This is a genomic window from Variovorax glucosi, from assembly GCF_051216695.1.
Taxonomy (GTDB): domain Bacteria; phylum Pseudomonadota; class Gammaproteobacteria; order Burkholderiales; family Burkholderiaceae_C; genus Variovorax.
In genome coordinates this window covers 57,672-113,764 of the sequence record NZ_JBPJZE010000002.1, presented here as the reverse complement: position 1 = coordinate 113,764, position 56,093 = coordinate 57,672, and the positions used below count along the sequence as shown (strand labels likewise).

Here is a 56,093-nt window from a genome sequence, read left to right as displayed (position 1 = left end):
TCGCCGCGCTACGAAGGACGCGTGCCGGCGCACATGAAGGATCGGCCGGGCGCGCTCTACAACCAGTCGCCCGGCAGTCCCACCGGACGCGATCTCGTGCGGCCCGAATCGGTCAGCAACGACCGCCCCTGGACGCGCGCCGCGTCGTTCCATGTCAACGGCCTGGACATCGTCCCGATGAGCCCCGCCGAATGCCCGGCCTCCACCGCGCGGCGCAGCTGGCTGTGCGGCACCGACGGCACCGCCGCCGGGCTGAACAAGCCGGTGATCCATTCCGGAACGCCCTCCGAACTGCGCGAAAAACTCGAACGCCAGGGCGGGCTCGTCATGCCGGGACAAAGCGCGATCTACCGTCTGCATGCGGTCCGCGAAGGCACCTATTTCGCCTATTCCACCGCCGCGATGGTGGGCGGCGAAGGCGACGGCGGACAGATCGGCGCGGGCCTCTTCGGCGCGGTCAACGTGCAGCCGCGCCATTCGACCTGGTACCGCTCGCAGGTCGCCCGGCCCGACCTGCTCGCCGCCGCGCGCCAGCCGCCGGGCGCCGGCCACCCGTACAGCCGCCTCGACTACGACAACGCACGCGACGCCGCCGGCCTGCCCATCCTGGCGATGCTCGACCGGCGCGGCCCGAAAACATTCGAGTTGGTCCACACCGATCTCAATGCCATCGTCGCGCTGCGCGATCCGAACGGAACCGACCCCGACAACCGCCACGACACAACCAGCCCCGGCAGGCCCTGCACCGGCTACGCCTGGGGCTCGGCCTGCGGCGAGTCCTACCGCGAATTCACCGTGGTCATGCACGACGAAGTGAAAGCCGTGCAGGCCTTCGCCGAGCTGGAAGACGAGACCGATCCGCTGCATGCCATCAAGGACGGCATGGGCATCAACTACGGCGTCGCCGGCATGGGCGCGATGGTGGTGGCACGCCAACGCAACACCGGCCCGGCGAAGGACTGCCTCGAATGCCGCGCCGAAGAGTTCTTCCTCAGCTCCTGGGCAGGCGGCGATCCGGCGCTGGTGCTCAAGTGGGACGCGCAAGGCAGGCGGCCGATCGGTGCGCTGTATCCGGACGACCCGTCCAACGTGCATCACTCCTACCTCGGCGACCCGGTGCGATTCCGCAACCTGCATGCCGGCCCGAAGGAAACGCACGTGTTTCACCTGCACGCGCACCAATGGGTCCAGGACGCCAGCGATGGCGGCTCCAGCTATCTCGATTCGCAGACCATCTCGCCCGGCGCCACCTTCAGCTACGAAGTCGAATTCGGCGGATCGGGCAACCTCAATCTCTCGCCCGGCGACTCGATCTTCCATTGCCATCTCTACCCGCATTTCGCGCAGGGCATGTGGGAACTCTGGCGCGTGCACGACGTGTTCGAGGACGGCTCGGTCCAGCGCCGGCTGCCGGACGCCGAAGTCGGCGAAGGCATCGACATGCCGGCCATCGTGCCGCTGCCCGGCAGCGTGCTCGCGCTGATGCCGACCGATGCGTTCAAGGGCTATCCGTTCTACATCGCCGGCGAGCCGGGCCATCGCCCGCCGCAGCCGCCGCTGGACATGGACGTGGACACGCGCGCAGGCGTCGACGCCGAAGGCAAGCCGAAGCACATCGACGGCGGCCTGCAGCGGCATGTGCTGACCAGCGAGCGCATCAAACCCGGCGGCCCGCTGCTCAATCGCACAGAGCGCGCGCTGACCAATCAGGCGGTGCTCGAAGCGGCGCTGGCCAAGGGCGGCGAGATCGCGCAGATTAACGCGCGGCGCGTGCACGCGCGCAACAAGCATCCGTCGAACCTGTCGATGGCCGAGGAGTGGGAAAAGATCGGCGGCATCCGCTTGCTGAAACCGGAAGGCGAAGTGAAGGAAGCCACGGCGATGAAGTTTCACGAGGGTGCATTGACCGATCCCGGCTTCATACCCGCCACGGTTCCGGACGCACAGGAAACGCATCCTTTCTGGGCTCGCGACCGAAAGGGCTACGCCTCCGAACGCGCCACCGGCGTGATCGGACAGAACGCACCGGCAGCCGGTACGCCTGCAGTGTTCCGCGTCAACGGCAGAGCGCCCAAACCAGGCGCTCCTTTCGCCGATCCGTGCCCCGCCGGTGCGCCGCCGCGCGAGTACCGCGCCGGCGTCATCCAGACCGAGCTCACGGTCAACCGCCACGGCTGGTTCGATCCGCAGGCGCGCATCCTGACGCTGGAGCAGGACGTGGCCGACCTCATCGACCCGGCCACCCGCACACGCCTGCCCGAGCCGCTGTTCTTCCGCGCCAATTCCGGCGACTGCATCGACTTCAAGCACAGCAACTTCGTGCCGAACGCGCTGGCGCTGGACGACTTCCAGATCTTCACGCCGACCGACACCATCGGCCAGCACATCCACCTGGTGAAGTTCGACGTCACCTCGTCGGACGGCTCCGGCAACGGCTGGAACTACGAGGACGGCACCTTCTCGCCAGAGGAAGTACGCGAACGCGTGCGTGCGTACAACCACTATCTGGACGCGTTGCCGTCGTCCTCTCCCCTTTCATCCAAGCCCCGGCTGTCGCTGCGCACGCACCCGCTGTTCGATCGCGATTGCGCGGGCGATGCCAACTGCCTGGCCCTGCAGACCAGGGGCCGGTGCCCGGCGAATGCGGATTCGCTCTCGCTGCGGGAACTGTCGGAAAAGTATCCGTTCTGCGGCGCACAGCGCACGGTGCAGCGCTGGTATGCGGATCCGATATTCGACCGGCGCACCGGCAAGGACAAGACGCTTCGCACCGTGTTCACGCACGACCATTTCGGGCCGAGTTCGCATCAGCAGCACGGGTTGTATGCGGCGCTGGTGGTGGAGCCGAGCAATTCGGTGTGGCTGGACATCGGCGAGCGCCACGTGGACATGAACAATCTGTGCAGCAAGGATCCCGCCGTTCGCGCGGCAGAACGCCGAAAGGTAATCGGCGGCGCCAGCCTGAGCGACAAGTTCGATGCCAGCTGTGGGGACCGCTCCGGTGCAGTAGCGGAAAACGAACTGCGGCCGCCGCTGAAGCTCCGCGAAGACGGCGGACCCACCGCGGCGCGCGCCAACATCGTCTCGCCGAAGTGTCTTTTCCAGACGCCCGCTTCGCCAAAAGACACTCCGCGCGGCGCGAAGAAAAACAGCAATCCGCTGGACCCGCAGAACGATCCCACCGTCAATCCGGCGACGGCCTCGGGCATCGACTGCGGCAGCCCCGACGGCACTCTAGAAACCAACGACACACGGCGCGAATACGGACTGGCCATCGCCGATTTCGCGCTGCTCTACAACACGGCGCTGGAACCCATCAACCCGGAAAAGCCAGACCGGTCACAACTGCGGCTGGGACACCGGCAGGTGCCCGTCAACGTCCCGAAGCCGCTGGCCATCTCGTCCGAAGACCCCGGCTCGCAACTCATCAACTACCGCCACGAACCCGTTCCGCTGCGCATCACCGACCGGAACGCCGACAGCCGCACCGAGTCCGAGCGCGAAGAGGATTCGCGGCTCGGCGGGTTCCGCTACACGCAGACGCCGTGCCGCATCGACAACGCAGCGCCGTGTACCGGCGACATGTCCAACGTGTTCAGTTCGGTCGCGCATGCGGACCGCGACCAGCGCATCGCCAACAGCGACTACGGCGCCGTCGTCTCGCCGCTGTTGTCGGGCTGGATCGCCGGCACCTACACGCCGCAACAAACCGCCGAGAAGGCGAAGGTTCCCGGCCGGATCGCAGCGGCCCTGAAAGACGTTGAACACTGGCGCAAGCGCTTCCACTGCGGGCTCTACAGCGGAATCGAACTGAATGCCGCCGGCTTCGACCCGACGACCTGCGGCAAGCCCATCGCCAACGCGGAGCCTTGGCGCGAGATGGGCGACCCCGCCACGCCGATCATCGCGGGCTACGAAGGCGATCGTATGCAACTGCGCCTCGTGCAGGGTGCGCAGGAGGCGCAGCACGTGTTCGCGATGACGCGGCAGATGTGGCCGCGCGAGCCGGGCAATCCGCGCTCGGGCTTCACCAGCGCGCAGTCGCTGGGGATCTCGGAGCATTTCGAGTTCGACGTCAGACTGTCGCCGCTGGCCACGGCGCGGGCGGACAGCCTCTACATGAGTTCGTCGATCGACAAGCTCTGGGACGGTACCTGGGGGTTGCTGCGGAGCTACGGGCGGATGCAAATAACACAGGGACTCAAGAATCAACCGGGTTTGCCGCGTCTGGATGCATTGGGTCATGACTTCGCCCCTTTGACACAAGAAAAAGAACGACCGACTTTGAACCACGATGTGATTGCTTTGCCTCCCAAGCCCAGCGCGCCTCCTGTCGATCGGCTCGTCTGCGACAACGGCACCAAGAACGAACGTTTCGACATCAGCGTAGTGAAGGCCTGCCAACTCATCGGCTCCTGCGGCAGTGCGCTCTTGAAAGGAATTCCGTACAACGAGCGAATCGGCATGGACGACCCGGAAGGCATCGTCTTCGTGCGCAACTTCGATGTCCTTGCAAGCAAGCCGGCTGCCGACGTTCTTGCAAAGCTGCGACAAGAGTTCGTCACTCGGCAGCGCACCATCGAGCCGCTCGTGCTGCGGGCCGCAGCGGGTCAGTGCATCAACGTTCGGCTACGCAACCTTCTACCGGCGCAGTCGGAGGAAGAGCGCAGTGGCGCACTGCCGAAAGACCGCAGCAGGCTCAGCGACAACTTCATGGCGATGACCACGGACGGCTTCAACTACAACCAGTTCCGCAGTACCACCTACGTCGGTCTGTCGGTTCCCAAACTGGCGATGCATGCGTCTTCCGATGGCGCGAACGTCGGGCACAACGCCAATTACATCTACGGCCTTGGTCCAACTCCGGCACCGCCTGAAACCGGGGGGGCTACACCCGCCACACCTGTTGGACCGGTTGCATCGCCGCCGCCCGCAGCAGATGCGTTCAAGGGAGGGCTGATCGGTCCGGGAGAACAGCGCGAGATGCTCTGGTACGCCGGAGAGTTCGATCTCGATGCCCGCGGCAACCGAAGGTCTCGTCCCGTGGAGTTCGGCGTGCTGCCACTGATGAGCTGGGGCGACCCGATCAAGCACACGGCGCACGGCGCGGTGGGCGCACTCGTCATCGGTCCGGAGAACAGTGCGGTCTGCCCCTCTCTAAACAAGCAGGAGCGAGAGTCCGACAGCAGGACGAACACCAGCGCCACCGTCTGCGACAAGACCACCGGAAAAGTGCTCTACCGCGACTTCGTGCTGGTGATGCAGGACGCGGTCGACGCCAAGATCTCCGGCGATGCCGTCGCCAATCTCAGCGGCAGCGAAGAGCCCGACGACTACGGCGTCAAGGCCGTCAACTACCGCACCGAGCCCTTGTGGGCGCGCAGCGCTGGCGATCCTTCCGTTTCGTTCCCGGAGCGCAACGAGTTCGACTATTCGAAGATTCTGAGTTCACTCAAAGATACGCGCAAAGGCATGGAGGACCGATGCCTCTCCGGCATCGCGCCGCGACCGATGCCGTTCGGCAGGAAAGGCGAAACGACCTGCGAGCCGCTGACGCCGCTGTTCATTGCCGAGGCCGGCGCCGAGATTCGCCTGCGGCTGGTGCATCCAGGCGGCCGAACACGCCAGCAGGCGGTTTCCCTTTCGGGACACGACTGGACTTCGCATCCGGCCTACCTACCGGCGCCGAGGGACGGCACGACGAACGACCGCTGCCATTCCACGTCGCCGAAGTTGCCCGGCAGCCACAAGGATGCGACGACCAACGCCTGGACTTTGCAAGGCGCGTTCAACGGACTCGGCCCGTTGATGAGCGCGGATCTGATCTCCAAAGCCGGCGGCCGCTGGTCTCGGGAGGGCGACTACCTATGGCGTAGCGAAGCCTCGTTTCTGATGGATGGCGGCATCTGGGGGCTCCTGCGAGTTCTACCCAATCCTCAGAAGACGACGCAGACACAGACGCCGAAAACACTTGCTCCATGCAGCGGCTGATTCGCTTCATCAACGGCACACAGAAGGGAATTCCATGGCTCACCGGATCATCACCGACCACCGCGACCCCGAATTGCATCGCTGGTTCGACTGGCATCACGCCTGGAAAGACCCTGTGACCATTCCGCAGACCGTGGACCTTGGTACCTCGCACATCACCTTCAAGGAGGTATCGATCGTCATCGATATCCAGGGACCGTTGAGTCAGGCACGCACAACAGTTTCCCAGGCTGGCAATCACGACATGGAGTTTCCCTGCAACATGCCCGCCGGTATCGGCCTGATCCTGGCGGACAACATCTCCGGCATCATGCCGATACACCTGTTCTTCACACCGCCGCTGCGCGCTTTTGGAACCTACATCAGTGGCGATGCACCGATGGGGACGGCCTACAACGGATGCTGCCGATGCGTGCTGGCGGCGCCGGGGAAGCGGCAGTGGATCGAGAGCACCACTTCAAGCACCAATATGGAACAGGCCCAGGGGCCGGGTGCAGACGCGCCCTTCTTCGGTTTGATCGCAGACTCGCAAGGTCCTGGAATCCAAGAACTCTGGTTCGACGTCAATGCGGGCCGGAGCAACAGCAGCGATGCGGCGAACCTCCAGGCCGACCCTTTCGGCCGCGTTGCCATCGGGCGGTTCTACTTCCAAGTCTGAGGTCCGCACGTGACTGTCCGCTATGCGCCGTTGCTGTTCCTTTCCGCCGCGGCACTCGGAGGCTTTCCTGTGCACGCCCAGACACAACCCACCCAGAACCGCATCGAACAAGGCGGCATCGCCCTCACCTTCACCCACGAGCCCGGCCCCGAGAACACCGGCACCGGCCTCGCCCGCCTGACCATCGCCGACGCGCGCACCGGCCGCCCCATCGAAGGCGCCCGCCCCGCTGCCTGGATGCTCGCACGCCGCTCAGAGCTCGTCGCCGAGGAAAGCAGCTGCGAGGACAAGGCGGCGCGCCTGACCGGCGGCTCCATCGAGCAGCGCAGCGACGTCGACCTGAACGGCTATCGCCTGGTCACGCTCAACCACGACCGCACCATCGCCTTCATCAACCCGCACCTGAGCCTGCGCAACACGCAGCTCGAAGCCATCGTGCAGTTGCCCGCCGCCGGACACGACTGGTTGCTCGCGCCGCAGCCACAGCGCCTCGCCGTGAGCCTGCGCGATGCTGGCGCGGTGGCGCTGATCGACACGCTCTCGCGCAAGCTGGCGGGCACGGTGTCGACCGGCGACGGCAGCCTGCCGACACGGCTGGCGCTCGACCCGGACGGGCGCCGGCTGTGGGTCGGGCTGGACGGCGGCGACGAGGTCGCGGCCATCGACCTTGCCGCCGCGAAGGTGCTGGGTCGCGCGAAGGTCGGTCGCGGCCTGCACACGCTGACAATTCCACCGACCGGCCCCTGGCTCTACGTCACCAACTCGGCCAGCGACAGCGTCTCGCTGATAGACCGCGCGACGCTCCGCAGGGCGGCCGACGTGCCGGTTGCCGCCACGCCGGTCGCGGCGGCGTGGAGCGAGGCAGCGCAGCGGCTGGCGGTGCTGTCGGCCAACGGCGGAACGCTCACCCTGATCGACGTTGACACGCGCCGCGCGAGCGCCGTCGTACCGCTAGCGCGCGGCGTGCTGTCGCTCGGCCTGTTCGACGGCGGACGGCATGCGCTGGTGCTCAACGGCCGAACCGCCGCGCTCACGCTGGTCGATCTGGCCTCCGCCCGCATGGTCGCCGAACGCACACTGCCCGAGCGGCCCGACCAGCTCGCGTTCACGCGCGAGTTCGCCTATGTGCGCTCGCAAAGCACGCCGGTCGTGCAGGTGATCGCGCTCGCAGCCGCGCGCGAAGGCCGTCTGGACGGCACCGCCGTGCCGATGGGCCGGCAGGCGCCGGACGAAGCACCCGACGCCTTCAACGTCGCGGGCGTGATGGCGGCGGCGCCGGAGGGCAACGGGCTGCTGGTGGCCAATCCCGGCGACGGCAGCATCTACCGCTATGCGCAGGGGCTGATGGTGCCGGTCAACAGCCACAGCAATTACAGGCGGCAGGCGCGCGGCATGCTGGTGCTCGATGCCAGCCTGGTCGAACAATCGCCGGGGCACTTCGAGGCCGCGATGCGCGCGCCCCGCAGCGGTCGTTACGACGTGGTGGTGCGCAACCTGCGCCCCGCCCTCACCGCCTGCTTCGCCGTGACGCTCGAAGGCGCACCGCCGACATCGGCGCAGCAGGCCGAGGCGGCGCGGCCGCGGCCCCGGCTGCTGCAGACGCAACGGGCCGGTGAAGACGGCCTGCGTCTGGAGTTCGCGCTGGGGAACGATGCGAACCGCTCGACCGCCGACGCCGGCCCGGTGACCTTGCTGCTGGTCCAGCGGCGCGGCACCTGGCAGACCCGCGCCACGGCCGAACCGCTGGGCGACGGTCGCTACGGCGTGCGCCTGAGCGGCCTGCGCGATCTGCCGCCGGGCGATCTCGAAGCGATGGTCGAAGCTCCAGCGCGCGACCTCGGCTATGCACAAGGCAGGCTCGGCGCGATCGCATGGCCGGTCGCGGAGGTGCGCCGATGACTGCCGCCCCAGATCTGACGCGCCGGAGCGCCTGCGCCGCCGGGTTGGGTACGCTGGCCTGCGGCATCGCTTCGGCCTGGCCCCGCCGCGCCACTGCTGCTGCTACCGACTGGCTGCCGGCACCACCGCTGCCCCGCACGCCGATGCTGGACCACCACGGCCGCGCAGTGCTGCTGCAGGACGCCATCGTCGGCATCGTGATCGTCAGCTTCTTCTTCAACGGCTGCCAGACCGTCTGTCCGCCGCAGACGGCGCTGCTGCGCGATGCGCAACGCCGGCTTCGCACACGCGGCCGGGCCGGCGACCTGCGCATGGTGGCGATCACCGTCGATCCGCTGGGCGACGGGCCGGCGCAGCTTCGCGACTACGCGCGGCGTTTCGATCTGCCGCTTGCGGCGCGCGGCGTCGACGATGGCTGGCTGCTGTTGACCGGCGAGCGTGCCGATGTCGGACGGGTGCTCGCCGCCTTCGGCGTGCCGGCCGGTCTGCCGGGCGACCATCCCAGCCTGCTGTGGCTCGGTGACACCGCACGCGGACGCTGGACGCGGACCTCGTCCCTCAATCCGCCGGAAGCGCTGGTCGCGCTGGTGGAAGCGGTGCGGGCATGACGGCCGCGAACACGACGGCCGGATGGGTGACGATCGCCGTCATGGCCGGCCTGCTCGCGGTCGTGAATCCGCTGCCGGCCCGGGCGCAACCGATGAACGATTCGAATGACGCGCTCGTGCGCGAAGGCCGCGCCTTGTACCGCGGCGAGCGGCCCTGGCGTCTGCCGCCGCAGCTGTACGGCGTCGCGCTGGCCGCAGGAGCGACGGCGTGCGTGCAGTGCCACGGCGCGCGCGGCGAGGCGCGTACGGAGGGCGGCGTTCCGGTTCCGGCGATCCAGTGGCAGCGCCTCTCGCAGCCCACGGTTTCGCGGGCGGCCTACGCAAGCGATGCGGCGCTGCTGCAGGCGCTGCGCGAGAGCCGCGACGCCGACGGACGTGCTCTGGCCGCACCGATGCCGCGCTACGCGCTCGACCCGCAGGAAGAGCGCGCGCTGCTCGCCTGGCTGCGGGTCATGGGCACCGAGGCCGCACCGGTGCCGGGTGTGTGGCCCGACCGGGTGGTGCTGGGCAGCGTGCTGCCGCTGACCGGGCCGCAAGCGGAGGCCGGCGCCGCCGTGAAGGAAGCACTCGCGCGCGGCATCGAACGCATCAACGTCGCCGGCGGGCTGTTCGGCCGGTGGATCGATCTCGAAGTCGCCGATGCAGGCTCCGACGCGGCCGGCGCGTCGGCGGCAGCCGCACGACTGGTCGAAAGCGGTCGCGTCTTCGCCTTGGTCGCGAGCCTCCTCCCCGAGCCGGATGCCGCGCTGCGCCGGGCGCTGGTCGTGCACGACGCGACGATGGTCGCCACGCTGGGCCAGTCCGTCGCACCGGCGAACGATCCGCGCATCACCTGGCTGCTGCCCAGCCTGTCGCAGCAGATGAACGCGCTGGTCGCCGCGCTGCCGCGCCATTGCCTGGCAGCGAACCGGGGCCTGCGCGTGCTGCGCTGGCGCCAGGGCGCGCTGGCATCGCTGCCGGTGCCGCCCGCCACGACGTCGCTTCGCTGGATCGACGTCGACGATGCCGTCGCACTGCGCCGCGCGCTTCGCGAGGAGCCCGGCAGCGCCACCATCGCGCTGATGCCGGCGCAGATGGTGGAGCTGGCGCGCGATGTCTTCGCCGGGCCCGGCATCTGCCTCGGCACGCTGGCCGTGCTGTCCGGCGGCGCCGCTGCGGACGCGGGCCCGCCCGAACTGCTCGGCCTGCCGATGCCAGCCATGACGATGGAAACCTCGACCGGGGCAGCCCGCGGCGGCGCGCTCTGGCAGCTGCTCGCCGACAGCGCACTCTTCGCCGCCGTCGAAGCCATGTCGCGCACCGGCCGCTCGCTCGACACCACCCGCTTCATCGCCGCGCTCGACACTCTTCAGCGCCTGCAGCCGGCGCCGGGCCTGTCGCTGAGCTTCGGCCCGCAGCGTCGCCACGGCTTCGAGCCCACCTGGATCTGGAAGGACGGAACACGCCATGACACACCGCACACCCATGCATCGCAGCCCTGAAGCGCCGGTATTCGCCCTGGCAATGGTTCTCGCGCTTGCATCAGCGCCCTTTGCAGCGAGCGCCCAGCCGAATCCCGGCTTCGCCATGCTCGGCCACCTGCAGACGCTCACGGTCGACGACGCAGCCGATCCGCTTTCGGCCGGTCGCCTGACGGTCAACGGCGTGCCGGTGCGACTGCCGCGCAACCTCTTCGTCACGATGCCGGGTCAGTACCTCACGGTGTCCGACCTGTTCCGCGGCAAGCGTCCGGGATCTGACGTGGTGCCGGGACCGGGGCTGACGCCGCCGCAAACATCGAGCAATCTCGCGCTGGCGGACGCCCAGCGCGAGCCCGTTGCGATCGAGGTCGAAGTGATGGGTAACATCGTCGGCGGCGAGTACCGCGCAGGCGTGATGCGGCTGTCGCAGCAGGGTCTGAACGTCGGCCAGGGCTTCATCCGCGACATCAACCATGAGCGCGGCGAACTGCTGGTCGGCCCCGATGCGGGCGGTCCGCCGGTAGCGCGCGTGCGCATCAACGACGTGACCGGCGCCTACGGAAAGCGCAACGCGGACAAGACCGACAAAGATGCATTCGACGAGCGCTTCGCCGCCGATCCGGGCAATGCGGCCATCGTCGCCAGCACCGGTTTTCCAATGTGCATCCCCGAGAAGTCGGTCGGCGACTCCTTCTGCCCGGCCAGGAATCGCGCGCCCGCGACGGGCGCGTTTGCAGCCAGCCAGGGACGGCGCTTCACCTGCGACGGCACGGCGGCCGAACCGACCGCGCCGGCACTCGCGGGCTGCCTGCCCGGACTTCCCGCGCCGCTCCAGGTCGGCGACTTCATCAGCTACAGCGGCATGCTCACCGAGGACAGTCGAGGCAGCGGCACGTTCTTCCTTGCTGCGCATGCCATTCAGGCACTGCTCGGCATCTACACCTCGCCCGGCGCGAATCCGGCGTATGTATTCACCGAGGTGACCATCGTCGGCACGCTCGGCGACCCGTGGCCCGGCATCGACCAGGAGGAAACCTCGCGCTTCCGCATCGTCGGCTTCACCACCGATCCTTCGCGCCGGGTCAAGGTGTATGCGGTGGACAGTCCCGGCACGCCGTCGCAGCCTTCGATCCTTCCAGCCGATCCCGATGCCGGCCCCGGCGAGCGTCTGCTCACCGTGCTGCAGCCGAGTCCGACAGCGCAGATCGGGCGCGTGCGCACCACGCTCGATGCCAAGTCGAACTTCCTGCCGATCACGCGCGACATCCTCGCCCGCATCGAAGGCCATCCGCACGACCTGACGACATCGCGCGGCCTGGCGCAGGGCCGCTACACCTCGCCGGTCAGCGAATACATCGCGCCGGAGAACACGCGCTTCGGCCGGCCGCGTTCGCCGGTCGCGGCACCATTCGAGAACTTCTGCTTCCTGTCGCGCGGCGGCGAAGCGCTGAGCACGCTCGGCCGCACCGGCCCGGCCATCGGGCCACTGCAGCCTTTCCCGGATTCGGGACGCGGGCTGGTGTCGCAGACGCGAGCGGACGGCTTGCTGTCGTGTCCGTGACGGACTTGTTCACGCTTGTTCAGCGCCCGCCCGCGAACATCGTCAGCATCCGGTCGATCAGCTGCAGCAGCGGCTGCTCCATCATCGGCAGCACCAATGCAATGCCGGCCAGCCCGGCAGTGAGCGTGACCGGGAAGCCGATGGCGTAGATGTTCATCTGCGGCGCGACCCGCGAGATCACGCCGAGCGTCAGGTTGACGAACAGCAGCAGCCCGATCATCGGCAACGCGATCCAGAGCCCGCTGGCGAACAGGTCGGCGCCGAGTTCGTAGACGCGCACCCGCGCAAACGCCTGCAGCACGCTGCCGCCGACGGGAAAGGTGTCGAAGCTCTTGATGATCGCCATCAGCACCGTGAGGTGGCCGTTGATGGCGATGAACAGCAGCACCGCGATGTTGCCAAAGAAGCGCGACACGGCACTCACCTGCGCGTTGGCCATCGGGTCGAAGAACGACGCGAAGTTCAGTCCCATCTGCAGGCCGACCATTTCGCCGGCCAGCTCGACGGCCGTGAACACCAGCCGCACCGTGAACCCTATCGCCATGCCGATGCCGACCTGCTGCACCAGCGTGCCGAGCGCGGCGGCATCGTTCAGGCCGATGGTCGGCTGATCGGTCAGTGTGGCCTGAGCGCACAGCGAGATGAGGAAGGCCAGCCCGATGCGCGCCCGGATCGGGAACGCGCGCGCCGAGAAGATCGGCGCCGTCGTGAAGACGCCCAGCACGCGCAGGAAAGGCCACAGCACCGGCGTGAGCCAGGCCATGAGCTGCGCTTCGGAGAACGTGAGCAAGCTACAGCACCATCTGCGGAATCGACTCGATGGTGCGGCGGATGTAGTCGACCAGCGTGCCAAGCATCCACGGCCCGGCGATGGCGAATACCGCGACCGCAGCGACCAGCTTCGGCACGAAGGCGAGCGTCTGTTCGTTGATCTGCGTGACCGCCTGGAAGATGCTGACCACCAGCCCGACCGCCAGCACCACGAGCAGCACCGGCATCGACACCATCAGCAGCATGACGAGCGCATCGCGCCCCATCGTCAGCACCATTTCTGCGTTCATTGCGTGTTCGTCCTCAGGTTGCGAAGCTGGCTGCGAGCGAGCCGATCAGCAGGTTCCATCCATCGGCCAGCACGAACAGCATGAGCTTGAACGGCAGTGCCACCAGCACCGGCGACAGCATCATCATGCCGAGCGACATCAGCACGCTCGAGACCACGATGTCGATGATCAGGAACGGTATGAAGATCATGAAGCCGATCTGGAATGCCGACTTGAGTTCGCTGGTCGCGAAGGCCGGAATCAGCACCCGCATCGGCGCCGTTTCCGCGGTGACGCCGGCCGGCAGCTTGGCCAGCCTTGCGAACAGTGCGAAGTCGGCCTGGCGCGTCTGCTTGAGCATGAAGCCGCGCATCGGCGCCTCGGCCTTGGCAACGGCCTGCTCGAAAGTGATGGTGTTCTTCGTGTACGGCAGATAGGCCTCGTCGTAGACGCGATCGAAGGTCGGCCCCATGACGAAGAAGGTGAGGAACAGCGAGAGCCCGACGATGACCTGGTTGGGCGGCGCCGACTGCGTGCCGAGCGCCTGGCGCAGCATCGACAGCACGATCACGATGCGGGTGAAGCCCGTCATCATCAGCAGGATCGCCGGCAGGAAGGACAGCGCGGTGAAGAACAGCAGCGTCTGCAGCGGCACCGAGAAGTTGGTGCCGCCCGCGCCGTTAGCGCCAGTGCCGGAGCCGATCAGCAGCGGCAGCTGGCCGTTGGCGATCTCCTGCGCCTGCACGGGCCAAGCCGCAACGGTCGCCACCGATGCGGCAGCGAGCGCCACCTGGAAAGATCTACGCATGCCTGTCGTCGCCCTTCGCCAGCATCGCCGAGAGCGTCGGCAACGCCGGCAGCGTATGCAGGCAGGTGATGGTCTGGCCGGTCACACCCAGCACCAGCCAGGTCCGTGCGTGTTCCGGGCCGACTTCGACCGTGAGCACCCGCTGTTGCGGGCCGACGGCCATCGCGGAGATGACCTTCGACATCGGGCCAAGCGATGAACCCTTGAGCACGCCGCTACGCAGCTGGAACCGCTTGGCCAGGATCGGCAGCGTGAGGATCAGTGCCACGAAGACAACGATCGTGATGAGGCTCTGCGTCATGTTCATTTCAACCCCGGTCAGCTTCGGTTGATGCGGCGCAGGCGTTCCGACGGCGTCACCACGTCGGTCAGGCGGATGCCGAACTTGTTGTTAACGACCACCACCTCGCCCTGGGCCACGAGATAGCCGTTGACCAGCACATCCATCGGCTCGCCGGCGAGCGTGTCGAGCTCGACGATCGAGCCCTGGCCGAGCTGCAGTACATGCTTGATCGGCACTTTCTTGCGACCGAGCTCCACCGTGAGCTGCACCGGTATGTCGAGCACGCGGTTGATGTCCTGCAGCGGCGCCTGCGCGTTGGCGGCAGTCGCGGCGCCGGCGGCGGCAGGGACCGCGCCCTCCTCCAGTGCTTCGGCCCAGCCGGCACCGTCGGAGGAAGAAATGCTTTGTTCAATGGACATGGGAGCCTCCGAGCCAATGGGGATCGTCCCCGCGCAGGCTCTCGTCGATGCGCAGCGCATAGCGCGCGTTGTGGGTGCCGTAATGGCAGGTGAAAACCGGTGTGCCGTCGACCGATGCGACGATCTGAGGGCTGCGGTCGAACTGGATGAAATCGCCGGGCTTCATCGCCAGCAATTGGCCGACGGTGACTTCGGGCTGCGCGAGTTCGGCCACCAGCGTGACTTCGGCGGCCTGGATCTCCCGCGTCAGCAGAGTGACCCAGCGGCGGTCTTCGGCGATCGCCTGCGCCTGCTGCGCGCCGTAGAGTACGTCGCGGATCGGGTCCAGCGCGCCGTAGGGAAGGCAGATGCGAACGGAGCCCTCGAAGTCGCCGATGGCGATCCTCAGGGTCGTCACGACGACCTTCTCCAGCGGCGTCGCGACGTTGACGAACTGCACGTGCGTCTCGGTGCGCTGATGCGCCATCTCGATCGGGTAGATGTCTTTCCAGGCCTTGTTGTAGTCGGTGGCGACGATGCCCACCAGGCGCTGGATCACGCGCTGCTCGGTCGGCGAGAAATCGCGGCCTTCCATCGGCGCCTGGACCTTGCATGCGCCGCCATAGAGCGCGTCGACCAGCGTCGACACCAGCCCGGCCTCGCACACCACCAGCCCGCTGCCGCGCAGCGGCTGCAGGGACATGATGTTGTAGCTGGTCGGCGCGGCCAGCGTGCCGAGGAAGTCGGCATAGCTCTGGACTTCGACTGGTGCGATCGAGATGTCGGCGCTGCGGTGGATGAACTTGAACAGGCCGACGCGCAGGTGGCGCAGGAAGCGTTCGTTGACGATGTCGAGCGTCGGCATCGGGCGCCGCACCAGCCGGTCGGCCACCGACAGGTCGTAATCGCGCGTCGCGGCCGCGGCCATGCGCTCGACCGGATCGGGCGTCTCGGAGGAAATGGTTTCATCCATGACTGCGCTGCCGGTCGGTCACTGGATGATGAAAGCGGAGAACAGCACGCCCAGAACCGGGCTCTGCGGAACGTTGCGGCGGCTCTTCTTGCGAACCGGTGCCTCTTCCTCGTCGTCGCCGGCCTTGGCGACCTTCGCCTTGCGCGGTTTCGGCTCGTCGATCTCGTAGCCGAGCGTGCGCGAAACTTCGTTCATCACGTCGGTCGCGAGCTTTTCCTTGCCATCGCGGCCGAGCATTTCTTCGGACGTGCGCTGCGACACCAGCATCAGAAGGCCGCTGCGGATCTTCGGCGCCAGCTGCTTGATGCGCTCCACCGACTTGTCGCTTTCCAGCTCCAGCGTGATGCCGACCTGCGCGACGCGTTCGCCGCCCGGATCGGCCAGATTCACGACCATGTTCTCCAGCGCGAGAAAGCTTGGCTTGGCGTCCTTGGCCGGCTCCTCGACGGCGGCGACTTCCTCGTGGCCGGCCGCATGATTCTTCTTGTTCAGGTAGAACCACGCGCCGCCCGCACCGCCGCCCAGCAGCACGATCGCCGCGATGACGATCATGAGCAGCGGCTTCTTGCCCTTCGGTTTCTCGGTGGCCGCGGCGGAATCGGCTGGCTTGGCTGACACGGTGTTTTCCTTGCTTCGGTGGTTCGTCGATGAGTCTCTCGACTGACGCAATTATTCGATTGCGCCGGGTGACGAACCCCGGGATAAGCGGCAGGAAAACCGTGCTTTAAGCCCGCTTAGACGTAGAGGTCGAGCGAACGCGATCCGGCAGTCCGCGCGGCCGAACCGGCAGCTGCACCGGTACCGGCCGTACTCTTGTCCGGACGCACGGCGGATGTCGTCCCGCGGCGAGCGTCGGAGTCGCCCGCTCCGTTCGATCCGCTCGATCCACCCGCCCCGGCTTGCGCTCCGCCGCCGGTCCACTGCCCTGCGACCGATGCGTCGGACAGCACAAGCCCCTCGGCACCCATCATCTGTTTGAGCTGCGGCAACGCCTGCGCCAGCATCGCCCGCGTTTCGGCCTGGTCGGCACGGAAGACGACCTGTGCCTCGTTGCCCTGCACCTGCACGTTGACGGACACCGGCTGCCCGCCGACATCGACCGTGAGCGAGGCGTTGTGGTTCTTTTGTGCCATCACCTGCGCGAGCAGGCCGTTCATCCCGTCGGCAAGCCGGTCGGCCATTCCGCCCATCGATGCACCGGTGCCGGCTGCGGCGCCGTTCACGGGCGTCATCCAGGTCGATGTCGTGGTCGTGCTGCCGCTTCCGAAGACCTGGCCTTCACCGGACGCGCCCTGGGTCATCGACAGCACGCGCTCGAAGCGGCGCAGCAGCGGCGACGAGGAAACGTCGGCCGATGTCGCGGCGGACGCCGCGGACGCGGCCAGCGATTCGGCGGCGCGGCTTTCGAGCGCTGCGGCGGGCGATTGCAGTGCCGCACGGTCGGCGACGGACTGGGCGGCCTGCGCTTGAACTTGCGCCTGCGTTTGTGCGGTCGCATGTTGCGCCTGCTGTGCCAGCGTCGACGAAAAGGAGGTGGCGATCGCAGCCGTCGAGACGCCGGTCGATCCGGTCGATCCAGTCGGAAGAGCGGCAGCCGACGTCGGCCGGGTGCCGATTTCCGTCGTCGCCGTGCCGGCCGGAGTCACTGCTGCAGGAGCGGCACGCACCACGGCATCGCGTGCGCTGATGGCCTGCAACGCGGGATCCGCAACAAGATCGGCGCCGGCGCCGGCGCCGGCTGCGGAGGCTGCTGCGGCCGCATTCCCGCCTTGCACGGCCGGCAGCGGATGCAACCGAACGACCGGCGCTTGCGCGGTGGCCGGTGGCAGATCGCCCATCGCGATCACAGGCGCCTTGTCGGTCGAAGCCAACAGCCGGGAAGGCACCGCCGCGGCGCGCTCGGTCGCATCACGCATGACCGCGCCTGTCAGCGCGCCTTGCGCAAGCAGCATCGCGCTTTCCGCTGGCAAAGGGGGAGATGCCGTTCGATCGAGCTGGGGCGTTCCCGCCGGCTCGACGGTTGCAGCGACTGCGGCACCCGGATCGGCTGCCTCTTCCGTTGATACCTCGGTTGCATCGGCTACCTCCGGGACCACGGCGGCGGCGCCGGCCCTATCGACGCCATCGACGCCATCGACGCCGTCGGCGCTGCCTCCGCTGCCTCCGATGTCGGCACGCTTGTCCTGGCTACGTTCGTTCGCCTCCGGCTTCTTCGTTGCACTGCGCGACGGAGCGGGAGCGGCGGTCGATGCCGACAGCGCAGATGCGAAGCTGCCCTCGCCGTCCGCCGAAGTTTCCCTGCCCGGCGCACGGCCGGCGTTCGCTTTCGGCTGCGCGGGCGCCACGTTTGCGAGTTCGATCGCCATCAGAAGCCTCCGCCGAAGTTGGTGTTCGCGCCGGCCTGTTCCCGGCGACGCCGGTACTGCATGGCCGCCTGTTCGTCGGACTGCTTCTGCTCGCGCCGGTCGAGCGCTTGCTGCAGCCCACGCAGACGCGCGAGGTTGAGCTGGCGCAGGCTCTCGAGTCGCGCTTCGTTCTCGCGCAACGTTTCGGTTTCGCGTTCGACGGCACGGCGCTGCTCGGCGACGATGCCGGTCTGCAGCCCGATGGCATGGTTCAGCCGCGCCATGAACTGATAGTGATGCCGCATGATTTCCGGGATGCAGTTGCTCTGCTGCGCAGCCCAGCGATCCGTGCACTCCTGGGCATAGCTCTCCAGCTGGTCCAGCTGGACTCGACCGTTGACCCAGATCTGGCGCACGTGCGCGACCACCTGCGCGGCGGCGTCGCGCCGGTCGAGGGCCTGCGACAGCGCGAGGTCCAGTCCATTCATTGCAGCCATGTCGAGTCCTTGTTGAATTTCATGCGAACGTTCTTGCCATGCCCTCGAGGCTGTCGTCGAACGACGCGCCTTCGTGCATGCCTTGCTGCAGGAAGGCGCCCATCGCACCCTGCAGCCTGATCGCCTCGTCGAGCGCCGGATCGCTGCCCGCCACGTACACGCCGAGCCGCACCAGATCGCGGCTCTTGCGGTAGCGCGAATACACGGCGCGAAAGCGTCGGGCGGCGTCCATGTGCAGCGGCGAAACCACGTTGTGCATCACCCGCGAAGCCGACTGTTCGATGTCGATGGCCGGAAAATGCGCCTCCTCGGCAAGTCCGCGCGACAGCACGATGTGGCCGTCGAGGATGGCGCGCGCCGCGTCGGCGATCGGGTCCTGCTGGTCGTCGCCTTCGGACAACACGGTGTAGAAGGCGGTGATCGAGCCGACGCCGTGCAGCCCGTTGCCGCTGCGTTCCACCAGCTGCGGCAGCTTGGCGAAGCACGACGGCGGATAGCCCTTGGTCGCAGGCGGCTCGCCGATGGCGAGCGCGATCTCGCGCTGGGCCATCGCGTAGCGAGTGAGCGAATCCATCAGCAGCAGCACATGCTGGCCCTTGTCGCGGAAATGCTCGGCAATGGCGGTCGCATAGGCCGCGCCCTGCATGCGCAGCAGCGGCGGCGCATCGGCCGGCGCGGCGACCACGACCGAGCGCCTGCGTCCCTCCTCGCCGAGAATGTCCTCGATGAATTCCTTGACTTCGCGACCGCGCTCGCCGATCAGCCCGACCACGATCACGTCGGCCTCGGTGTAGCGCGCCATCATCCCGAGCAGCACGCTTTTCCCGACACCCGAGCCCGCGAACAGGCCGATGCGCTGGCCGCGACCGACGGTCAGCAATGCGTTGATGGCGCGCACGCCGGTGTCGAGCGGCTCGCGCACCGGATCGCGGTCCATCGCGTTGATCGGCTGGCGGTCGAGCGGTTCGGCCGTCACATCCCGGATCGGACCCTGATGGTCCATCGGACGGCCCTGCGGATCGACCACGCGGCCGAGCAACCCGGCGCCGAGCGGCAGCCGCAACGCGCCGATGCGGATCGAGATCTCGCGTTCCGGCTCGCCCAGGCGCGGCACCGGCACATAGGGCGCGGCCGGCACGACGCTGGCGCCGCTGGACAACCCGTGCACGTCGCCGGCCGGCATCAGGAAAGCGCGATCGCCGGAGAAACCGACCACCTCGGCCAGCACAGGCGGTTGCGCCCCCAAGCGGACCAGGCACTGCGAGCCGACCGGCGCGCGAATGCCGGTAGCCTCTAGCACCAGCCCGGCCAGCCGCGTCAGCGTACCGTGCACTTCGAGCCCCGGCGCCTGCGCGACACGCGCCGCGGCGTCGGTCATGAAACGTTGCCAGGCTTCGGATTCAGGCGGCATCGGACGGCTCCTGCCAGGGCATCGACAGCCCCAGGCTGGCCACGGCACGCGACCAGCGCGTCGCCACGCCGCCATCGACCACGGCGCCGGCCGACTCGATCCGGCAGTCGCCGGGCGCGATGGCCGTGTCGGTCACCACCGTGACCGGCTGGCCGGCGAACTCGGCACGCAGATGCGCGTCGAGCGCCTCGAAATCCGGCGGCGCCAATCGGACGCAGGCGCTCTTGCCGTCGGCCTGCAGCATGCCGATCGCTTCGCGAACCACCGGCACCAGCGCGTTCCTATCGAGTGCCATTTCGCGGCGCAGCACCTGGCGCGCCAGTGCGCAGGCGATCTCCAACGTGCCGCGCGCGATGTCCTGCTGCGCGTCGGCCAGGCCGGATTCGGCCCTGGCCAACAACGCGACGAGGCGCTGGGCCGTGTCTTGCCCGTGCGTCGCGAAGTAGGTCGTCATCTGCGCCTGCGCTTCGGCGAAGGCTTCTTCGCGGCCGGCCGCATGTCCCTCGGCAAGTCCGCGCGCATGCGCCTCGCGCAGCGCTTCGGGATCGGTGGTTCCACCGCCGATGTCGTTCAGAACCGCGTTCGGATCGACGTTGCCGAACTGCCAGGCCGAGTAGCCGGCGATGTCTTCGCTGGGAATGAACGATCCGCGCATGGGTTTAGACGAAGCCGCCATCGCCGCCGCCTCCGAGAACGATCTGGCCTTCGTCGGCAAGCCGGCGCAGCGCCTTCAGGATTTCCTTCTGCTGCGCCTCGACTTCCGACAGCCGCAGCGGGCCGCGCGATTCGAGGTCTTCGCGCAGCGCCTCGGCCGCGCGCGAAGACATGTTGGCCAGGAACTTGTCGCGCAGCGGCGGCGCGGCGCCCTTGAGCGCGACGATCAGCGTTTCGGACGCGACTTCCTTCAGCACGAGTTGCAGCGACTTGTCGTCGAGCTTCATGACGTCGTCGAAGACGAACATCAGGTCGGCGATCTGCTGCGCGAGGTCCGGATCGTGAATGCGGATCGCGTCGATGGCCTTGGTGTCGATGCCGGCGCCCAGCATGTTGATCATCCCGGCAGCCGTCTTCGCGCCGCCGAGCGACGCCTTCCTGATCTTGCCGCCGCCGGCCAGGACGCGCGACATGACTTCGTTCAGGTCTTCCAGCGCGGCCGGCTGTATGCCTTCGAGCGTGGCGACGCGCAGCAGCACCTCGGCACGCTGCGCCTCCGGCAACTTGACCAATATCGCCGACGCATGCTCCGGCTCAAGGTGCACGAGGATGGCGGCAACGATCTGCGGATGCTCGACCTTCAGCACCTCGGCCACCGAAGGCGCGTCCATCCACTTGAGGTTCTCGATGCCGGTGAGGTCGGCTGTGTTCAAGATGCGGTCGACCAGGATCGTCGCCTTCTCATGCCCCAGCGCATGCTGCATCACGGCGCGCACATAGTCGCCGGTGTCGGCTGCGAAGAGGCTTTGCCCGGCTGTGGATGTGATAAATCGGTCGGCCACTTCGCCGAGCCTTTCGCGCGACACGGCGCGCGTCTTGGCGATGGTCTCGCCGATCTTCTGCACCTCGCGCGGCGACAGATGCCGCAGCACGTGGCCGGCCTCCTCCTCGCCGAGCGACATCAGCAGGATCGCCGCGTCGTTGAGTCCCTGTTCATCCATGACGCACTGACTGGAAAGATGGCAAAGGGTATTTCTCCGCCAGAAACACCGCGGAACCGGCTTCGCCGGGCCGCTGGTGTTGCCCCCTGCAAGGGGGTTGGCGAAGCGACACGAAGTGCGCGAAGACTGGGGGGGAGCTCATGTTGCCGCGGCATCGCCGTTGACCCAGGATTTCACGATGTTCGCGACCGCGATCGGGTTCTGCCGCGCCATCTGCCGGGCGCCTTCGAGCCGCGCCTGCTCCGGAACGGTCTGCGACGCCTGTTGCGAAGGCGCGGGCAGCGCGGTCGCATCCTGCTCGGGCGAAGCCAGCGCTGGCCGCTGCGGCTCTTCGGACAGCAGGGCATCCAGGCTGCGACCCGGTCCGGCCAGCGCCTGCACGTCGGCCGGCGCCGGCGGTGGCGGCGCGGCGATGCGGATCGCCTTGATGCCCGGGCGCACCATGCCGAACAGCACGATCGCGCCGATCAGCACCAGTCCGAGCGGCCAAGCGAAGCTGCGCGCCAGATCCAGCAGTTCGGGGCGCTTCCACAGCGGCACTTCGACCATGTTGTCGACCGGCACCAGGAACGGCGTGTTCATCAGGTTGACCGAATCGCCGCGTTCCTTGCTGAAGCCGATGGTCTCGCGGATCAGCGCGGTCATCTGCTCGATCTGTTGCGGCGAAAGAGCGGTCGCCGTCGCAGCCGGCTTGCCCTGCGCGTCGGCGACGTTCTGGTAATTGACCACCACCGCAGCGCTCAGCCGGCGCACCTGGCCGACCGCGCCGCGCGTCGTCTTCACGGTCTTGTCGACTTCGTAGTTGGTCGTGGATTCGCGCTTGCCGGGCGGCTTGGCTGCTGCGTTGGCAGCGCCGGCGGTCGCGGCAGTCGGTGCCAGAGGTGCGGCGGCGCCGTTGATCGGTGCGCTCGACGCGCCGGGCGGCTGGTTGGAAGTCGCACCGGGCACGCCGGTCGCGGCCGCTGCGCCAAGTGCGGCCGCGCCGGTGGTTTCCACCGTCTGCTGGCTGCGCACCGCGCTGGCTTCGGCCGAGAGATTCGGCTTGTGTTCTTCGGATGTCGCCTCGGTCTGGGAAAAATCGACGTCGGCCGTCACCTGTGCCTTGACGTTCTGGCGTCCGACGACCGGCTCCAGGATGTCGAGGATACGGCGCGTGTATTGCTGCTCGAGCTGTTGCACATAGGCAAGTTGCTGGCCGTCGACCGCGCCGGCCGTGCCCGCGGCGTCGCCGGTGTTCGACAGCAGCTTGCCGCTGTCGTCCAGCACGCTCACTGCGCCAGGCGTCAGTTCGGGCACGCTCGAAGCGACCAGATGCACGATGCCGGCGATCTGGCTGCGCTCCAGCGTACGTCCCGGGTACAGGCTCAGGAGCACCGAAGCCGACGGCTTCTGCTGTTCGCGAAAGAAACCGTTCTGCTGCGGCAGCGCCAGATGCACGCGCGCGCTCTGCACCGAGCCCAGTGCCTGAATCGATCGCGTCAGCTCGCCTTCGAGGCCGCGCTGGAAGCTCAGCTTCTCCTGGAACTGCGTCATGCCGAACCGGTTGTTCTCCATCAGTTCGAAGCCGGCGACCGAGCCTTTCGGCAAACCCTGGGACGCAAGACGCAGGCGCACGTCATGCACCTTGTCGGCCGGCACCATCACCGCGCCGCCGCCTTCCGCATACTTATAGGGAACGTTCATCGTGGCGAGCTGCGCGATGACGGCGCCGCCGTCCTTGTCGCCCAGGTTCGCGTAGAGCACGCGCCAGTCGGGCTGGCGGCCGATCACGATCGCTGCGACGGCCACCGCGATCAGCACCGCCGCGCCGACAGCCAGCCGCATGCGCTGGCCCCGGTCCATGGTCGCAAGCCGGCCGGCCCAGGGGGCGGCGGTGGGAGTGATGACGGCAGCAGGTATTTGTGCGACGGCGGACATGCGTGGAATCGGTAGGGCTGCGGGGAAGCGGCAGAACGGGAAGCAAGGTTGCTTCACGCTCCGAGCGATTATTCGGGACCGTCGTCTCCGCATAAGCCCGATAAAGCGCCGGTTTCCCCTTCATTTCCCGGGCATCCGGCGGTCCGTCCGCTCTAGCATTCGTGCCATGGAACTTCGCCTCTCACCCGTTACTTCGCCACTCGCCTCCAGCGCACTGAACCCGGCGCGCGGCACCAAGGCCGTGGAGGACACCGGCTTCGCGGGTGCGCTGTCGGGTGCGCTGAAGGAAGTCAGCGCTTCGCAGAACGAGGCGACTGCAATGCAGCGCGAAGTGCAGCTGGAAAATCCGAACGTGAGCCTGGAGCAGACGATGGTCGCAATCCAGAAAGCTCAGATCGGCTTTCAGGCGACGATGCATGTGCGCAACCGGATGGTCCAGGCCTATACCGATATCATGAACATGCAGGTTTGACGCTTAAGTTCTAGCTTTCGGCCCAATAAGCAAAAGCTGCAACGTCGCAGTTAAAGCCGAAGTACCCAGATTTTTCAGACTGGAAAAAGTCCTACAGAAATACCTTGTAACAATAATGAAAATACATTGTTGTCTCAGGAGGTTGTAGTGATTTTTGCCTGTTTTATCGTGTTGGTGGTAACTGCCGTGTTCGTCATGGAGCAATGGTGGGGAAGAGATGTCGATAGCGCGCTGTCGGACCGCGTACGCATGTCGATGGCCGCCGTAAAAGCCTGAACCTTTAGCGCGGTCGCTTTAAAGAAGCGACCGGATGTCGGGTTTGACCAGCAAATTGTTATTCGAGTCGGCTTGAAGAAATCCACGTTCTTCCAGCGATCTCAGTGCCTTGAAAACCATCTCGCGGGAAGAGCCGACCCTCTTTGCCATGTCCTGTTGCGAGATCTTGCCTCTGATGACGAGCCCGCCCAGGTCGTCGTCTTCGGCCAGCTCCAGGAGCATGCGGGCGACTCGACCATTGACGTCCATCAGCGCCAGCGACTCGATCTGTTCATTTGCATAACGCAATCGCTTGACCAGAACGCGCAGGATCTTCTGGGTCACCGTCGATGCGTCCGGCATGAAACGCTCGAATACCTCGCGACGCAATATCAATACATCCGACTCCATATCCGCCCTGACCGACGCGGAATGAGACTCGCCGTCGATAAGACTCATCTCACCGACGTAATCGCCCGATTTCAAGATCGAGATGATGACTTCCTTGCCGTGGTTGTTCACGCGAAGCACATGCGCGCGGCCATTGAGGAATATGTGCAGCGCGTCGGTAATTTCGCCCTGGCGGACGATGTACCCGTCCTTCTTGAAGCGCTCCTTCGTGACGTTTGCGGAAATCTCGTCCAGCTGCTCCGGCGTCAAAGCCGAAAACAGCGGCACTCTTTGCAAAAGTTGGGCGGCAGATAACAAAGTCATGGTGTTTGTAAACACCCTACAACGTTCTTGGTCAATTGTGAGTCAGATGCCAGCCCGTCTGGTGCCGATGTTGGGCGCGCTTCGTGCTAGCCGGAAGCGAACCTCACTGCCGCCAAAATTTCCATGACCAACCTCCGCTTCACCCGGCGCCATGCGCTGCAATCCCTCGCCGCCGGCCTTGCGGCAGCAGCGCTTCCTGCTTTTGCACAATGGCCCGACAAGGTCATCAAGATCGTCGTCACTTTCCCGCCGGGTGGCGCCAGCGATGTGGTCGCACGCGTGATGGCCGAGCAATTGACGAAGAAGCTGGGCCAGCCCGTAGTCGTCGACAACAAGCCCGGCGCGGGCGGAACCATCGGCGGTGCGCAGGTCGTTGCGGCTGCGCCCGACGGCTACACGCTCATGCTGTCGAACACGACGCCCGTCGCGCTCGGCCCGTTCACGCTGGAAAAGCAGCCTTACGATCCGTTGACCGCCTTCACCCACGTTGCCTACCTCGGTGCCGCGCCGCTGGTTATCATGGCCAGCAAACCGTCGGGCATCAAAACGTACGCCGATCTGGAAGCACTCGCCCGCAAGGAAGGCCGACTGGATTTCGGGTCCGGCGGGCCCGGTTCGATCGGGCACATCCACGGCGAGCTGCTCAAGCAGATCACCGGCATCAACATGGTGCACGTGCCCTACCGCGGCGGCGCACCCATGACAACCGACCTGATAGCGAACACTATTCCGGTCGGCATCGACGTCATCACTGCCTATGTGCCGTTCTTCAAGAGCGGTCAGCTGGTGCCGCTCGCCGTCACCGGCAACCAGCGCTCGCCGCTGATGCCGGACGTGCCGACGATGGCGGAGCTGAAGCAGCCGAAGCTGGTGCTGGAAAACTTCTTCGGCCTGTCGGGCCCCGCAAAGCTGCCCGCAGACGTAGTGACGCGATTGAATGCGGCATGCAACGAGATTCTGGTGATGCCGGAGATCCAGAAGAAGCTGATCGACCTCGGAATCGTCGGCAAGCCGGAGACGGCTGCGGTGTTCACCGACTTCGCCAGGAACCAGGTCAATTTGCTGGGGCCGGTGGTGAAGGGGGCCGGGATCAGGCTGTAAAGGGCGTTGCCTGGCGCGTCGCGCGAAGCGGCCAACTTGGCGACAGGTGTTATCTTTTTGTATAACATCAGTCGTCAACTCCAGGAAGTGCAATGCACACCACAAATCTCCGCAAGGTCGGCGGCTCCGTCATGATGGCCGTTCCACCTGCATTCCTCGATCTTCTGAATCTGCAGGCAGGCGCCGCGGTTGCAATGACCATTGAGCAAAACCGCCTCGTGATCGAAGCCAAGTCGCGTACGCGTTACAGCCTGGAAGAACTTCTCGCGCAGTGCGACACGACGGCACCGATGTCAGCCGAAGACAGCGACTGGATCGACGCAGCGCCGGTCGGTAAAGAGTTGCTTTGATGGATCGCGGAGATATCTACAGAGTGACCCTAAACCCGACATCGGGACGCGAGCAAAAAGGCACACGGCCCGTACTGATCGTTTCGCAATCGGCCTTCAACCGGCTGACTGGCACGGCGGTCGTGCTGCCGATCACGAACGGGGGAGACTTCGCACGTACGGCTGGGTTCGCCGTCTCGCTGATGGACACGGGTACGGAAACCGCCGGCGTCATCCGATGCGACCAGCTTCGCGTGCTCGACGTCGGCGCGCGAAAAGGCAGGAAGCTGGAAAGTGTTCCTGAATCGGTTCTGGATGAAGTGATGGCAAGGCTGCTGCCGATCTTCGAATAGATCAGCTCCGTGACCGGCGACCGCTTCCTCAATGAATCATCTGCAGCTTCGCATCGAACAACTGGTCGAACTGCGAAAGCCAGGGCTCTGCAAGCACGCGGATTTCCGCGTCGTGACGCAGGATCCGCTGCATCACCCGCAGTTTCTCCGCACGGTCTTCGCGCGGCAGCTCTTCGGTGCGGGCCTTGAAGCGCAGTTGCTCGATCAGCACGGCGCAGACGCCTTCGCAGCGTACGACGGCATCCCAGTCTTCGCTGCGGGCAGCTTCGAGCATCTGCCGGCTGGCTTCCTCGATGGCCTGGTAATAGTTGAGCAGCCTGTCCTGCATATGAGACTCCGTCCGAAGATCCTGCTGACTGGTCACACCCATGTGTGTTTGTGGCGCGCGGTTCATGCCGGTTGCGCGTTGCGAAGACGGCCCATCTGTTTCCAGCCGTCGGCGACGGGCGAGATCAGCGCAACCACTTCGGCCAGCGCGTTTGCATCGTTGCGAAGGTTGGCATGCGTCAGCCGACCGATGCAGTAGTCGTACAACGCGCGCAGTTTAGCTGCGAGATCGCCTCCGCGCGCGTCGTCCAGCCCGCCCTTGAGGCCCTCTTCGAGCAGGCGCACCGCGCGCTGGATCTGCAAGCCCTTGCCGGCCACGTCGCCGCGCGAAAGCGCACCGCGGGCGGCGTTCACAGCCTGGAGCAGGCCGTCGAACACCATGTTGATCAGCTGGTGCGCATCGGCGCCGGCGACGCCGGACTGGGCGCCCACGGTGTTGTAGGCGGCGGCGGCGCGGAGGCTGGGAGGTGTGTACATGGCGGTGTCCTTGGGTTCTTGGCAGTGCGTTTGCAGCTCTTGTATGAGTTATCGGCAACCTGCGGTCGAACTCAATGGTTGATTAGCTGGTGGACTTGTTCCACTGTGCAATTTGTTGGGTAACGTAGTTCCCGAGCGTGGTCAGCGACGACATCTTGGTATCGAGCGCGGTGTATTGCTTGCGAAGCCGGGCTTCGATCAGCGTCAGACGGTCGTTCACCTTGTCTTGATCCTTGCCGTTGGACTTCTTCTCGGACTGCAGGGATGTCGTCTTGCTGTCCAGCGTGCCGGTGGCCGCGATGGCCGCCTGCGTGAAGGCGGAAAAGCGCGTCGCGAAGCCGGTGGCGCTGTCGCCTGCCGCCGCACCCGCCGGGGCGGAGAAGAACTGTTGTACCGCGGTCGGATTCTTCAGCGCCTTGTCGAGCTTCGCGCTGTCGACGACCAGGTTGCCCGCGCCGGCGCTGCCGATCGACACGCCCAGATCCGACAGCTGCTTCAGCGTACCGCCGCCCGAAGCCGCGCCGAGCAGCTGGCGCAGCGCGTTCTGGAGACCGGTGGTCGTGGCGTCGCCCTGCAACAAAGCCGCCGTCTTGGTATCGGCGTCGTACTTGGTCGCCGAATTGAGCATCGTGTTGGTCGCGTTGTAGGCGGTCACGAATGCGTTGATGGCGGACTTCATCGCGCTGGTGTCGGTCGATGCGGTGATGTCGACCGGCGCCGTGGTGACCTGCGACAGCGTCAGCGACAGGCCGGGAATGCTGTCGGCCAGCGTGTTGGTCGCCGATTCGACGGCGATGCCGTTGATCGTCGCCTTGGCGTTCTGGCCGTATTGCACGTTGTTGGCGGCCATGCCGGCGCCGGCAGACGGATTGTCGAATGACAGGGCGCCCAGACCGGCGCCGCCGGTGCTGCCGTCGTCGGTCGCCTGCACCCGGAAGCCCGCGGCTTCGCCCGTGGTGCTGGAGCGAAGCATCAGGCGCTCTCCGGAAATATCTTTCAGCACCGTCGCCGTGACGCCGGCACCGGCTGCATTGATCTTGGTGGCGATGTTCGCCATGGTGTCGTTGGCGTCGATGCCGACCGAGACCGCAGCGCCGTCACCCGCGGTGAAGCTCGGGCTGGCGCCGCTGCTCCAGGCGCCGAGCTGGATCGACAGGCTGCCGCTGCCGACGGCCGCGCCGCTGGCCACCGCTGCGGAAGCGACGGATTGCGTTCGTGCAAGCTGCGTCACCGAAACGCTGAGCGAGCTCAGCGACGCGTCGGATCCGGTCACGACACTGGCGGACACGGCCGTGCCGTTCGACGAGCTGACCGACTTCGCGGTCCAGGTCGCCGCCTTGGCCAGCGCGGTCACCGCATCCGACAACGTCGAGATCTGGGACTTGACCGAGCCGAACGCCGAAATCTTGCTGTCGAGCGTGGTGGCCTTGGTCTGCAGCGTGGTGAGCGGCTTCTTCTCGATCGCCATCAGTTTGCCGATGGTGGTCTCGACATCGATGCCGCTGCCAATGCCCGCCGATGAAATCGTTGCCATTGCGTACTCCAGAAAATAAAAAGGCGGCGACGGAGATTGTCCGTTCGCCGCCTCCGGGTGAACCCGTCAGGAAGCCCGTGAACGGGCCCCAATTCGGTCGATCGCCCGATTACTTCAGCAGCGACAGGACCGACTGCGGCAGCTGGTTGGCCTGGGCGACCATCGCAGTGCCGGCCTGCTGCAGGATCTGCGAACGCGACATGCTGGCGGTTTCCGCGGCGAAGTCGGCGTCCTGGATGCGGCTGCGCGATGCGGTCAGGTTTTCCGTCGTGGTCGACAGGTTCGACACGACCGACTCGAAACGGTTCTGGATCGCGCCGAGGTCGGCACGCGCCGCATTCACCGACTTCAGGGCTGCGTCCATGGCCAGCATGGCGTTGTCCGCACCGTCGACCGTATCGACGGTCAGGCCGGCGAAACCGGTCTGCGCCGAGCCAGCAGCGGTGATGGTCGCAGCTGTCGTACCGGCGGTGAGACCAGTGTTGGTCAGCGTGCCGCCCACGGTGATCGGTGTGCTGCCCGAGCTGGTCAGCGTGATGGCACCGGTGGTTCCGTCTGCCGTCGCGACCACGCCGGTTTCGCCCGTCTTCTTGTTGATCGCAGCAGCGACGTTCGCGCCCTGCGTAGCCACGGTCGTACCTGCGACGACAGCGCCGATGCCCATGCCGTTGATGGTGAAGGCGTTGGCGGTGATGCCGCCGAAACCTGCAGGAGCGGCGCCGGCGGTCGTGGCCGAGTAGGTGTCGACGCTGGTCCAAGCACCGAGCGCTGCAGTGTTCGCATTCGCGATGCCGGACACGTTCACAGTCTCGCCCTGGTTGGCACCGACCTGGAACTTCTGCGCCGTGAACGAACCGTCGAGCAGCTTGGTGCCGTTGAACGACGTCGTGTTTGCCACGCGGTCGATTTCAGCCTTGAGCTGGCCCACTTCCTTCTGCAGAGCGGCGCGGTCGTCGGTCGAATTGGTCGCGTTGCGGGACTGCACGGCCAGTTCGCGGATGCGCTGCAGGTTGTTGCCGATGGTGCCAAGCGCACCTTCAGCGGTCTGCGCCAGGGAGATGCCGTCGTTGGCGTTGCGCGACGCTTGTGTCAGGCCCTTGATCTGCGAGGTCATGCGCTCCGAGATGGCGAGGCCGGCGGCGTCGTCCTTGGCGCTGTTGATGCGCATGCCGGACGAGATGCGCTGCATCGAGGTGGCCAGCGCGTTCTGGCTGGACGACAGGTTGCGTTGGGCGGTGAGCGAGCTGATGTTGGTGTTGATGATCGAGGCCATGAGAAAACTCCTAGTAGCTAGATGGGTTGCGGCATCGCTGCCACCGGTCGAACCCCGCTTTGAGGCCCGATGAGTGGTTTTCGGGCGATCCCGGCAAACCCTTTAGCTTTTTATTTTTTACTTTCAGCCCTCAAGAAAACGGCCGAAGTGAGGAGTACCCCTGAAACAAGTTGTCGCCATCGCACAACATTCGACGGAAATTCAGGAGCCAAGCAGCAAAAGTTTTTCTGGAAGCGCTCGGACGACAGTTTCGGAGACCCCGCGAAGCACAGCTGCCAAATAAGAACAAAGGTGAACTTTCTCATTCCGATCGGCACGCTTCTGTCTGCAAAGTACATAACCAAAGTCTTCATTCGAAAAATATGAGTTCTTTGGTTGTAAGAATTTGCCTTGCAACGCTGTCGGGAAACGCAACATCGTTAACATCTCTTTACCTATTAAAGTTCTTGTTACCGAATTCAGAATCGGCTCATCGAACGACGGGCTTCAACCCAAAAGGTAACTGAAATGACGAGTGAACAGATGCTGACGGAGATCAAGGAAGCCAACCTGACTTACCTCATGCTCGCGCAAAACCTGATCCGTCAGGACAAGCCGCAGGCCTTGTTCCGGCTCGGAATCTCCGAAGAGTCGGCCAGCCTGATCGAGATGCTCACGCCGGCCCAGGTCATGAAGCTGGCTTCCGGAAACATGCTGCTGTGCCGCTTCCGCGCCGGCGACGACATGGTCTGGAACCTGCTGACCAATCACAACCTGGCCGGTCGCACCGCCAACGACGCGACGACCCGGCTTCACGCCAACATCGTGATGTCGAGCAGCTTCGCCGAAACCTCGTTCTGAAGTCAACAGGGAACCGTCGCCATGGCCACCCAGAAAAGCATCCTCGGCGAATCGCGCCAGATCGAGCGCGCCGTCAGCCTGATCCAGATGGGCGCGCGCCTGCAGGTGCTCGAAAGCGAGACCGCGCTGTCTTATGAACGGCTGCTGCGGCTCTACAAGGAAGTCGCCGGCAAGTCGCCGTCGAAAGGCCAGCTGCCGTTCTCGACCGACTGGTTCCTGACATGGCAGCCGAACATCCATGCCTCGCTGTTCCAGAACATCTACACCTACCTCAACAAGACCAGCGACATCGACGGCATCGATGCGCTGATCAAGGCCTACCAGCTCTACACGGAGCAGACCGATGCCTGCGGCCTGGAGCAGCAGCTGTCGATCACCCGGGCCTGGCGTCTGGTGCGTTTCATGGAAAACGACATGCTGGCCATGACGAAGTGCTGCAAGTGCGGCGGACATTTCGTGACCGAACCGTATGAGAACGCCCGCAACTATGTGTGCGGACTGTGCGAGCCGCCGGCACGCGCCGGCAAGGGCGCGGCAGTGGGAAGCATCCAGCTGCAATGACGCCGCCGCGCCTGCGCTAAGACATGAGAAGGGCCCTTTCGAGGGCCCTTTTTCATCGACCGGCAGAAGCCCGTACAGGGCCAAATAACGACTACTGAACCTCGAAAAGCGCCATGTTCGTCATCATCGGTTACCTCGTCGCAATCGGCTGCATCTTCGGCGGCTACATCATCCACGGCGGCAACATCGCCGTGGTGTTGCACGCCCTGCCGATCGAAATGATGGTGATCGGCGGTGGTGCGCTCGGTGCCTTCGTGGTCAACAACCAGCCGAAGGTGCTCAAGGGCACGATGAAGCTGCTGCCGCAGGCCTTCAAGGGATCGAAGTACACCAAGGCGCGCTACCTGGACCTGATGGCACTGCTCTACGACATCCTGCAGAAGGCACGCAAGGACGGGCTGATGTCGATCGAGAAGGATGTCGAGTCGCCGCAGGATTCGCCGATCTTCCAGAAGTACCCGAAGCTCGCTGCCGACCATCACGTCGTCGAGTTCACCACCGATTACCTGCGCATGATGGTGTCGGGCAACCTGAACGCGCACGAGATCGAGTCGCTCATGGACAGCGAGATCGACACCCATCACGCCGAGGCGCACGCGCCGGTTTCGGCCATAGCGCGCCTGGCCGGCGGCCTGCCGGCGTTCGGCATCGTGGCCGCCGTGCTGGGCGTGGTGAACACCATGGGTTCGGTCGGCCAGCCGCCGGCCGTGCTGGGCGGAATGATCGGCTCGGCGCTGGTCGGCACCTTCCTCGGGATTCTGCTGGCCTACGGCATCGTCGAGCCGCTCGGCGGACTGCTGGAGCAGAAGGTCGAGGACGGCAGCAAGGAACTGCAGTGCATCAAGACCACGCTGCTGGCGAGCATGCAGGGCTACAACCCGACGACCGCCATCGAGTTCGGCCGCAAGGTCCTGTTCTCCACCGAGCGCCCGAGCTTCACCGAGCTCGAGGCGTACGTCAAAAAGAAGTAGAGCGATGACGAAGAAGCTTCAGCCGATCATCATCAAGCGGGTCAAGAAATCCGCACACGCCCACCATGGCGGCGCCTGGAAGATTGCGTACGCCGACTTCGTGACGGCCATGATGGCGTTCTTCCTGCTGATGTGGCTGCTCGGCTCGACCGCGCAGGGCGACCTCCAGGGTATCGCCTCCTATTTCAATTCGCCGCTCAAGGTGGAGATGTCGGGCGGACCGGGCTCCGGCAGCAGTTCGAGCATCGTGACCGGCGGGGGCACCGACCTGACGCGTACCAACGGACAGGTGAAGCGGTCGTCAGACGGCAAGGGCAAGGACAGCGGCCCGCTGAACGAAGACAACAAGCGCGGCGAGCAGGCCAAGCAGGACGCGCGCCGCATGAACTCCTTGCGCGCCAAGATCGAGTCGATGATCGAGGCCAATCCGAAACTGCGCGAATTCCGCTCGCAGATCCGGCTGAACGTGACGATCGACGGGCTGGAGATCCAGATCGTCGACGACAAGAACCGCCCGATGTTCGACAGCGGCAGCGCACTGGTGAAACCGTACATGCGCGACATCCTCCACGAGATCGGCACCGCGCTCAATGGAATCGAGAACCGCGTGAGCCTCGCCGGTCACACGGACGCCGCGCCCTACGGAAACGGCGAACGCGGCTACGGCAACTGGGAGTTGTCCGCCGACCGCGCGAACGCATCCCGCCGCGAGCTGGTGAGTTCGGGCATGCCGGACGACAAGCTGGTCCGCGTGGTGGGTCTGGCTGCGAGCGATCTGCTCGACAAGGACAACAGGATGGCGCCGGTGAATCGGCGCATCAGCGTGACGGTGCTGACGCGCGATGCCGAATCGCGCCTGTTCGGCGGCGCACGCATGGAAGGGAACGATGCGGTGAAGGCGATCACGGATCAGATCGCCAAGGAGCAGCCGAAGGCGGATGCAGCGCCCGCGGAGAACGAAGCGCCAGCGACATCGGCGACATCAGCGAGAGCCGGCGCATCTGTTTCGCTGGTCTCGCCGGTGAAGCGCTGACAGGATTTTTGGCAGGACTATAGAACTGGCATTCCTGCGCCCAACTCACGAGAGTTCAATGCAAATCACGTGTGGAGGGCGGCAGGATTGCGCTCTTCGCTCTTACAAGCGAATGATGACGGGGAAGCTCTCTTGGCTTTGTTGCGCTTGATGTGCGCTTGCACCCGGTGCGCTCTGCGATTGATACGGCCAAGTTCCAAGGGACGTAACTCCTACCGGAAACTGATTGAATTCGGTCACGTTAGGCGGTAACTGGCCAAAACCAAAGTAGCCCTGCGGGCCTGTTTCGGTGCTCCTCACACCCATCGGAATGCCATGCGGAACAGGAATCTCAGTTCGCCTTGGGTGTGACAGCAATTTTTCGACTTCCCGTTGGTAATGGGCGATTTCGCTCGGACCGCTGAAAGGTCGCGAGTTGAAATGCTGACCTTGCTGTGCGCCGCTAGACTGGCCTTGCCAAAAGCCGTAAGGCTGACCTTGCTGCGAGCCGTAGGTTGAACCTTGCCGAGAGCCCTGAGGCTCAACTTCGTATGGGCTGTAAGACGAAACTTGCTGCGCACTGTTGTAGATCGGCGTGTTGCCATGTGGCTGTGCGTTGCTGTAGTGCTGTGCGGAACGCGGATCGGGGAAGCGCTGTGTCGCCTGCGCAGTCGTAGGAAAACTGGGGGTGCTGGACATCGCCGGAGCATGGAAAGCGCTCCGAGGTAAGGCTTCTACACCGTAACGTCGAATTTCGGCAATTCGCTGATGCAGGCTATTTGCCCCTTGAGGGAAATCGAATGGTTGACGCGTAAAGCCATTTGAAGCTGACTCTGTCCTATTTTGCTGATGCGGCGAATAGCTCGCACCTGATTGCGCAATGCTGCCTCGGCCTTCAACCACTTGAAAAAGACCTGCCTGATTTTGATTCGGTCTATTCGGATTGATCCACGACCGCGGAGGCAGGGGCGGAGCGAGTTCTGAAACATTCGCGTAATACGGTCCTTGGAGATTCTCGTACGGATGCGGAGAGCCGGAATGACCTATATGCGGTCTACTGTAAGTTTGCTGCATCTGGCCGAGCCTTGGGCTGGCCTGCTGCGAGCTCGCGGAACTCGAAACCGACTGCCCAAAAACAGATCTAGTTATTTCTCTTACATTGCCGATTGCCATTTGATTCACCATGTGCAGTTGAATGTTGAGTACTGAATGCCGGATGCACCCGATACGAAAAAGCGAAATTTCCGCCGTATGCGACTGTAGGTTCTTCATCTTGAATGCATATCGGACTACTCCTAAAATCAAGATCAAAACAATTGACCTGTCTTTTCTGGCGCCATAAGCGTATTCAGCATGGCACGCAAAGCAAATGCAGGCTCCGAAATCGACTTGGTCCAGCAGCCCGGCGCCCCAGACGAATCGAAAGGCACCGTTTTCCCCCTCTGATCGCCCTTTAGATTTCCCGTCCGCTTCGGACAATCCATGGCAACGCACCACGCAACGCCATGTCATCCAGCAGCCAGGACAAACAACTCCCCGCCACGCAGCGCAAGCTCGACCAGGCGCGCAAGGACGGCCAGGCCGCGCGTTCGCGGGACCTCTCGCATCTGGCGGTGGTCGGTACCGGCGCGGTCGCGCTGCTGTTGCTTGCGCCGGCCGGCTTCGACCATCTGCGCGCTGCGCTGGTCTCGGCGCTGGTCTTCGATGCCGGCAGCGTGGCCGACCCGGCCGACATGCTGACGCGGCTGGGCAAGCTGGTGGCCGTCGGATTGACGGTCGCCGCGGTGTTCGCGGGCATCGTGACCGCCGCCGCGCTCGGCAGCGCCGTCGCGGCCGGCGGCTGGGTCGCTAGCTTCAAGGCGATCACGCCCGATCCGGGCCGGATGAATCCGCTGAAAGGCTTCGCCAACCTGTTCACCAAGCAGCAGGTCTTTAACGTAGCCAAGCTGGTGTTCCTGTCGGCGCTGCTCGCAGGCGCGGGCTGGATCTTCATCAGCAGCTCGATCGACACGGTGGTGCGGCTGGTGCTGCAACCATCGCCGTCGTCGTTGCGCGCGCTGGGCGACTGGCTGGTGTCGGGCCTCGGGCTGGTGCTGCTGGTAGTGCTGGGCGCGGCTGTCGTCGACGTGCCGCTGCAGGGCTTCTTCCACCGCGCCAAGTTGAAGATGTCGCATCAGGACGTGAAGCAGGAGCACAAGGAATCCGACGGCGATCCGCACACCAAGGGCCGCCAGCGCAAGGCCGCACGCGAAATTTCCCAGCGTTCCAGCATCACCGCCGTGCCGCGCGCCGACTTCATCCTGATGAACCCGACGCACTTCGCGGTCGCGCTGCGCTACGACGAGAAGACGATGAACGCGCCGCAGGTGATTTCCAAAGGCGCGGACCTGCTCGCGATGCGCATCCGCGACATCGCGACCGAACACAAGATCCCGGTGCTGCAGTCGCCGCTGCTCGCGCGCGCCCTCTTCGCACATGCCGAACTCGACCAGTCGATTCCGTCCAGCCTCTACACCGCCGTCGCGCAGGTGCTGGCTTATGTCTATCGCCTCAAGGCCGCGATGCGCGGCGAAGGCCCGATGCCCAAGGAACAGCCGGAGCCCTACGTGCCGCCTGAACTCGACCCGCTGAACAAGAACGCGAAAGCTGCCAAGCCATGAATCCGAACCTCACCTTGGCCCGCCAGTGGTTGGGCACCAACGGCGCCGTGTTCCAGCGCGCCGCCGCGCCGATCCTGGTGGTGTCGATCCTGGCGCTGATGGTGCTGCCGATTCCGCCGTGGCTGCTCGACGGCTTCTTCACGCTCAATATCGCCGTCGCGCTGATGGTGATGATGGTCGCGGCCTACATGGTCCGACCGCTCGACTTCGCGGCTTTTCCGAGCGTGCTGCTGCTGACGACGCTGATGCGCCTGTCGCTCAACGTCGCGTCGACGCGCGTGGTGCTGCTCGAAGGCCACACCGGCCCCGGCGCGGCAGGCGCGGTGATCGAGGCTTTCGGGCACTTCCTGATCGGCGGCAACTTCGCTGTCGGCTTGATCGTGTTCGCGATCCTGGTGGTCATCAACTTCGTGGTGGTCACCAAGGGCTCGGAACGCATCGCCGAAGTCTCGGCACGCTTCGCGCTCGACGCGATGCCCGGCAAGCAGATGGCGGTCGATGCCGACCTCAGCTCCGGCAACATCGACGAAAAAGAGGCCCGCCGCCGCCGCCTCGAAGTGGCGGAAGAAGCCAACTTCTTCGGCTCGATGGACGGTGCCTCCAAGTTCGTGCGCGGCGACGCCATCGCCGGCATCCTGATTCTCATCATCAGCATCGTCGGCGGCTTCACCATCGGCGTGCTGCAGCACGGGCTGTCGCCGGGCAAGGCGGCCGATACCTATGTGCTGCTGGCGGTGGGCGATGCGCTGGTCGCGCAGATTCCCGGCCTGCTGATCTCGGTGGCCGCGGCGATGGTGATCTCGCGCGTGGGTCGCGAAGACGACGTCGGCAAGCAGATCGTGCAGCAGCTGCTGACCTCGCCGCGCGTGCTCGGCCTGACCGCCGGCATCCTCGGCATGCTGGGCCTGATTCCGGGCATGCCGCACGTGGTGTTCCTCGGCATGTCTGCACTGCTCGGCTACGGTGCATGGGCGATCCACCGCCGGCCGGCGCCGGTCGCGGAAGCGGCGGCGGCCACCGGTCCGGCGCCAGACGCCGAAGCCACCTGGGACGATCTGCAACCCGTCGATCTGCTCGGCCTGGAGCTTGGCTATCGCCTGATCGCGCTGGTCGACAAGAGCCGCCAGGGCGACCTGCTGACGCGCATCAAGGGCGTGCGTCGCAAGTTTGCGCAGGAGGTCGGTTTTCTGCCGCCGGCGGTGCACGTGCGCGACAACCTCGAACTCAAGCCGAGCGGCTATCGCGTGACGCTGCGCGGTGTGGTCGTGGCCGAGGGCGAGGCTTTCCCCGGCATGTACCTGGCGATCAATCCGGGCGGTATCACGATGCCGCTGCTCGGCACGCCGACCACCGATCCGGCCTTCGGCCTGCCGGCGCACTGGATCGAGGAACGGCAGAAGGAAGCCGCACAAATGGGCGGTTTCACGGTGGTTGATTCGGAGACCGTGATGGCCACTCACTTGTCACACTTGATGCAGGTTCAGGCAGCGCGGCTGCTGAGCCGCACCGAAACCCAACAACTGGTCGAACACGTGAGCAAGCTGGCCCCCAAACTGATCGAGGAAGTCGTGCCCAAGCTGGTATCGATCGCCACCTTCCAGAAGGTGCTGCAACTGCTGCTCGAAGAGTCGGTCAACATCCGCGACATCCGCACCATCGTCGAGACGCTGGCCGAGCATGCCGGCGCCACCACCGATCCGCTGGAGCTGGCCCGCCGCGTGCGCATGGCGCTGGCACCGGCCATCGTCCAGCAGATCTACGGCTCGGTGAAGGAGCTGGACGTGATCGCGATAGAACCCGGCTTCGAGCGGCTGCTGATGCAGGCGCTGGGCAATCCGCAATCGCCGGCGCTCGACCCCGGCGTGGCGGACGTCTTCACCCGCACCGCAGCCGAAGTGGCGCTCAAGCAGGAAGAGCGCGGCGTGCCGGCCTGCCTGCTGGTGCCCGACGCGATCCGCAACTCTCTGGCCCGCCTGCTCAAGCGCGCCGCGCCACGCCTGCAGGTGCTGGCGCACAGCGAGATTCCTGAAACCCACACGATCCGTATCGGCCCGATCCTCCGAGGAGCCAACGCATGAACCAGCAGCACCAGCCGCAGCCGCAGCAGCAGCACATTCCGATCCAGCGCTTCCAGGCGCCAACCGCACGCGAAGCGCTCGCGATGGCGCGGGCCGCTTTCGGCGATGAGACGCTGATCCTGTCGAACCGGCAGATCGCCAACGGCGTCGAGGTGATGGCTTCGACCGAGGCTGCGCTGTCGCAGCAGGAATCGGCTCCATCGACCTACCCGGCTTCCCCGGCTTCCTCGATGGCACAGACCCTGGCACTGCCCTTGCCGCTGTCGCAAGCTTCATCGGAAGCAACCGAGCCCGTTGCCGCCGTGAAGGTACAGGCACCGACGCTGCAGCCGGCAGCCTCCGAACAAAGCGTCAACGCCGATACCGAGCAGCTCGCCATGAGCACGCTTTCTTTCCAGGACTATGTCCGCGAGCGCATGCTCCGCCGCCAGCAGGACACGACGGCCGCGCCCGCCGAGCCGGCGGCGCCGGCAGCACCCGCAACGCCGTTCTTCGGTGCGCCTTCGTTCGGTGCCGCGCCGGCGACCGCGCCCTCGACCGCACCCGTCGCAGTCCAGCCGCCGGTGCAAGCGGCATCGCCCGCTCCCGCAAGCCTTGCTCCGTCCACCCAGTCGACCCCGGCCACCCCGGCCACGCAGGCTGCTCCGGCTCCGGCGATCGCTGCGGCAGAAGACACCTCCCGTGTCGTCATGGCCGAACTGCAGGCCATGAAGCGCCTCATGGAAGACCGCTTCAACACGCTCTCCTGGCTCGGCCAGGCACGCCAGAACCCGCTGCATTCCAACCTGATGCTCAAGCTGGTTCGCGCCGGCTACTCGCCTTCGCTGGCCCGCACGCTGCTCGAACCGCTGGCCAACGAGACCGATCCGGCAGCCGCCGTGCGGGAAATCATGCTGTCGCTCGAATGCATGCTGGGTGTGTCGACCGACACGCCGTCGCTGGTCGATGAAGGCGGCGTCTTCGCGCTGATCGGCGCGACCGGCGTCGGCAAGACGACCACCACGGCCAAGCTTGCCGCACAGTGCGCCCGTCTGTACGGCGCGCACAGCGTCGGCCTGGTCACGCTCGACACCCACCGCGCAGGTGCGCACGAACAGCTGCGCGCGTACGGCCGCAGCATGGGCGTGGTCGCGCACCTGGCGCACGACCGTGCCGAGCTGAAGGAACTGCTGGCGCTGCTGTCGGGCAAGAAGATGGTGCTGGTCGACACCGCCGGCATCGCGCCGCGCGATACGCGCCGCCAGGAACTGCTCGGCCTGCTGGACCTGCCGTCGATCAAGCGCGTGCTGGTGCTCAACGCCGGCGCGCACGGCGACACGCTCGACGAAGTCGCAACCGCCTTCCAGCCGGCCGGAACCAACTACGCCATCCTGTCGAAAACCGACGAAGCCGCCAAGACCGGCCCGGCCATCGACACGCTGATCCGGCATCGCCTGGTGCTGCGCGGCGTTGCGGACGGCCAGCGCGTGCCGGAAGACTGGCAGGCGCCCGATGCCGCGGCGCTGGTCCGCGCATCGATGCGCGCGACGCAGCGATCGGCTTTCGATCCGCGCGGTGCCGACATGGATTTCTACTTTTCGCCTGCCGAATGCGCCGTTTGAGGTAACCCGTCATGCATGCAGGCACCTTCTCTTCACGGATGTACCAGATGTACACGCCCCGAGGCCAGCTGGACCGCGACGCGCTGATCAAGCAGTACGTGCCCCTGGTGCAGCGACTGGCGCATCACATGATCGCCAAGTTGCCGCCCAACGTGGAGATCGACGACCTGATCCAGGTCGGGATGATCGGCCTGGCCGATGCGATGTCGCGCTACGAAGCCAGCCAGGGCGTGCAGTTCGAGACCTTCGCGACGCAACGGATCCGCGGCGCCATGCTCGACGAACTCCGCGACGGCGACTGGATGTCGCGCGGCTCGCGCAAGAGCCAGAAGGAAATCGAGAAAGCGGTGAGCCGGCTGGAGCACCGCCTGGGCCGCTCGCCGGTCGAATCCGAGATCGCGGCCGAGCTCGACATGAAGCTGGCCGACTACCAGTCGCTGCTCGGCCGGGTACGCGGTACGCAGCTGGTGTACCTGGAAGACATGGGCGGCAACCACGGCGACAGCGACGAGGGCGAAGGCTTCCTCGAGCGCAACGGCTCCGTGGCCGACCCGGAAGCCGATCCGCTGAACGTGCTGAAGGATCAGCGGCTGCGCGCCGCGCTGGTGACCGCCATCGACACGCTGCCCGAGCGCGAGCGCTTCATCATGGGCATGTATTACGAGCAGGACATGAACCTGAAGGAAATCGCCGCGGTGCTCGGCGTGACCGAATCGCGCGTCTGCCAGCTGCACAGCCAGTCGATCGCACGCCTGCGGGCGAAGATGCGCAGCCACTGAAGCCGAAGCGGCCCTGCGCCATCCAGACCCGCCAGGTGCGGGCCGGAATCACCGAGGTTTTCAGTGTGCGTGTGCGTGTGCCGCAGCCAGCGCGCGGGCACCGGGGATGGCGTAGGTCACCGCCGGCATCGGCCGCATCAGCGATGCGAGTGCGCGTTCGACGATCACGTTGCGGCGGGCGATGTTCTCGCGCTGCATCGCCAGGCGGCGGGTCACCGCTTCGACGCGGCTGCGGAAGAACGGATCGAAGGCTTCGGCCGACAGCGCGGATTCGAGCACTTCGACGAAGGCGACGGCGATCCTTCGGACGCCGGCGCTTGCATCGCCGAGATTGGCGGGATTCGATTCGAGCAGCGCGACATCGACGGCATCGAGCTGGCGCTCGACGTCGGACAGCAGGGCTTCGGCGGATTGGCGGGTATCAGGCATCACGGCTCCGGGTGCGGCTCAGGACTTCCTGGGCGTTGGACAAAAGCTTGTCGGCAATCGCGCCCGAATCGACGCGGAAGGTGCCGGCCGCGATCGCTGCCTTGACGGCTGCGACCTTGGCTTCATCGATGCCGCTGCCGGCCGAAGTCGAAGCGACCCCGAGCGATCGCGCTGCCGCGGACACCGTCACGGTGCCCGACACACCGGCAGAGGACGACTGTGCGGCGGCGCCGGCCGGCGCATTGCGCTCGGCCTTGGACGCGGCGGCCCCAGCCGTTCCGGCGGTTCCTGCTGCAGTGGCCGCAATGGCCGCATCGTTAATTGGACTGATCTTCATCGCTGACTCCAGCAACCCTGAATCTTCGGGTCGTACCCCTAGTTTCGGCGGACGGTCAGAGAACTTGAGAATTTTTTACATCGAGAGCCGCACCGTGCGTGCATCGGTCACAAGGCCGGAGGTAATTCGGCCGTTTTCCATCCGTACCCGCACCAGCTGGCCGATGACGCCGGGCGTCATGGCCTGGGCGTCGGAACTGATCTCGAAACCCGGCCCCTGCGCCACGACACGCACCTGCGCGCCGGCCGGAAAAGCCTGGGCCGACTTGATCATCGACTGGCGCAGCGGCTGGCCGGCAGCCAGGGCGCGGGAAGCGACCTGCCCGACCCACTGCGCCGGGTCGCCGACCACCGGCGACGGCTCGGCCGCCCAGTCGGCTTCGGCCTCGATCGCGTCGGTGGCAGCGAGCACGGCGCCCGGCAGCACGTTGTCGCGCAAGACCCAGGCCGGGCCGAAAGCCTTGACGGTGACCGGCAGGAAGACGTTCCAGCGCCCGCCGCCGTCGGTGCAGCGCAGGCCGAGCCGGCTGCGGCCCCAGAGACGCGAGCCGACCGGCACGTAAGGCTCGACCCGGGTGCAGGGCGCCAGGCGCAGACGCGCATCGAGCGCGCCGACGGCAACTTCCATCCGCAGCGGCACGGCACTGGCGGATTGCGACTTTGCGACCGCCTCGTCGAGCCAGTGCTGGGTATTGGCGGCGAAATCGGCACCGGCCTCGATGCCGTCGGACGGCGCCTGCTGCGCGCCGGCCACGCCCGCCATGCCTGCCAGTCCGGTGAAGAGGACGGCGGAGGCGAACAGCAGGGCGATGCGGATGTTGGGCATGGCCTGCACTTTAGGCAGCCGCACGCCGGTCAAAGCCGGAAACAGGCCGAGATTCCCCCCTTTACTCCGCGCTTCCCGAAAAGCCGGCGCTTTCACAATTTCTGCACGGCCCGAGGTGGGCTGCTCCCTCAAACAGCTTCTAGGCGAGGTACGCGCATGCTGGACAAACTGACGAACACACTGGACTTCCAATCGAAGGCCCTGGTGCTGCGCGCCGAACGCCAGCGCGCCATCGCCGGCAACATCGCCAACGCCGACACGCCTGGCTACGCGGCCCGCGACTTCGCGTTCTCGGATGCATTGCGCGACGCGACCGGCTCCGGCGCCACGGCGTCGATGACCGGCCGCACTTGGTCTTCCGACGGCCGGACGGACGCACGCCACATTCCGCTCGGCTCGGACGGCACGGGCGGCACGGGCGGCAGCGGAATTTCGGGCGTGCGCCAGGACTACACCGTGCAGACGGCGCCGACGATGGACGGCAACAGCGTCGATCTCGACCGCGAGCGCGCCGCGTTCGCCGACAACGCCGTGCGCTACGAAGCCACGCTGCGCTTCATCAACGGCCAGGGCAAGACCATGCTCTCGGCCATCCAGGGGCAATAAGCCATGTCGATGTTCTCCATCTTCGGCATTTCCGGCAGCGCGGTCAGCGCGCAGTCGCAACGCCTCAACGTGGTCGCCAGCAACCTGGCCAATGCCGACGCCGTGGCCGGCCCGGACGGCCAGCCCTACAAGGCGCGCCAGGTGGTTTTCCAGACCGTGCCGATGGGCGGCGACGCCAGCGCCGGCGTGCGCATCGATGCCGTGACCGAGAGCCAGACGCCCGGGCGCAAGGTGCACGAGCCGGCCAACCCGATGGCCGACGGCGAAGGCTACGTGACCCATTCGAACGTCAATGCGGTCGAAGAGATGGTCAACATGATTTCCGCCTCGCGTTCGTACCAGAACAACGTCGAAGTGATGAACACGGCGAAGAACCTGCTGCTCAAGACGCTGCAGATCGGCCAGTGACCGCCCCGTAAATTTCTCAAGGCAACCGATGACCACCACCAGCGCCACTTCCGCACTCGCGGGCACCACCTCGGTCTATACGCCGACGACGAGCAGCAGCGCGGACGCCAAATCGCTGACCACCGCCGACTCGACCGAAGCGCAGGACCGTTTCCTGAAACTGCTGGTCGCGCAGCTGGCCAACCAGGATCCGATGAATCCGATGGACAACGCGCAGATGACCTCGCAGATCGCGCAGATCAACACGGTCACCGGCATCGAGAAGCTCAACGCGACGATGAAGAACATGTCGACGCAGTTCTCCGGCATGCAGGTGTTGCAGGCCGGCAACCTCGTCGGGCACAACGTCGTCGTCACCGGCGACAAGCTGGCCTTCGCGGCCGACGGCAAGACCGCTACCGGCGCACTCGAACTGGACGGCGCGGCGACCAGCGTGCAGGTGCAGGTGGTCACGCCGGCCGGTCGCGTCATCGACACGCTGTCGCTCGGCTCCCTGCCCGCCGGCCAGCACGGCTTCAACGTCGATTCGTCCGCCTATCCCGCCGACACCGAACTGACCTTCAAGGTCACCGCCATGAACGGCACCAACACAGTCACCGCCACCACGCTGATGCAGGACAGGGTCACGGCAGTGGGCAGCAACGCAGACGGCCTGACGCTGACGCTCCAGGCGGCAGGCGTGAAGCCGTACGCCAGCGTCCGTTCGGTCCTCTGACCACCAACCAACACACACCAGGAGCACTCGAATGAGTTTTCAGCAAGCCCTCTCCGGCCTGAACGCCGCCAGCCGCAGCCTCGACGTCATCGGCCACAACATCGCCAATGCCGGAACCACCGGGATGAAATCCTCGCGCGCCGAATTCGCCGAGATATACGCCAGCTCCGCGGGCGGCCTCGGCGGCTCCAGTGTCGGCCTCGGCGTCGAGGTCGGCGCGGTGACGCAGAACTTTTCCCAGGGCACGCTGACCATCACCGGCAACACGATGGACGTGGCCGTCAACGGCAGCGGCTTCTTCCAGGTCAAGGCCGGCGACGGTACGACCGCCTACACCCGCGCGGGCAACTTCAAGCTCGACAAGGAAGGCAACATCATCACGAACAACGGTTCGTCCGTGATGGGCTACCCGACCGACACGAAGGGCGTGCGCCAGAGCTTCGACGCACAGCCGCTGCGCCTGCCGACCGGCACGCCGATCGCCGCCAAGCAGACGACCAAGATGGCTGCGGAAATCACGCTGGATGCCGCGGCCGTGGTCGCATCCACCGCCACTCCGCCGACGCCGCTGACCACCTACGGCACGTCGCTGACGGCCTACGACGCACAGGGACTCGAAGTGCCGGTCGGCCTGTATTTCCAGAAGACGGCCAACAACAGCTGGAACGTGTACTCCAGCATCAACGGCAGCGACCCCGCGGCCTCTACCCCGTTCGCGGTCAATTTCAATGCCGACGGCACCCTAAATACCGCGACCTCGGCGGTCCCCACGTTCACTCTGCGGTCGCCGAACAACCCGGCGCAGACCTTCACCGCGTCCCTGGACCTGAGCAAGATGACGCAGGTCAACTCGCGCTTCGCGGTGGCCGACCTCTCGCAGGACGGCTACACCTCCGGCCAGCTCACCGGCCTGAAGATCGAAGACACCGGCGTCATCACCGCCACCTACTCCAACGGCCAGACCCAGGCTGCCGGTCAGGTCTCGCTGGTCAACTTCCGCAACGTTCAGGGCCTGCAGCCTTCGGGCTCCGGCTACTGGGTCGAAACCTTCTCGTCGGGACAGCCGGTGCGCGGTGCACCGGGCGAAGGCACATTCGGCAAGCTCAGTGCGGGTGCGCTGGAAGAGTCGAACGTCGACCTGACGGCCGAACTGGTCAACATGATGACCACGCAGCGCTCGTACCAGGCCAACGCGCAGACCATCAAGACGCAGGACCAGGTCATGTCGACATTGGTGAACCTGCGATAAGCCTGGGACGGCGCCATGGACCACCTGATCTACACCGCCATGAGCGGCGCCAGTGCAGCGGCGCAGCGCCAGAGCGTGCTCGCCAACAACCTGGCGAACGCGTCGACGCAGGGGTTCCGCGCCGAGCTGTCGACCTTCCGCGCGGTGCCGTTGCGGGGCGACGGCGCCACCACGCGGGTGTTCGCGATGGAAGCGACCTCCGGCCACGACGAGAAGGCAGGCGCCATGCAGCGCACCGGCCGCACGCTCGACATGGCCGCGCAAGGCAACAGCTGGTTCGCTGTGCAGGGCCTGGACGGCACCGAGGCCTACACCCGCGCCGGCGCCTTCCAGGTGTCGAGCGAAGGCACGCTGGTGACCAGCAGCAACCTGCCGGTGCTGTCCGATGGCGGCTCGCCGATCGACGTGCCGCCGGGCTCCGAACTCTCGGTCGGCAGCGACGGCACGGTGAGCGCGCAGACCGGCAACGCACCGTCGTCGACCATCGGCCGCCTGAAGCTGGCGACGCCCGACGCCGAACAGCGGCTGCGCCGCGGAGAGGACGGCCTGTTCCGCACCGCGACCCTCGATCCGCTGCCCAACGACACGACCGCGCGCATGGACACCGGCGTGCTCGAAGGATCGAATGTGAACCCGGTCGAGACGATGGTCGGAATGATCGCCGCCGCCCGCCAGTTCGAGCAGCAGATGCGTCTGCTGCAGACCGCCGAGTCGTCCGACAAGTCGGCCGCCCAACTGCTCAGCGTCGGCTGACGCGTCACTTTTTCCAGGAATCCGAAGCCATGATCAATTCGCTCTTCATCTCCAAGACCGGCATGGAAGCGCAGCAAACGCAGCTGGATGTCATTTCGCACAACCTGGCCAACGTCTCGACCACCGGCTTCAAGCGCGCGACCGCTGTTTTCGAAGACCTGATGTACCAGAACCTGCGCCAGGTAGGCGCAAACAGCACCGAGCAGTCGCAGCTGCCGACCGGCCTGCAGCTCGGCCTGGGCGTGCGCACGGTCGCGACCAGCCGCTCGTTCACGCAGGGCAGCATGCAGCAGACCAGCAACCAGCTCGACCTGGCGATCAAGGGCAACGGCTTCTTCCAGGTCACGCAGCCCGACGGCACCATCGGCTACACCCGCGACGGCTCGTTCCAGGTCGATGCGCAGGGCCGGCTCGTGACATCGTCCGGCCTACCGGTCGCGAACGGCATCACGATCCCGACCAACGCCACCAGCGTCAGCATCGCGACCGACGGCACGGTGTCGGCGACGGTCTCCGGTGCCGTCGCACCGCAGACGGTCGGCACGCTGGCCATCGCCAACTTCGTGAATCCGGCCGGCCTGGAGCCGCGCGGCGACAACCTGTATGCCGAGACGGCCGCTTCTGGCCAGCCGAACGGCGGCACGGCAGGCACGAACGGTCTCGGTACGGTGATGCAGGGTTTTCTGGAAACATCGAACGTGAACGTGGTGCAGGAACTGGTCGCGATGATCCAGACGCAGCGCGCCTACGAGATGAATTCAAAAGCCATCCAGACCAGCGACCAGATGCTTCAGAAACTGGGCCAGCTGTGATGAAGCTCGCCGCCCTCCTCGTCCGCCTGTCCGCCGTCGCCGCTGCAATTGCCGCCTGCGTGGTGGCCACCGGCTGCACCACGCTGGCACAGACGCCGCAGCTCGACATGCCGTCGACGGCAGTGCCGACGATCGTTCCGCGCGCACCGGTCGCCGCGACGCGCGCGCCGACCGGCAGCCTGTTCCAGTCGGTGCGCTACCGCCCGCTGTTCGAGGACCGCCGTGCGCGCATCGAGGGCGACACGGTCACGATCCTGATCGTCGAGAACGTCAGCGCGAGCCAGACCTCGACCTCGACCATCGACAAGAAGGGCAGCTCCAAGGCCGGCATCAGCGCATTCCCGCTGATTTCCGCCAACTCGTTCACCCGCGCCAGCGTGGCCGGCGATTCGGCGACCGACTTTTCCGGCAAGGGCGGCACCCAGAGCGCCAACACCTTCCAGGGCTCGATCACCGCGACGGTGGTCGAGGTGCAGCCCAACGGCCATCTGGTGGTCACCGGCGAGAAACAGATCGGCGTCAACCAGAACGTCGACGTGCTGCGCTTCTCCGGCACCATCGATCCGCGCTCGATCCAGTCGGGCAGCGTGGTGACGTCGACGCAGGTCGCGAACGTGCGGATCGAGTCGCGCGGACGCGGCGCGCAGCAGGAGTCGCAGGTGATGCCGTGGCTTGGCAGGTTCTTCATGAACGTCCTCCCCTTCTGAGCACGACATGAACAAGATCGTCCGCATCCTTTCGTTGCTGGCGCTCGGCGCCAGCCTGATCGCGCCGGCCCACGCGGTGCGCATCAAGGAAATCGCCGCCGTCCAGGGCGTGCGCAGCAATCAGCTGACCGGCTACGGCCTGGTCGTCGGCCTCGACGGCACGGGCGACCAGACGACGCAGATGCCCTACACGACGCAGAGCGTCGCGAACTACCTGCAGCAGCTCGGCATCGTACTGCCCGACAACCGCGCCTCGCAGCTGCAATTGAAGAACGTGGCGGCGGTGATCGTCACGACGCAACTGCCGGCCTTCGCGCAGCCGGGCCAGACGCTGGACGTGACGGTGTCGTCGATGGGCAATTCGAAGTCGCTCAAGGGCGGCATGCTGGTGGCGACGCCGTTGCGCGGTGCCGACGGCGAGATCTATGCGCTGGCGCAGGGCAACCTGGTAGTCGGCGGCGCGGGCGCTTCGGCCGGCGGCAGCAAGGTGCAGATCAATTCGCTGGCGTCGGGCCGTGTGCCTGCCGGTGCGCAGGTGGAGCGCAGCGTGCCGTCTGCGCTGCTCGAAGGCGAAAGCATCAGCCTCGGGCTGAACGCGTCGGATTTCCAGACCGCGCGCCGCGTGGCGCAGGCCATCGATCGCAAGATGGGCGCCGGCAGTGCCCGCGCGCTGGACGGCCGTACGGTCGAGGTACGCGCACCGACCGATGCCAACGCCCGCGTGAATTTCGTGGCCGAGCTGGAGGAGATCACGCTGGAGCAGGCCACGCCCGCAGCCAAGGTGGTGATCAACGCACGCACCGGCTCGATCGTGCTGAACTCAGCGGTAACGCTCGGCCCCTGCGCCATCGCGCACGGCAACCTGTCGGTGACGATCAGCTCGACACCGATCATCAGCCAGCCGGCGCCGTTCTCGGGCGGCCGCACGGTGGTGGCCGAGCAGGCCAGCATCACGATCAAGCAGGAGCCCGGCATCCTGATCCAGGTGCCGGAAGCGCCGAAGCTGTCCGACGTGGTGCGGGCGCTGAATTCGCTCGGTGCGACGCCACAGGACCTGCTGGCGATTCTGCAGGCGATCAAGGCATCGGGCGCCCTCAACGCCGAACTCGAAGTGATCTGACGCCATGACGATCTCCTCTTCTCTTTCGACACCGAACGCGAGCAGCAGCAACGCGCTCGCGGCCGACGCGCGCTCGCTGGACGCGCTCAAGCTCGCGGCCGGCACCAACGATCCGAAGGCGCTCAAGGAAGCGGCCAAGCAGTTCGAATCGCTCTTCATGCGCGAGATGCTCAAGAGCATGCGCGAGGCGACGATGAAGTCCGGCATGCTCGACAGCGAAGGCGAGAAGCTCGGCACCGACCTGCTCGACCAGCAGTTCTCGGTGCAGCTCTCCGGCATGCCCGGCGGGCTGACCGATGCGATCACGCGCCAGCTCTCGCAGCAGATGACGGGTGCTGCCTCCGGCAATGCCGCGAGCACCGGCAGCGCGCCGCGCTCGACCCTGTCCCTCGGCTCGCTCAACGTCGGCGCAGGCGGCAACAGGATCAACCCGACGGCCAGCCAGAGCGATTTCGTCTCGCAGCACGGCGATGCCGCACAGCGCGTGGCGCAGGCCACCGGTATTCCGGCGAGCTTCATGATCGGCCAGGCCGGCCACGAAACAGGCTGGGGCCGCAGCGAAATCCGCAACGCGGACGGCAGCAATGCCTTCAACCTGTTCGGCATCAAGGCCGGCGCCGGCTGGACCGGCAAGACGGCGGAGATCACGACCACCGAATACGTCGACGGCGAGCCCCGCAAGACGACCGCGAAGTTCCGGGCCTACGACTCCTACGAAGATTCGTTCCGCGACTACGCCCGCCTCATCGGCGAGAGCCCGCGCTATGCGCAGGCGCGCGCCACGGCCACTTCGGGCGCGGGCTCGGCCGCCGCCTATGCGACCGAGCTGCAGCGCGCGGGCTACGCCACCGACCCGGCCTACGCATCGAAGCTCAGCCGGGCGATCAATTCCACACTGCAGATCCAGCGCACGCAGGGTTGAAAGGACTACTTCAATGAGCTCGCTTCTGAACGTTGGCGCCCGCGCCCTCCTGGCCAATCAGATCGCGCTGGCGACCACCGGCCACAACATCGCCAACGCCAGCACGGCCGGCTATTCGCGGCAGAGCGCGGTGATGTCGCAGGTCGAAGGCCAGTACACCGGCGGCGGCTACATCGGCAAGGGCGTGCAGGTCACGACCGTCGAACGTGCGCACAGCGAATTCCTCACACGGCAGGCGGCGGTCGCGGGCTCGGTCTCGGCGATGGACAACACGCGCGCGACGCAACTGGGTTCGCTCGAAGACATCTTCCAGGGTGGCAAGAGCGGCCTCGGTGCGTCGGTGAGCGAGATGCTCAACGCATTCACCGATGTCGCCAGCACGCCGGGCGACATCACCGCCCGCAACGTGGTGCTGACGCGCGCCGACGAAATGGCGACGCGATTCCGCAATGCCGAGACGCAGCTCGACGATCTGCAGACCGGCGTCAACTCGCAGCTCTCCGACTCGGTGAAGACCATCAACAGTTTGGCGACGCGGATCGGCACACTGAACGAGCAGATCGCACGCTCGACGGGTACCGGCCAGAGCCCCAACGATTTGCTGGACCAGCGCGACCAGGCATTGCGCGAGCTCAACCAGCACGTGCAGACCAGCAGCGTGGCGGCGGATGACGGTACCGTCAGCGTATTCGTCGGCAGTCAGGCGCTCGTGCTGGGCAACTCGACAGCCAGGATGTCGATCGGTGCAGGCGGCGACGGAACCAGCAAGCTCACGATCACGCGCGGCGCCCTGACCAGCGAAATCACGGAATCGACGCTCGCCGGCGGGTCGGTGGCCGGTCTGCTGCGTTTCCAGAACACCGACATGGCCGAAGCGCGCAACGGGCTGGGCCGCATGGCGATCGCGATATCCGCGGAGGTCAACGCACAGAACCGCCTGGGTGTCGATCTCGACGGAAAGGCCGGCGCCGACATCTTTGCGCCCATCGCGCTGCCGGATGCGCTGCCTTCCGCGACCAACACCGGCAACGCCACCATCGGCGCCAAGGTGAGCGATGCCACCGCGCTGATCGCCTCGTCCTACCAGGTCGAGTTCGGCGCCAACGGCAGTGTCGCCGTGACGCGGACTTCGGACGGCAAGATCAGCAACTTCGCCGGCCCGATGCCCATCACCATCGACGGCCTGCAGCTGAGCCTCGGAAGCGGCGCCGCGGCCGACGGCGACAGTTACGTCATGAAGCCGTACACGGCCGCCGCCGGCGCCATGCTGATGGCGATGAGCTCGCCGCGCGAGCTGGCCGCCGCAAGTCCGGTCGAGGCCCGCACCGGCGTGGCCAACACCGGCAGCGTCGCGGTCGGCGGGCTGGCGGCGACGAAGAGCGATCCCAACCTCGGCGTCGCCGTCACGCTGACCTTCAACGCCGCAGGCACCTTCGACGTGTCGGGCACAGGCACCGGCAACCCGACCGGCGTCAGTTACGTCGCCGGACAGACCATCAGCTACAACGGCTGGTCGCTCACGATGACCGGCACGCCGAAGGCAGGCGACACGCTCACGGTGCAGGCCTCGAACACCGGCTACAGCAGCCTGAATACCGGCAATGCGAAGGCGTTGCTGGCCCTGCGCGACAAGGCCGTGTTCGAGGGTGCGTCGATGGTCGACGGCTATGCCGGCCTCATGACGCAGGTCGGCGTCCGTTCGCAAAGCGCGCAGTACTCGGCCAGCGTGTCGGGCGCGATCGCAACCAGCCTGGAGACCGAGCGCACCGGCGTGTCGGGCGTGAATCTCGACGAGGAAGCAGCCAAGCTGCTGCAGTACCAGCAGGCCTACCAGGCATCGTCCAAGATGATCCAGATCGCGGGGAACCTGTTCGATTCGCTGCTGCAGAACATGCGCTGAACCGACGGACTTCATAGAAATCAGAGGAGCAAACCATGTCAGGCAACACACGGCTCGCCAGCGCCAACACATACGACAACGCGGTCAACCAGCTCACGACGCGCCAGTCGCAGATGTCGAAGCTGCAGGAGCAACTGAGTTCCGCCAAGCGCGTGCTGCGCCCGAGCGACGATCCGACGGGCGCCGGCCAGGCCGAGCGCGCATCGACGCGCCTCGCCCGCGTGAGCGCCGACCAGCGCGCGCTGGAAGTGCAGCGCAACGCGGTGGCGACTGCCGAGTCGACGCTCGGCGACGCGACCACCGCCATGCAGAGTTTCCGCACGCTGCTGGTCCAGGCCGGCAACACCTCGCTGACGGTGACCGACCGCGCCAGCATCGCGCAGCAACTCTCGACACTTCGCGACCAGCTGGTCGGCTATGCAAACACCCGCGACAGCAACAACCAGCCGCTGTTCGGCGGCCTCGGCAGCACGGCGGCGCCGTTTTCCGATGTCGGCGGCACGGTGGTCTTCAATGGCATCTCGGGCCAGACCGCCGCCGGCGAGAACGGCATACCGGCGACGCTGGACGGCCAGGCGACCTGGATGGACGTGCCGACCGGCAATGGCGTCTTCAAGATGTCGCAGAACAACGCGACGGCCACGGTGTCGACCGACGCCGGCAAGGTCGCCAACCCGGCCGCTCTCACCGGCCACGGCTACAGCGTGACCTTCAGCGTGGCTGCCGGAGTGACCACCTACGACGTGCTCGACACCACGACGAACACCGCCGTGGCCTCGGCGCAACCTTACAAGACCGGCCAGTCGATCCAGTTCGACGGCATCTCCTTCGTCGCCAGCGGCACGCCGACCGCAGGCGATGCGCTGACGGTGAGCCCCAGCACCAGGACCAGCCTGTTCGGCGTGCTCGACCAGGCCATCGCCGGCGTGCGCGACGGCAGCAATCCGAGCACGGTCTCGCAGCAGGTCGCACAGGGCCTTTCGCAGGTCGACACCGCGCTGTCGCGTCTGTCGGCGACGCGCGGCCGCGCCGGCGATCTGCTGAACCGCGTCGACAACATCAGCGACCGGCAGGAATCGCTCGGCCTGCAGCTCGAGGCCGATCGCTCGCGCGCCGAAGACCTCGACATGGTCAAGGCGCTGTCGTCCTTCCAGACCCAGCAGACCGCCTACTCGGCAGCGCTGGGTTCTTACGCACAGATCCAGAAACTGTCCCTCTTCAACTACATCAGCTGAATACCGAACGCTCAAGGAATTTCCCGACACCATGGCGCAATCGGTTCTTGGCAGCCTGACCCTCGGCTATCGCCCTCTCTGGAATCGCGCGCGAGCACTCGCGGGCATCCAGCTTTTCGTGCATCCCGACGACGACGGAATCGACGGGCAGCATCTGCTGCGTACGCTCTCGGAGCTCTGGACCGCCGAATCGCCGGGCCTGATGCTGACCGCCGCGTCGCGTCGATTGCTGACCGGACTGCTCGCCCATGCCACCCGCGCCGACCCGGCCATCGACGTGCCGGCAGACTGGCTCGCCGACGCGGCGCTTCGCAATGCGGTCCAGTCGGCACGCCAGCGCGGCGCGCACGTGATCGTCAGCGGCACGCCGGCCGTGCTCGCATCCGACAAGGCCGGCATCGAGCGTGTCGCCGAACGGCGCGCCGTGCAGCTGACGCCGGCCGATGCGGCGAGCGCGCTCCAGGCAGCCCTGCGCGCACGCAACGCCGTGGCCGGCGGACGCATGGCGGGAAGCGCGGCCGACAGCCCTGTCGCCGCCAATACGCTGGTCGACGGCGTCGCGAGCCGTGCGTTGGCCGAACACGCGCTCGACCAGCAGGGTGCCTGGGCGGTTGCCGGCTGGCCGATCGAAGATGTGCTGCATACCTATGCCGGCCAGCCGCTGCCGATGTCGCGCCGAGCCATCGTGCAGACGATGAACGCGATCGACGCCGAGCATTCGCTCGACCGCATCGAGCTGATGTTCGGCCAGGAACCGAGCCTCGCGTACCAGCTGCTGATCTACCTGAATTCCGCCGGACTGGGTCTGCGCAACGGCGTCGCGTCGCTGCGGCACGGCTTCATGATGCTGGGCTTCCGGACGCTGAACAAGTGGCTTTCGACGCAGCTGCCGCATGCCACCGAAGACCCGAACCTGCGACCGGTGAACACCGCGATGGTGTTGCGCGGCCACCTGATGGAACACCTGATGGATGCCGGCATCGAGGACGACTTGCGGCGCGAGGTGTATCTGTGCGGCCTGTTCGCACAGCTCGACCTGGTGCTGGACGAGCCGTTAAGGGCCAGCTTCGCGCGAATTCCGCTGTCCGACCGCATCCTGTCGGCGGCGATGTCGGGCACGGGCCCCTATGCGCCATCGCTGCAGGTCGCCTTCGCGCTGGAATCGGACGACCCGACCATGGTCCGGACGCTGCGCCAGTCGTACGAAATGGGCACGGAAGACATCAACCGCGCGCTGCTGCGGACGCTGGCCGCCATGCCGCACTGACGACGGCGGAGTTGCTGGGCTAAAAAGGGTGTCGGTCGAGAGAACCCTTTTGGAGACAAGCCATGAAATCACGGATTCGCGCCATGGCGCTTGCAGCCGCCCTCTGTGCGTCCCTGATCGCACCGCCCGCCCTCGCCCAGACGCAAGCCGAGCGGCGCGACGAGTTCTTCTGGCTCGGGGAGATGAACAAGGCCACAGCCGTCATCAATACCGGGCAGGGCCTGCTCGACAAGTCGATGGCGCCACGCATCGCGGCAGGTGTCGCCAAGGTCGTTGCCGACGGCAACCAGCCCGGCGGCAAGCGGCCTTCGACCGTGATCACCTTCGAGCCGATGCTGATCGCCGCAGCCGGGGAAGACGTGACGCTGCTGCATGCCGGCCGGTCGAGCCAGGACATGCACGCGACCTATCGCTCGGCGATGCTGCGCGACGACATGCTGCGACTGGCCGACCAGCTCAAAAGGACGTCGCGGACGCTCGTCGCGCTGGACGAACTCAACAGCGACTGGACAGCCTCGCAGGAACTCGCGGACGTGCTGATGCGCAAGTACTGAAGTACGAAGGCGCGCTGCCGATGAGCGAGCGCGAATTCCGCAGCCTGCTCGATCCGGTGGCGATCGTGAAGGAGCGCGCGACGGTCGGCGGTCCGCAACCGGCCGAAATGGACCGCATGCTGAAGAGCGCGAACCAGAAGCTGGCGCAGCAGGACGCCTGGATCCAGGAGAAGCGCACGCGCATCGACACATCGCTGGCACGGCTGGACTCGGATTTCGGCAAACTGCTGGCTGGCGCCAAGTAAACCGAAGGAGTTCACATGTCACAGCTTTCCACTGAAATACCAGCCAGCCGCCCGCCGCTGCCGCCCTTCACGCGCGAATCGGCGATCCAGAAAGTCCGCCTGGCCGAAGACGGATGGAACGGCCGCAATCCGGCCAGGGTTGCGCTGGCCTATACGACCGACACGCGCTGGCGCAATCGCGCGGAATTCGTCGCCAACCGCGAAGAGGCACAGGCCTTTCTCGAGCGGAAGTGGGCGAAGGAACTGGATTACCGGCTCATCAAGGAACTGTGGGCCTTCACCGGGAACCGCATCGCCGTGCGCTATGCCTACGAATGGCATGACGATTCCGGCAACTGGTTCCGCTCCTACGGCAACGAGAACTGGGAATTCGCCGCCGACGGACTGATGGCAGTGCGCCATGCGTGCATCAACGACCTGCCGATCGCCGCATCGGAGCGCAAATTTCTCTGGCCGCTCGGCAGGCGGCCGGACGACCATCCGGGACTTTCGGATCTGGGGCTCTGATCCGAACGATGTCGCACTAAGTCCCGAAAGCGGATTCAAGAAACGCCCGGCGGTGCCGATATTGCAGGTCAGGGGTCAGGTGGCTCCGGCAAAGGACTGTATGAAGGGCGTCGTTTTCCAGGAATTCATCCAGATGGTCGAGTCGACTTTCTCCCCGGACATGGCCGACCGGATCATCGACGCCTCGAACCTGTCGACGGGCGGTGCCTACACATCCGTCGGCACCTACCACCACGACGAGATGGTGCAGCTGGTCGTCCAGCTCAGCGCCAACACCGGCATTCCGGTGCCGGCCTTGCTGCACGCGTTCGGCAAGCATCTGCTGGGACGTTTCGCGGTGATGTATCCCAAGCACTTCGCCGGACGCACGAGCACGTTCGACCTGCTGGAAGTGCTGGACAACAAGATACACGTCGAGGTCCGGAAGCTCTACCCCGACGCCGAACTGCCGGTGTTCGACCACAGCTTCACAGGGCCGGGCACCATGGCATTCGTCTACCGCTCCAAACGCCCCTTCGCCGATCTGGCTTCCGGACTGATCGCCGGCTGCATCGACCACTTCCGGGAAAGCATCGAGGTGACGCGCGAAGACTATCCCTGCGAAAGCGGTTCCCACTCGCGTTTCGTGCTGCTGAAGACGGCCGATGCAACCGTCACCTGA

The 56,093-nt window shown here is 66.0% G+C and carries 55 protein-coding genes and 1 pseudogene (2 of these 56 cut by a window edge); 34 read left to right on the top strand and 22 right to left on the bottom strand.

The window, feature by feature from the left end:
* The 6 genes in view from ACSFA3_RS08915 to ACSFA3_RS08890 are tightly spaced (at most 34 nt apart) and all read left to right on the top strand, a layout consistent with a single transcriptional unit that may run on beyond the window.
* Nucleotides 1-5,991, top strand: partial view of a hypothetical protein gene (locus tag ACSFA3_RS08915; RefSeq protein WP_435505090.1) — the 3' portion only. It extends 459 nt beyond the left edge of the window; 5,991 of the gene's 6,450 nt are visible here — the last part of the coding sequence; its start codon lies beyond the left edge, outside the window; its stop codon occupies nucleotides 5,989-5,991.
* Between the two features lie 34 nt (nucleotides 5,992-6,025).
* Nucleotides 6,026-6,649, top strand: coding sequence for a hypothetical protein (locus tag ACSFA3_RS08910; protein ID WP_435505089.1), 624 nt, complete (start codon nucleotides 6,026-6,028; stop codon nucleotides 6,647-6,649).
* Between the two features lie 9 nt (nucleotides 6,650-6,658).
* Nucleotides 6,659-8,548, top strand: coding sequence for a YncE family protein (locus ACSFA3_RS08905; RefSeq protein ID WP_435505088.1), 1,890 nt, complete (start codon nucleotides 6,659-6,661; stop codon nucleotides 8,546-8,548).
* Nucleotides 8,545-9,156 carry an SCO family protein gene (locus tag ACSFA3_RS08900; RefSeq protein ID WP_435505087.1) on the top strand — a complete coding sequence of 204 codons (612 nt, stop codon included), beginning with the start codon at nucleotides 8,545-8,547 and terminating at the stop codon, nucleotides 9,154-9,156. Before ACSFA3_RS08905 ends, ACSFA3_RS08900 begins: the two co-directional genes overlap by 4 nt.
* Complete coding sequence (locus tag ACSFA3_RS08895; protein ID WP_435505086.1) at nucleotides 9,153-10,637, top strand: cytochrome c/ABC transporter substrate-binding protein; 1,485 nt, start codon at nucleotides 9,153-9,155, stop codon at nucleotides 10,635-10,637. The genes ACSFA3_RS08900 and ACSFA3_RS08895 overlap by 4 nt, the downstream gene beginning before the upstream one ends.
* A complete protein-coding gene (locus ACSFA3_RS08890) occupies nucleotides 10,603-12,177 on the top strand; it encodes a hypothetical protein (protein WP_435505085.1) in 1,575 nt (524 codons plus the stop codon). The genes ACSFA3_RS08895 and ACSFA3_RS08890 overlap by 35 nt, the downstream gene beginning before the upstream one ends.
* A 19-nt stretch (nucleotides 12,178-12,196) precedes the next feature.
* Here the strand turns inward: ACSFA3_RS08890 and fliR are convergent, their stop codons facing one another.
* From fliR to fliF, 13 genes are all read right to left on the bottom strand, one after another.
* Nucleotides 12,197-12,967: a flagellar biosynthetic protein FliR gene (gene fliR / locus ACSFA3_RS08885; protein ID WP_435505084.1), complete on the bottom strand. Its 771-nt coding sequence runs from the start codon at nucleotides 12,965-12,967 to the stop codon at nucleotides 12,197-12,199.
* A gap of 1 nt (nucleotide 12,968) precedes the next feature.
* On the bottom strand, nucleotides 12,969-13,238 hold the full coding sequence (gene fliQ, locus ACSFA3_RS08880) for a flagellar biosynthesis protein FliQ (protein WP_435505083.1): 270 nt from the start codon (nucleotides 13,236-13,238) through the stop codon (nucleotides 12,969-12,971).
* A gap of 13 nt (nucleotides 13,239-13,251) precedes the next feature.
* Nucleotides 13,252-14,025, bottom strand: a complete 774-nt coding sequence (gene fliP / locus ACSFA3_RS08875; protein ID WP_435505082.1) for a flagellar type III secretion system pore protein FliP — start codon at nucleotides 14,023-14,025, stop codon at nucleotides 13,252-13,254.
* On the bottom strand, nucleotides 14,018-14,326 hold the full coding sequence (locus ACSFA3_RS08870; RefSeq protein ID WP_435505081.1) for a FliO/MopB family protein: 309 nt from the start codon (nucleotides 14,324-14,326) through the stop codon (nucleotides 14,018-14,020). Before ACSFA3_RS08870 ends, fliP begins: the two co-directional genes overlap by 8 nt.
* 17 nt (nucleotides 14,327-14,343) lie before the next feature.
* Complete coding sequence (fliN, locus tag ACSFA3_RS08865) at nucleotides 14,344-14,727, bottom strand: flagellar motor switch protein FliN (RefSeq protein WP_435505080.1); 384 nt, start codon at nucleotides 14,725-14,727, stop codon at nucleotides 14,344-14,346.
* Entirely contained in the window at nucleotides 14,717-15,679 is a 963-nt protein-coding gene (gene fliM / locus ACSFA3_RS08860; protein ID WP_435505079.1) for a flagellar motor switch protein FliM, read from the bottom strand. The genes fliN and fliM overlap by 11 nt, the downstream gene beginning before the upstream one ends.
* 18 nt (nucleotides 15,680-15,697) lie before the next feature.
* A complete protein-coding gene (locus ACSFA3_RS08855; RefSeq protein WP_435505078.1) occupies nucleotides 15,698-16,297 on the bottom strand; it encodes a flagellar basal body-associated FliL family protein in 600 nt (199 codons plus the stop codon).
* A gap of 116 nt (nucleotides 16,298-16,413) precedes the next feature.
* Nucleotides 16,414-18,045: a flagellar hook-length control protein FliK gene (locus ACSFA3_RS08850; protein WP_435505077.1), complete on the bottom strand. Its 1,632-nt coding sequence runs from the start codon at nucleotides 18,043-18,045 to the stop codon at nucleotides 16,414-16,416.
* Complete coding sequence (locus ACSFA3_RS08845; protein WP_435505076.1) at nucleotides 18,045-18,521, bottom strand: flagellar export protein FliJ; 477 nt, start codon at nucleotides 18,519-18,521, stop codon at nucleotides 18,045-18,047. Before ACSFA3_RS08845 ends, ACSFA3_RS08850 begins: the two co-directional genes overlap by 1 nt.
* Nucleotides 18,522-18,540: 19 nt before the next feature.
* Complete coding sequence (fliI, locus tag ACSFA3_RS08840; RefSeq protein ID WP_435505075.1) at nucleotides 18,541-19,932, bottom strand: flagellar protein export ATPase FliI; 1,392 nt, start codon at nucleotides 19,930-19,932, stop codon at nucleotides 18,541-18,543.
* Entirely contained in the window at nucleotides 19,922-20,587 is a 666-nt protein-coding gene (locus ACSFA3_RS08835; protein ID WP_435505074.1) for a FliH/SctL family protein, read from the bottom strand. Before ACSFA3_RS08835 ends, fliI begins: the two co-directional genes overlap by 11 nt.
* Before the next feature lie 4 nt (nucleotides 20,588-20,591).
* Entirely contained in the window at nucleotides 20,592-21,587 is a 996-nt protein-coding gene (gene fliG / locus ACSFA3_RS08830; protein WP_435505073.1) for a flagellar motor switch protein FliG, read from the bottom strand.
* Between the two features lie 138 nt (nucleotides 21,588-21,725).
* Nucleotides 21,726-23,504 carry a flagellar basal-body MS-ring/collar protein FliF gene (fliF, locus tag ACSFA3_RS08825; protein WP_435505072.1) on the bottom strand — a complete coding sequence of 593 codons (1,779 nt, stop codon included), beginning with the start codon at nucleotides 23,502-23,504 and terminating at the stop codon, nucleotides 21,726-21,728.
* 166 nt (nucleotides 23,505-23,670) lie between these two features.
* Between fliF and fliE the strand changes: the two genes are divergently transcribed.
* Entirely contained in the window at nucleotides 23,671-23,976 is a 306-nt protein-coding gene (gene fliE / locus ACSFA3_RS08820) for a flagellar hook-basal body complex protein FliE (protein ID WP_435505071.1), read from the top strand.
* Nucleotides 23,977-24,270: 294 nt separating this feature from the next.
* Here fliE and ACSFA3_RS08815 read toward each other — a convergent pair whose 3' ends face one another.
* Entirely contained in the window at nucleotides 24,271-24,945 is a 675-nt protein-coding gene (locus tag ACSFA3_RS08815) for a Crp/Fnr family transcriptional regulator (RefSeq protein ID WP_435506186.1), read from the bottom strand.
* 123 nt (nucleotides 24,946-25,068) lie between these two features.
* Here ACSFA3_RS08815 and ACSFA3_RS08810 point away from each other — a divergent pair, with 123 nt between their 5' ends.
* The 3 genes from ACSFA3_RS08810 to ACSFA3_RS08800 all read left to right on the top strand — a co-directional run bounded on the left by ACSFA3_RS08810 (nucleotide 25,069) and on the right by ACSFA3_RS08800 (nucleotide 26,728).
* Nucleotides 25,069-26,046: a Bug family tripartite tricarboxylate transporter substrate binding protein gene (locus tag ACSFA3_RS08810; RefSeq protein ID WP_435505070.1), complete on the top strand. Its 978-nt coding sequence runs from the start codon at nucleotides 25,069-25,071 to the stop codon at nucleotides 26,044-26,046.
* Nucleotides 26,047-26,138: 92 nt separating this feature from the next.
* Nucleotides 26,139-26,396, top strand: a complete 258-nt coding sequence (locus ACSFA3_RS08805) for an AbrB/MazE/SpoVT family DNA-binding domain-containing protein (RefSeq protein WP_435505069.1) — start codon at nucleotides 26,139-26,141, stop codon at nucleotides 26,394-26,396.
* On the top strand, nucleotides 26,396-26,728 hold the full coding sequence (locus ACSFA3_RS08800; protein WP_435506185.1) for a type II toxin-antitoxin system PemK/MazF family toxin: 333 nt from the start codon (nucleotides 26,396-26,398) through the stop codon (nucleotides 26,726-26,728). Before ACSFA3_RS08805 ends, ACSFA3_RS08800 begins: the two co-directional genes overlap by 1 nt.
* 28 nt (nucleotides 26,729-26,756) lie before the next feature.
* Here the strand turns inward: ACSFA3_RS08800 and ACSFA3_RS08795 are convergent, their stop codons facing one another.
* The 4 genes from ACSFA3_RS08795 to ACSFA3_RS08780 all read right to left on the bottom strand — a co-directional run bounded on the left by ACSFA3_RS08795 (nucleotide 26,757) and on the right by ACSFA3_RS08780 (nucleotide 30,339).
* Nucleotides 26,757-27,056: a flagellar protein FliT gene (locus tag ACSFA3_RS08795; RefSeq protein WP_435505068.1), complete on the bottom strand. Its 300-nt coding sequence runs from the start codon at nucleotides 27,054-27,056 to the stop codon at nucleotides 26,757-26,759.
* Nucleotides 27,057-27,118: 62 nt separating this feature from the next.
* Entirely contained in the window at nucleotides 27,119-27,532 is a 414-nt protein-coding gene (fliS, locus tag ACSFA3_RS08790) for a flagellar export chaperone FliS (RefSeq protein ID WP_435505067.1), read from the bottom strand.
* 82 nt (nucleotides 27,533-27,614) lie between these two features.
* Nucleotides 27,615-29,066: a flagellar filament capping protein FliD gene (gene fliD / locus ACSFA3_RS08785; protein ID WP_435505066.1), complete on the bottom strand. Its 1,452-nt coding sequence runs from the start codon at nucleotides 29,064-29,066 to the stop codon at nucleotides 27,615-27,617.
* A 109-nt stretch (nucleotides 29,067-29,175) separates the two neighbouring features.
* Nucleotides 29,176-30,339, bottom strand: coding sequence for a flagellin (locus tag ACSFA3_RS08780; protein WP_435505065.1), 1,164 nt, complete (start codon nucleotides 30,337-30,339; stop codon nucleotides 29,176-29,178).
* Nucleotides 30,340-30,846: 507 nt separating this feature from the next.
* Here ACSFA3_RS08780 and flhD point away from each other — a divergent pair.
* From flhD to motB, 4 genes are all read left to right on the top strand, one after another.
* Nucleotides 30,847-31,179, top strand: coding sequence for a flagellar transcriptional regulator FlhD (gene flhD / locus ACSFA3_RS08775; protein WP_435505064.1), 333 nt, complete (start codon nucleotides 30,847-30,849; stop codon nucleotides 31,177-31,179).
* Between the two features lie 21 nt (nucleotides 31,180-31,200).
* Complete coding sequence (flhC, locus tag ACSFA3_RS08770) at nucleotides 31,201-31,740, top strand: flagellar transcriptional regulator FlhC (protein ID WP_435505063.1); 540 nt, start codon at nucleotides 31,201-31,203, stop codon at nucleotides 31,738-31,740.
* 113 nt (nucleotides 31,741-31,853) lie between these two features.
* Nucleotides 31,854-32,711, top strand: a complete 858-nt coding sequence (gene motA, locus ACSFA3_RS08765; RefSeq protein ID WP_435505062.1) for a flagellar motor stator protein MotA — start codon at nucleotides 31,854-31,856, stop codon at nucleotides 32,709-32,711.
* A gap of 4 nt (nucleotides 32,712-32,715) precedes the next feature.
* Complete coding sequence (motB, locus tag ACSFA3_RS08760; protein WP_435505061.1) at nucleotides 32,716-33,744, top strand: flagellar motor protein MotB; 1,029 nt, start codon at nucleotides 32,716-32,718, stop codon at nucleotides 33,742-33,744.
* 102 nt (nucleotides 33,745-33,846) lie between these two features.
* Here motB and ACSFA3_RS08755 read toward each other — a convergent pair whose 3' ends face one another.
* Complete coding sequence (locus tag ACSFA3_RS08755) at nucleotides 33,847-35,202, bottom strand: hypothetical protein (RefSeq protein ID WP_435505060.1); 1,356 nt, start codon at nucleotides 35,200-35,202, stop codon at nucleotides 33,847-33,849.
* Between the two features lie 26 nt (nucleotides 35,203-35,228).
* Here ACSFA3_RS08755 and ACSFA3_RS08750 point away from each other — a divergent pair, with 26 nt between their 5' ends.
* Genes ACSFA3_RS08750 through ACSFA3_RS08735 form a run of 4 tightly spaced genes read left to right on the top strand, consistent with a single transcriptional unit; the run spans nucleotide 35,229 to nucleotide 40,841 of the window.
* Nucleotides 35,229-36,383, top strand: a complete 1,155-nt coding sequence (locus ACSFA3_RS08750; RefSeq protein ID WP_435505059.1) for an EscU/YscU/HrcU family type III secretion system export apparatus switch protein — start codon at nucleotides 35,229-35,231, stop codon at nucleotides 36,381-36,383.
* Entirely contained in the window at nucleotides 36,380-38,461 is a 2,082-nt protein-coding gene (gene flhA, locus ACSFA3_RS08745; protein WP_435505058.1) for a flagellar biosynthesis protein FlhA, read from the top strand. The genes ACSFA3_RS08750 and flhA overlap by 4 nt, the downstream gene beginning before the upstream one ends.
* Nucleotides 38,458-40,062: a flagellar biosynthesis GTPase FlhF gene (flhF, locus tag ACSFA3_RS08740; protein WP_435505057.1), complete on the top strand. Its 1,605-nt coding sequence runs from the start codon at nucleotides 38,458-38,460 to the stop codon at nucleotides 40,060-40,062. The genes flhA and flhF overlap by 4 nt, the downstream gene beginning before the upstream one ends.
* Nucleotides 40,063-40,109: 47 nt before the next feature.
* Nucleotides 40,110-40,841 (top strand): RNA polymerase sigma factor FliA, encoded by a 732-nt coding sequence (locus ACSFA3_RS08735; protein WP_435505056.1) that lies wholly within the window; start codon nucleotides 40,110-40,112, stop codon nucleotides 40,839-40,841.
* Between the two features lie 60 nt (nucleotides 40,842-40,901).
* Here the strand turns inward: ACSFA3_RS08735 and ACSFA3_RS08730 are convergent, their stop codons facing one another.
* From ACSFA3_RS08730 to flgA, 3 genes are all read right to left on the bottom strand, one after another.
* Nucleotides 40,902-41,270 carry a hypothetical protein gene (locus ACSFA3_RS08730; protein ID WP_435505055.1) on the bottom strand — a complete coding sequence of 123 codons (369 nt, stop codon included), beginning with the start codon at nucleotides 41,268-41,270 and terminating at the stop codon, nucleotides 40,902-40,904.
* On the bottom strand, nucleotides 41,263-41,607 hold the full coding sequence (gene flgM / locus ACSFA3_RS08725) for a flagellar biosynthesis anti-sigma factor FlgM (RefSeq protein WP_435505054.1): 345 nt from the start codon (nucleotides 41,605-41,607) through the stop codon (nucleotides 41,263-41,265). Before flgM ends, ACSFA3_RS08730 begins: the two co-directional genes overlap by 8 nt.
* A gap of 75 nt (nucleotides 41,608-41,682) precedes the next feature.
* A complete protein-coding gene (flgA, locus tag ACSFA3_RS08720) occupies nucleotides 41,683-42,432 on the bottom strand; it encodes a flagellar basal body P-ring formation chaperone FlgA (protein ID WP_435505053.1) in 750 nt (249 codons plus the stop codon).
* 156 nt (nucleotides 42,433-42,588) lie between these two features.
* Here flgA and flgB point away from each other — a divergent pair, with 156 nt between their 5' ends.
* On the top strand, nucleotides 42,589-43,038 hold the full coding sequence (gene flgB, locus ACSFA3_RS08715) for a flagellar basal body rod protein FlgB (RefSeq protein ID WP_435505052.1): 450 nt from the start codon (nucleotides 42,589-42,591) through the stop codon (nucleotides 43,036-43,038).
* 3 nt (nucleotides 43,039-43,041) lie between these two features.
* Nucleotides 43,042-43,446: a flagellar basal body rod protein FlgC gene (flgC, locus tag ACSFA3_RS08710; protein ID WP_435505051.1), complete on the top strand. Its 405-nt coding sequence runs from the start codon at nucleotides 43,042-43,044 to the stop codon at nucleotides 43,444-43,446.
* 28 nt (nucleotides 43,447-43,474) lie between these two features.
* Nucleotides 43,475-44,161: a flagellar hook assembly protein FlgD gene (locus ACSFA3_RS08705; protein WP_435505050.1), complete on the top strand. Its 687-nt coding sequence runs from the start codon at nucleotides 43,475-43,477 to the stop codon at nucleotides 44,159-44,161.
* A gap of 31 nt (nucleotides 44,162-44,192) precedes the next feature.
* Nucleotides 44,193-45,410, top strand: coding sequence for a flagellar hook protein FlgE (gene flgE / locus ACSFA3_RS08700; RefSeq protein WP_435505049.1), 1,218 nt, complete (start codon nucleotides 44,193-44,195; stop codon nucleotides 45,408-45,410).
* Nucleotides 45,411-45,425: 15 nt separating this feature from the next.
* Nucleotides 45,426-46,163 (top strand): flagellar basal-body rod protein FlgF, encoded by a 738-nt coding sequence (gene flgF, locus ACSFA3_RS08695; RefSeq protein WP_435505048.1) that lies wholly within the window; start codon nucleotides 45,426-45,428, stop codon nucleotides 46,161-46,163.
* 29 nt (nucleotides 46,164-46,192) lie between these two features.
* Nucleotides 46,193-46,975, top strand: coding sequence for a flagellar basal-body rod protein FlgG (gene flgG, locus ACSFA3_RS08690; RefSeq protein WP_435505047.1), 783 nt, complete (start codon nucleotides 46,193-46,195; stop codon nucleotides 46,973-46,975).
* Nucleotides 46,975-47,682: a flagellar basal body L-ring protein FlgH gene (locus ACSFA3_RS08685; protein ID WP_435505046.1), complete on the top strand. Its 708-nt coding sequence runs from the start codon at nucleotides 46,975-46,977 to the stop codon at nucleotides 47,680-47,682. Before flgG ends, ACSFA3_RS08685 begins: the two co-directional genes overlap by 1 nt.
* Before the next feature lie 7 nt (nucleotides 47,683-47,689).
* Complete coding sequence (locus tag ACSFA3_RS08680) at nucleotides 47,690-48,802, top strand: flagellar basal body P-ring protein FlgI (RefSeq protein WP_435505045.1); 1,113 nt, start codon at nucleotides 47,690-47,692, stop codon at nucleotides 48,800-48,802.
* A gap of 4 nt (nucleotides 48,803-48,806) precedes the next feature.
* The gene (gene flgJ / locus ACSFA3_RS08675; protein WP_435505044.1) at nucleotides 48,807-49,724 is read left to right on the top strand and encodes a flagellar assembly peptidoglycan hydrolase FlgJ; all 918 of its coding nucleotides are present in this window, start codon (nucleotides 48,807-48,809) and stop codon (nucleotides 49,722-49,724) included.
* Between the two features lie 13 nt (nucleotides 49,725-49,737).
* Nucleotides 49,738-51,624, top strand: coding sequence for a flagellar hook-associated protein FlgK (gene flgK, locus ACSFA3_RS08670; RefSeq protein ID WP_435505043.1), 1,887 nt, complete (start codon nucleotides 49,738-49,740; stop codon nucleotides 51,622-51,624).
* 35 nt (nucleotides 51,625-51,659) lie between these two features.
* Nucleotides 51,660-52,859, top strand: coding sequence for a flagellar hook-associated protein FlgL (gene flgL / locus ACSFA3_RS08665; RefSeq protein WP_435505042.1), 1,200 nt, complete (start codon nucleotides 51,660-51,662; stop codon nucleotides 52,857-52,859).
* 31 nt (nucleotides 52,860-52,890) lie between these two features.
* Nucleotides 52,891-54,126, top strand: a complete 1,236-nt coding sequence (locus tag ACSFA3_RS08660) for an HDOD domain-containing protein (protein WP_435505041.1) — start codon at nucleotides 52,891-52,893, stop codon at nucleotides 54,124-54,126.
* A gap of 62 nt (nucleotides 54,127-54,188) precedes the next feature.
* Nucleotides 54,189-54,925, top strand: a pseudogene (locus ACSFA3_RS08655) (hypothetical protein).
* Nucleotides 54,926-54,940: 15 nt separating this feature from the next.
* Nucleotides 54,941-55,432 carry a nuclear transport factor 2 family protein gene (locus tag ACSFA3_RS08650; protein ID WP_435505040.1) on the top strand — a complete coding sequence of 164 codons (492 nt, stop codon included), beginning with the start codon at nucleotides 54,941-54,943 and terminating at the stop codon, nucleotides 55,430-55,432.
* 100 nt (nucleotides 55,433-55,532) lie between these two features.
* Complete coding sequence (locus ACSFA3_RS08645; RefSeq protein ID WP_435505039.1) at nucleotides 55,533-56,093, top strand: heme NO-binding domain-containing protein; 561 nt, start codon at nucleotides 55,533-55,535, stop codon at nucleotides 56,091-56,093.
* A protein-coding gene (locus ACSFA3_RS08640) for a putative bifunctional diguanylate cyclase/phosphodiesterase (protein WP_435505038.1) crosses the window boundary here: on the top strand, nucleotides 56,077-56,093 show its start. 1,978 nt of this gene lie beyond the right edge of the window; the window shows 17 of its 1,995 coding nt (coding positions 1-17); the start codon lies at nucleotides 56,077-56,079; its stop codon lies beyond the right edge, outside the window. The genes ACSFA3_RS08645 and ACSFA3_RS08640 overlap by 17 nt, the downstream gene beginning before the upstream one ends.

Coding starts and splice junctions, on each gene's coding strand:
- ACSFA3_RS08850 (WP_435505077.1), bottom strand. CDS start 18,045: ATGGCGATCGAACTCGCAAACGTGGCGCCCGCGCAGCCGAAAGCGAAC.
- ACSFA3_RS08685 (WP_435505046.1), top strand. CDS start 46,975: ATGAAGCTCGCCGCCCTCCTCGTCCGCCTGTCCGCCGTCGCCGCTGCA.
- flgL (WP_435505042.1), top strand. CDS start 51,660: ATGTCAGGCAACACACGGCTCGCCAGCGCCAACACATACGACAACGCG.
- flgG (WP_435505047.1), top strand. CDS start 46,193: ATGATCAATTCGCTCTTCATCTCCAAGACCGGCATGGAAGCGCAGCAA.
- ACSFA3_RS08810 (WP_435505070.1), top strand. CDS start 25,069: ATGACCAACCTCCGCTTCACCCGGCGCCATGCGCTGCAATCCCTCGCC.
- flhA (WP_435505058.1), top strand. CDS start 36,380: ATGAATCCGAACCTCACCTTGGCCCGCCAGTGGTTGGGCACCAACGGC.
- ACSFA3_RS08650 (WP_435505040.1), top strand. CDS start 54,941: ATGTCACAGCTTTCCACTGAAATACCAGCCAGCCGCCCGCCGCTGCCG.
- fliE (WP_435505071.1), top strand. CDS start 23,671: ATGGAACTTCGCCTCTCACCCGTTACTTCGCCACTCGCCTCCAGCGCA.
- flgC (WP_435505051.1), top strand. CDS start 43,042: ATGTCGATGTTCTCCATCTTCGGCATTTCCGGCAGCGCGGTCAGCGCG.
- ACSFA3_RS08800 (WP_435506185.1), top strand. CDS start 26,396: ATGGATCGCGGAGATATCTACAGAGTGACCCTAAACCCGACATCGGGA.
- motB (WP_435505061.1), top strand. CDS start 32,716: ATGACGAAGAAGCTTCAGCCGATCATCATCAAGCGGGTCAAGAAATCC.
- flhD (WP_435505064.1), top strand. CDS start 30,847: ATGACGAGTGAACAGATGCTGACGGAGATCAAGGAAGCCAACCTGACT.
- ACSFA3_RS08895 (WP_435505086.1), top strand. CDS start 9,153: ATGACGGCCGCGAACACGACGGCCGGATGGGTGACGATCGCCGTCATG.
- ACSFA3_RS08645 (WP_435505039.1), top strand. CDS start 55,533: ATGAAGGGCGTCGTTTTCCAGGAATTCATCCAGATGGTCGAGTCGACT.
- fliM (WP_435505079.1), bottom strand. CDS start 15,679: ATGGATGAAACCATTTCCTCCGAGACGCCCGATCCGGTCGAGCGCATG.
- fliS (WP_435505067.1), bottom strand. CDS start 27,532: ATGTACACACCTCCCAGCCTCCGCGCCGCCGCCGCCTACAACACCGTG.
- ACSFA3_RS08890 (WP_435505085.1), top strand. CDS start 10,603: ATGACACACCGCACACCCATGCATCGCAGCCCTGAAGCGCCGGTATTC.
- flgJ (WP_435505044.1), top strand. CDS start 48,807: ATGACGATCTCCTCTTCTCTTTCGACACCGAACGCGAGCAGCAGCAAC.
- ACSFA3_RS08815 (WP_435506186.1), bottom strand. CDS start 24,945: ATGACTTTGTTATCTGCCGCCCAACTTTTGCAAAGAGTGCCGCTGTTT.
- ACSFA3_RS08735 (WP_435505056.1), top strand. CDS start 40,110: ATGTACACGCCCCGAGGCCAGCTGGACCGCGACGCGCTGATCAAGCAG.
- ACSFA3_RS08835 (WP_435505074.1), bottom strand. CDS start 20,587: ATGCGCGGATCGTTCATTCCCAGCGAAGACATCGCCGGCTACTCGGCC.
- fliG (WP_435505073.1), bottom strand. CDS start 21,587: ATGGATGAACAGGGACTCAACGACGCGGCGATCCTGCTGATGTCGCTC.
- motA (WP_435505062.1), top strand. CDS start 31,854: ATGTTCGTCATCATCGGTTACCTCGTCGCAATCGGCTGCATCTTCGGC.
- flgA (WP_435505053.1), bottom strand. CDS start 42,432: ATGCCCAACATCCGCATCGCCCTGCTGTTCGCCTCCGCCGTCCTCTTC.
- flgK (WP_435505043.1), top strand. CDS start 49,738: ATGAGCTCGCTTCTGAACGTTGGCGCCCGCGCCCTCCTGGCCAATCAG.
- flhF (WP_435505057.1), top strand. CDS start 38,458: ATGAACCAGCAGCACCAGCCGCAGCCGCAGCAGCAGCACATTCCGATC.
- ACSFA3_RS08680 (WP_435505045.1), top strand. CDS start 47,690: ATGAACAAGATCGTCCGCATCCTTTCGTTGCTGGCGCTCGGCGCCAGC.
- flgM (WP_435505054.1), bottom strand. CDS start 41,607: ATGAAGATCAGTCCAATTAACGATGCGGCCATTGCGGCCACTGCAGCA.
- ACSFA3_RS08910 (WP_435505089.1), top strand. CDS start 6,026: ATGGCTCACCGGATCATCACCGACCACCGCGACCCCGAATTGCATCGC.
- ACSFA3_RS08780 (WP_435505065.1), bottom strand. CDS start 30,339: ATGGCCTCGATCATCAACACCAACATCAGCTCGCTCACCGCCCAACGC.
- fliQ (WP_435505083.1), bottom strand. CDS start 13,238: ATGAACGCAGAAATGGTGCTGACGATGGGGCGCGATGCGCTCGTCATG.
- ACSFA3_RS08705 (WP_435505050.1), top strand. CDS start 43,475: ATGACCACCACCAGCGCCACTTCCGCACTCGCGGGCACCACCTCGGTC.
- fliF (WP_435505072.1), bottom strand. CDS start 23,504: ATGTCCGCCGTCGCACAAATACCTGCTGCCGTCATCACTCCCACCGCC.
- ACSFA3_RS08845 (WP_435505076.1), bottom strand. CDS start 18,521: ATGGCTGCAATGAATGGACTGGACCTCGCGCTGTCGCAGGCCCTCGAC.
- ACSFA3_RS08660 (WP_435505041.1), top strand. CDS start 52,891: ATGGCGCAATCGGTTCTTGGCAGCCTGACCCTCGGCTATCGCCCTCTC.
- fliD (WP_435505066.1), bottom strand. CDS start 29,066: ATGGCAACGATTTCATCGGCGGGCATTGGCAGCGGCATCGATGTCGAG.
- fliP (WP_435505082.1), bottom strand. CDS start 14,025: ATGCGTAGATCTTTCCAGGTGGCGCTCGCTGCCGCATCGGTGGCGACC.
- fliI (WP_435505075.1), bottom strand. CDS start 19,932: ATGCCGCCTGAATCCGAAGCCTGGCAACGTTTCATGACCGACGCCGCG.
- flgB (WP_435505052.1), top strand. CDS start 42,589: ATGCTGGACAAACTGACGAACACACTGGACTTCCAATCGAAGGCCCTG.
- flhC (WP_435505063.1), top strand. CDS start 31,201: ATGGCCACCCAGAAAAGCATCCTCGGCGAATCGCGCCAGATCGAGCGC.
- ACSFA3_RS08900 (WP_435505087.1), top strand. CDS start 8,545: ATGACTGCCGCCCCAGATCTGACGCGCCGGAGCGCCTGCGCCGCCGGG.
- flgE (WP_435505049.1), top strand. CDS start 44,193: ATGAGTTTTCAGCAAGCCCTCTCCGGCCTGAACGCCGCCAGCCGCAGC.
- fliN (WP_435505080.1), bottom strand. CDS start 14,727: ATGTCCATTGAACAAAGCATTTCTTCCTCCGACGGTGCCGGCTGGGCC.
- ACSFA3_RS08730 (WP_435505055.1), bottom strand. CDS start 41,270: ATGCCTGATACCCGCCAATCCGCCGAAGCCCTGCTGTCCGACGTCGAG.
- ACSFA3_RS08805 (WP_435505069.1), top strand. CDS start 26,139: ATGCACACCACAAATCTCCGCAAGGTCGGCGGCTCCGTCATGATGGCC.
- flgF (WP_435505048.1), top strand. CDS start 45,426: ATGGACCACCTGATCTACACCGCCATGAGCGGCGCCAGTGCAGCGGCG.
- ACSFA3_RS08870 (WP_435505081.1), bottom strand. CDS start 14,326: ATGACGCAGAGCCTCATCACGATCGTTGTCTTCGTGGCACTGATCCTC.
- ACSFA3_RS08795 (WP_435505068.1), bottom strand. CDS start 27,056: ATGCAGGACAGGCTGCTCAACTATTACCAGGCCATCGAGGAAGCCAGC.
- ACSFA3_RS08750 (WP_435505059.1), top strand. CDS start 35,229: ATGTCATCCAGCAGCCAGGACAAACAACTCCCCGCCACGCAGCGCAAG.